Below are 42,148 nucleotides of genomic sequence, written 5' to 3'. Positions count from 1 at the left end.
TCAAGGATATATGGGGACTCAAGTTGCCGGAGCTGCAATCCCCCTTTATTTCAATTTAGATACCTTCAAGGATATATGGGGACCAGTAAGATCCCTAATCAAAGTATCAATACGTTCAATTTAGATACCTTCAAGGATATATGGGGACTATCCAATCCTGGCCGCATATTCGACATTGAAAACATTTAGATACCTTCAAGGATATATGGGGACCACGAAGTAACTTGCTACTGGAAACCCCCTTTCACATTTAGATACCTTCAAGGATATATGGGGACCTGTCAGAGAATGAATCGGATATAGCCTACTATCTCATTTAGATACCTTCAAGGATATATGGGGACGTAGGATTTTCTCTTAGCGGTAAGCGCCCTGATTTTATTTAGATACCTTCAAGGATATATGGGGACGCATCCGAGATCCAGAGGGGAACTGTATCGATATTGAATTTAGATACCTTCAAGGATATATGGGGACGCAATTACAGGAAACAAATTTTGGATAATTGCGAATATTTAGATACCTTCAAGGATATATGGGGACCTAGCACAGAATCTGACGTTTTTTATGTTTTGCCAAGATTTAGATACCTTCAAGGATATATGGGGACCCCCCGAAAATAGGGCTTATTACATCCAATTATAGCCGACGGCAGTCGATTCTCTCAAAAGAAAGTGGTTATCTTTATCGTCGGGCTGTCATGATGCGAATCTCCTTGGGACCCGACGACATGCTGAAAGGGCTTTTAAAAAGGGGATATAGGCATTTGTCGAGAACTTAGAATCACTCTTTTAGCAACAAAATGACGAAGGAATTTCAGCCGACGAGAGTTCAATCATAAGAAGTTTTTCGTGTCCGCCTTTTCAAGACCAATAACGGTTTTGTTAACCCATTTCTCATCTTTTATCTTGTAGATCAATACACTGTCTTCGTCCTTCTTTATTACTCTGGAAATAGCTTTCTTCATTGCTTCAAATCCAGCAGAGGTTAATTCTCCTTCGAAGACAGAGTTTTGAACCCAGTTCAGCTGCCTCTTGAGAAGCTTTCTAATCTTGTCTATTCTTTTTACCGCAACATCGTAAACCACAAGAACATACATCACTACCACCAGGCTTTGAAAGGTTCGTAAGTTTCATCGCCTATTATGTGCTTTTCAGTTTGTAGCATTCGGAGCGAATCAGTTGCCTGTACGTCAGGTGTTTGCCTGACTTTCTGTGTTTTATCGTAGTCTTCATTCTTTCATCGTAGTCCTGCAGCACCGTCATTCTTCCCTTGTCACTGAGCAGACATATTCCTTCTTTCTTGGTAAAGTCCGAGGTATCGACTTCTCCGTTGTTCCAGAGTTTGAAAATCATCCTGTCAATTACTAGAGGTTTGAATATCTCCGAGATATCAAGTGAAAGTGAGAATCTCCTTGTACCTGGCTCGTGAAGAAAACTGATTGTTGGATCGAGCTGTGTGTAGTATATTTCACTCAGAGTTGCAGTGTACATGAGGGAATTTCCAAAAGAAATAAGGGCATTGACTTCATTGTCCGGCGGTCTCTTCTTCCTCTTGTCGAAAGAAGGAGCTTCCTTCAGTGTATCGTTCCAGCACGAATAGTAAGTGCTTCTGATTCTTCCTTCTATACCCATCAACTGGTCCACTGCACCGGATTCATAGATCGACGCGCTTTCTTTCTCTATTGACTCGATTGTATTGCCGAGTTCTCTTCCTCTTGACTGGTAGTACAGGAGTGTCCGCCGGATGTTTGTCGCTGCACCATCTACAAACAACTGTGCAAGTTTAAGCCTCTTCCTTCTGTTCAGGTAATGTTCGGCCTGTCTGACCTTCACATGACCAGAAACAAGTGTTTCTCTCGGATAGAGAGAACTTGAGTAGAAACCGTAGTAATTGAAGAAGTGAACGACCTTTCCGTTCTGCGCCAGGAAGTTTATCACCTTGGAATTGAGAGTAACCTCTCCCATTACATACAAATCATGGATATCTTGTATGGGAATAGCTTTCTTCCTTTCCTCGGTCTTCACATAGAGGGTATTGCCCTCTCGCAGAAGCGTTCCGTTGTTCATCACGTAGTAAGTCCTCAATTTGGGGCCTCCTAACCATAGCAGAAGTCATAATAGGCGCATTTCTTGCAGTAAGGCTTCGATTCAGAATTAAGAGAAGGAGGTGAAGGCATTTGCAGTACTTCGTCAATGTGAGAGATGATAGACTCTATCTTCTCTCTGGCAGTCTCATTGAGAGTTACTTTCTTCACTCTGTTTTCTTTTGGGTAGTGCAGCTCGCCGTCCACAAAGATACCTTTTAGTGAAAGATAATACAGGTAATAGAGAATCTGATTCTCACTTGCCTCCTCAAGACGGGACGACTTCTTCACTTCGTGAAGCGAGCCACCATCAATGAAATCCACTCTGATTTTGTTGTCTATTAGAATGTCCTTCGCCTTTCGCTCATAGGAATCTTCATGCAGCAACTTTCCAAGCTTCACGTTTTCGTTTTCGCCCTCCATCGAAATTCCGTGACTGAAGAGCCAGAGTTTTCTTTTGCATACGGTGTAATATGAGACCTGCAAACCACCATATGAAGGGAGCTCCGTATCAAACAAAGGGAGATTCTTCCTTTTCGTACTGGATTCCTGTAGAAGCGTCATAGGGTATATTTATCACGACTGTACTTCCGATTAGTTTCACTATCTTTGAATCGGGAACTCTGGATCTCTTCACGGATAGTGTATATCCCTGTAGTTCGGTGGCTGCGCGCAGGCGAGGAATTCTTTCTTTGGAGGATTCTACCCTCTCCACAAGCTGCAATATCACATCTTCTTCTTTTTCATAAACCGCGAGAGGAATGCATTCAACAGATGATATGTCTCTGAAGAGTCTCTGAGCGTCGTCACGGTTCTTGGCTTTCAGAATACCCAACTTAAGCATTTCTATGGCCTTCTCGAACTTCTCTTTAACCTTCTTCGCATTGTCGCTGTAGTAAAGAGTGTTCACTATCTCCTGTTTGTCCTCTTCTGAAAGAAGTCTGCCTGAATAATTCTCCAGGAGCTCTCCAGTTCCTGAGACAAGACTCTTCTCATATACAGACCCAACGCCTGAAGTTTCATCACTCCAGAATACATACACATTTGGATTTTCGAGATTCAGTTTCCCCTCCCTTATCCTTCTCTCAACTCTTCCCATTCTCTGTACGAGACTATCAGCCGGAGCAATCTCGGTGAACAGGACCGGGAAATCAATGTCGAGAGACGCTTCTACAACTTGGGTGCTGACAACAATTCCCGTGAAAGGATTGTTATCATCAAGTAGTTTATTTTCTTTAAGCGACCTGTCCCGCAGGATGAATCCCGAATGAAGGAGCATCAGATTATCTTCTGACTCATTATCGAGTCTTATTTTCAGTTCTTCATAGAGTTTTTGAGCCTGCTTAACGGTGTTTACTACGACCAGTACTCTTCCCTTTTCCCTCCATGAATCGATAATCGAATCACAGGAATCATTGATGTTCTTCCTGACTAATTCTATCCGGTGTTTAGAGACCTGGAGAAAGCGCTTTTCGATTACCAGATCCGGAAGGTTATCTTTCACAAAGTCCATATAGAAGCCTGGCAGTGTGGCAGTCATTAGGCAAAACCTTGACCCAAGTTCTGTCACTTCTTTCAGGCCCCAGAGAATTGCTGCCGCTATTTCGGGATTGTATGCCTGTAATTCGTCTATTACTATGTTCGAATATGAAAGGGTGGCGTAGACCTTTTCATAGCCGGGATACTTGAACGTTGAGGTGAATAACTGATCAGCGGTCGAAACACTTAGCGGTAAGGAAAGCTGCCTCGCTCTGTCCATAAGGCCAACTATTTCGGCGTCCTGTTTGCCCCCTTTTTCTATCTCTTCAAGAAGATACGCAGATGCAGTACTGTGGAGCAAACCTATTCGGCCATCGTCACCAAAAACCGAAAGCATCCTGCTGAACATTGCGTTCACCGAAGTTCTTAAAGGCAACGTGTAGAAAAGTTTCGCATCACCGTTCCACAGGAGGGCTAACTCAGTTTTTCCCATACCGGTAGAGGCAATCAGTATCACGTTTCTCTCCCGAATTGAATCGAGGGCCTCCAGCTGCCAGAGGGAAGAAACATCTATCTTTTTTCCTGCGAGATACTTGAGGACAGAATCCTTTGTGTTTGCGAGTGGCTCAAACTCAGTGGGGAGATGTGCCGATGCCGAGTGATCGGCCTTCATTAGAAACCCTGAAAGAAGGATATATGCCCTCTGGTATTCGGGGTTGTTTCTTACAACGGATTCCCAGTATGAATCCCAGGTACCGGTAAGAATCCTCTTTATGCCTTTAAATCCGGGCTTGTTAAGAATGATTCCCAGCTCTTTCATGAAATCAAGTCTCTCGTAGTTGGGCTGTATATCCTCCTTTATTACTTCTTTGAGGAGCTCGTTATCCGGATCTAACAGTCTTTCCATGATATCTCTGTGATGATGAAAGGCTATGGCCCTTGTCAGTAATGCCTTGAGACATTGATCCTCTATTTCAAGATCACTCGCGTCTGCAAGGAAGAAGGCAGCCGATAGAAAGCTGTGCGGAATATGAGGATCTAGTGATGAAACAGCAAGAGGATCGATATTGATCGATTTCCTCAAGACATTCTGAAAGGGCGTGTAGTTCTTCCCCAGGTCATGATAGGCTGCTACTATTCTCATCAGGCTGTTCAGGTCGGCGAGAGATTCAGGCCAAGAATCCTTCAGCCTCTTCCCATACGCATTCAACAGTGACAGGGAGTTATCAACCACCGCCTTTGTGTGATCGAAAAGCGTCTCAGGGGGTTTTGATTTTGCATATATTACAATTCCAGCCAAACGGGGTCCCCCTCTTCATCTATTCTTGCTTCCTCTATGTTGGGCCTTTCAACATAGAAATAATCTCCCCATTCGAATTCTCGAATTACTGACGGCGGTGTCTTCTTCTTTCCCTGTTGCGGCACTTCTCTATACGAATAGGTCAAAGGCAATCTGTGAAGTGTACCGGAAATCCCGAGTGAATCTGCCATCTCCTTTGGGACAAATGCGGGCTGGCCATACTCTTCTTCAGTTTCAGGGTCATTTACCTGCACGAAGCCCACGCCAACGATCTCAACAAGATCTTCTGCCCTCCCCAAAAAGGGATAATATGGTGGGCAGTTTAGAACCTGAAGTATCTTCTCAAGGAGCAAGTGGTCTTTAGAACCAATGTGTACTGTAAGCGTAACTCCATTGAGGACATTAACAACCATAGGCCGTTTTGTCTCACTGTAAGTTCCGCCTGCGGCCGGTGACATCTTCTTATACCACTGGTAATCCTCCATAATGCCGTTGTGAGAGCCCTGAATACTGAAATTTAGACCCGGAATAAGGCTGTCGGCCCCCAGAAGGCTGTGTATCATTCCATTTACAGTACATGGAGTCGGAAGCGGATAACTCTCAACTATCTCCAGCGAGAAAGGGATTCTGTAGACCGCCGTCTCCTGGTATAACTTTGCTTTAAGAAATTCCATAAAATCACTGCCCGCTGTATACAGACTTGACCAGATTCTTCATTCCCTCTATCGCCTGTTCGGGCGACATGACACTTTCGTCAAACTCATTTGCCCAGTAACCCTTGCGAGCACCAATGAATGTCTCTCCATCTTCTATGGATTCGGATATTTCCTTTATTGGATCAAGATCTATTACTGGTTTGTCTCCATCCCAGGCAATCGAGATGGCGTTCATGAAAAACGGATTCTTGATCTTATAGACTCCGCCTGCAACGAAGACAGGTTTCAGGTCTTCTCTCCTGCCGCGGATATCTCTGTAGAGATATTTGATTATCTCAAGGAGTTCGCAGACTCTCTTGCTTCTTTCTTCAGAAGAAACCTCCGCCTTTCTTTCTTCTTCGGGTAGCGACAGGTTCCACTCTTCGGTACCCACTCTGTCGAGATCGACCGTAACGGTATACCTGTAGAGAGAACGGTGATTCTCGGCGTTCGCAATGTTAGGATTCTCTCCTGCCCTGTCTGCCAGCCACTTGTTCGTCTGGAACTCTACTTCGTAGTTGAACGGTTCAAGGGCTATTGCGGGAGTTAGTCTTACAGGGGCAACTCTGGTCGCCGTTTTATCTTCACTACCTTTGCTTTTTGTCTTCATATAACCGAACAGATCGATCTCGGTAGAGGACTCTATGCTTTCTTCTGCGATGAACTGGACCACCTTATTCTTTCCTGATCCTTCCGCCTTTACCGCAGAGAGCTTCCAGCCAAAGCTCTCGTTGCCCATCTTGACTATGCTGTATCTGAGAGACTGTCTGGAGGAGAAATCGTACTCGTTTCCATTTGCACGCTTCAGCTTTTTAAGAGTGGCCACATTTCCGAACCCTTCACCAAAGTTCAATGATTGCCCTTCCACTACGACGGTTAATGTCAAGCCCCTGTTATGCTTTTCCATTACTGGTTACCTCCTTTATCTTCGTTGTCATCTTTCCCTTTTCCCATAAGGAATCCCGTCATGAAGGCAAAGGCCTTCTCTTTGAAAGTAGCGGTCGGAGACTCGCTAAGAAGCCCCACTATCTCCTCTGGAATTGACCTGTCGCTGTTTATGTATATCTTCAGTAGATTTTCGTAGAACTCCTCGGCTTTGTTGTTGTGGATGAGCGAGAGGAGAACGTAAGACATTCTCTTCTTTTTATCAAGCTCAAAGTGTGTGAAATCTCTTTGACCTATCTCCTGATACTTCCTCAATATGCCATAGTTACCTCTTTCGCCCATGTTCTTTGCACCTCCATCTATTTCCGATCTAATTGAGTTTCTTCTTGCGGATAGTAAAATTGTGTTGAAAGCAGATATGAGCAACCAGACGAAATACCCATCGGTCTTGACAAAAGTTCTCAGAGCAAGAAAGACAGGTTCCATTAAGTCTTTGCCATTTATGAGGTTCTTGAGAACCAATTGCTTCATAGGACCTTCTTCATTTGTTCCCTCAGTAAGGAGTATCCTGCCTGTTATGTTCTTCAGGTTCGTGTCTACAGTTTTGGGATCGGCAAAGAGTCTAGCGACATCGGGAGAAAGGCTATAAGTTTTGAGATTTGGAGTATCCTTCTGTGGCTTTGCAAGCATCTCTATAAACTGCACGTTCTCAAGTGACCACTGCGATTTCCTTTCTATATGACCTGATAGAGATAGCTCTATAACTCTCTCATATAGGGTCTCCCCCTTTTCAAGGGAGTATACAAGAGAGATTCCTTCGTTCAAATTGAACAGTTCTTCTATTCCGAGAGCCGCAAGATTTACGAAAACCTCGTTTGTCTTGTCAACATGATCGTAAGGCTTCCTGGTCAATCCAGCGTAAGCGCAGACCAGTAAGAATCTGCAGACAGGACAAACGTACATATGTGGTTCCAGATTGTAGAAGTAGTTAACAAACTTATTTAGGCTTACCCCAAGAGGAGAGAACAGGGATTTCGAGAAGATAGAATTTCCTTTTTCCAGAGGTTTGGACCTGACTCTGGAGCACATCGAACACAGCGGTTGAGAATTATCCTGTGTTCCATCCAGCGAGTCAATAGCTGGATGTACAAATTCCTCGTCGATTGACTCCGCACGCTTTGAGGTTTTGCTGGATGGATTTGCTATAAGGGGCAGATTGGCATAGTAATTCAAAAGCAAGTTGAATTCAGTAGGAAACTTTGAGAGTTTTTCAATAGTTTTGGTTACTTGCTTCTTCCTTTCGCTTAGAGAGTCCTTGTTCTTGGGCTTTTCAGCGAGTTGCGTCTCTACATCTTTCAACGCTTCTTCAAGGCTCTTGATTGCAATTTTCGTCTGTTCTTCCAGATCTTCGTTATATGGAAGATTATCGATAAGTTCTTTTGTGTACCAGTAAAGACTATAAGCAAGATACTTGTGCCCGAAGTTATCCAGCAGATCTTCTGTCAGCTCTATTGAACCGTCTGCGTTGAAGAGCTTGGCAATATCTACGCCAGAGTACTTCAAGATTCTCAGGAAACCAACTATACCCATGTTTATTAGCCAGTTAGATGCGTAGACTTTCATGATATCAGCTCCAGCATTCCAAATCCCTGCGATGTCCTCGTTCCTATTCCCGCATCATACAGGAACTGAAGCATATTGGTCGAAGAGATTAGCTCGAAAACCCCTTTGAATCCTGTGTGGTAGGTTCCCATGTGCTTCACCACAACTCTTTTCAGTTCAAGAGGAATAAGCTCAACGCTTCCATTGAACTCCTCCGAGAAGTATTCTTCGTATCTCACTTTACAGAAGTGATTCATGCTGCCATAGAAGGCATCTTCTCCAGGCAGCAGATATCTTGATCCATTATCTGGACTTGATTTCACCAAGACGGGGCAGCTAGAACGAACACGGATTCTATCTTTCGATCTGATAAGAGTGTTTACAGGCTTAATGTCTTTAAGCTTGATCTTAGAACCAAAGATTGCGTATTCGCGGTTCTTCCTGAGACCGTTATAGATCATCGCGATGAGTTTGGTGTCTGGGCTGGAGAGTTCAAAGAGAAAGGTTGGGAAATTTAAAATAATGGTCTCGTTTTTCTTGTCTATCCGCATGTCCTTTCCAAAGCAACAGTTGAAGACAATATTTCTGCCGGCACGTCCGCCGTAAACTCTTTCGAACTCTTTTTCAGAGAAAGTTCTTAGTGATTCCTTTATAAGCGACATGAATCCCTTTCGATAGTCCAAAGGAACGGGGTCCGGAGTTTCATACGTTGCGAGCAATCGCAAAACTATCACCTCAATTCATCTTGTGTAGGCAATATTAATTTGACAATTAGTGTTAAGGTAACAACGTAATGCCCTATTTAAGCGATTCATAATTGTTCTGGCAAAGACTTCATAAGGCTTGATTTATGTTCATTATATCGCTTGTAACAAATAAATCAAAATCCAAGAATGTATTAAGGCCTTTTGAAAGGATGCAACGGATTATGCGGTTACAAAGACACGAAAGTGTCGAAAAACAAGAGCTTCTGAAAGGATCTACAAGTAAGAATTGCACTGGCACATAAGGATAGAAAAACTCACCTCCCTGTAGTAAGTGGCTGAAGTATCGCCCATTCGAAGAGTAATTGGTTCAAGTCCAAACACCAGTGTAGACAAAACAAATAAGAGAAAGAAGATAGTTCTTCGCATTTCGAGCCTCCTTTTCTCGTTCCAGACATCCCCCAAAAACGATCGAATCCAAACAGAATTATAAAGGAGTTTACATTGAAAACAAAATTCATCCTTTTCGATCATTGGAAAAAAAGACCCGGCATCATTGCCGGGCAAAAAAGAAGGTGAAAAACACTTGGTTCTTTTTGTGTTCTAGTGGCTCAGAATCATTACGTTTCTCAATCGCTATCTGCAAATAGTACTTCCTTTCGTGACAGACTCCGTTTTTTACATTCAGTTAACCTTAGGGAATAGATACCAGGTGATTGTTCGTCGTTTCAGAGGTAAGAGCCTTGTTCTTGGCTATTGGGAAGGTCTCTGCGGACGCAAGGCTGGGAAAAGCATCCCAGGAAGTGATGCGCCGAAAGATCACGGGCGGAAGTGATGCCCGAAGGATCATCCGGGGAAGTGATGCTGCTTTGCAGGAGGCAAAAAGGAGCCAGTCTGCTGCGCAGGCCAGTCTCTGCCTTGGCAGAGGCCAGTCGCACTTCGTGCGGCCAGTTCCGCTTTGCGGGGAAAGGGCCGCTTGGCCAGAAGACGCTGCACGCTGATCGCTGGGAAGAGCCTTCTTCCAGATAGTGAATCCCTCCGTCCTTCGACAAGAGCAGCTGCAAATTGACAGACACATTGCCGCATGCCCGGACGAGTGAGCAGAGCGGCTTCAAAGAGCACACACCCCATCGCAAGCGGCCCCCCTCGAGCGGGGATTTAGAGGCGGACTCGAAAAGAACATACCAAGATGCAAGGCTGCCTCCGGCAGGAAGCCTCTCAGGTCCACCGTCAAAGGTTCTCCGTCCTCCGAATCGCGACCAAGAGCATAAGTGATGCCGCTTTCAGCGGGAAGCATTAGAAGCCAGTCAAGAGGCGAGAATCATCGCCGCCGGTACCACTTCGTGGTGCCAGTCTCAGCTTCAAGCTGAGGCCAGTCACTGCAAGCAGTGGCAACATGTGACTTTCATTTTGCTTGCAGTATTGGCTATTATCAGAACTTCAACTGACAAGCGCGTAAGAGACAACCGAAAGGACCGGCACAGATACTAATCTCCTGGCGCTGTCTTTTACATAAGGGCAGTCTCAATATGAGTGATCTTGTAGGAAGTCGTACAGGATCTCTGCGGTTGTGAAGGCGAGGGCGGTAACGGTGTCGGCCGCCCCGTAGTATATGGCGATTTTGCCCGTTTCGGGGTCCTGAAGGCTTGCGCAGGGGAAGGTGACGTTGGGGACGTCGCCAATGTTTTCGTAAGGCATTCTCGGGTTGAGTATGTAGTGTTTCGACCTTTTGATTACTTTCCAGGGCCTTTCCAGATCGAGAAGGGCTACGCCGGTGCTGTAAATGAAGCCGTTGCAGGATGTCCATACTCCGTGATAGATTAGCAGCCAACCTTCCGAGGTCTCTATTGGAATCGGTCCGGCCCCCACTTTGGTCGATTGCCAGCCAGACACGGGTGACATTACATGCCTGTGGCAGCCCCAGTGAATCATGTCGGGGCTCTCGCTGTAGAAGATGTCTCCGAAGGGAGTGTGACCGTTGTCGCTCGGCCGGCTCAACATTGCAAACTTTCCTTTGATCTTTCTCGGGAAGAGGACCCCGTTTCTGTTGAAGGGAAGGAATGCGTTCTCAAGCTGATAAAATCTCTGGAAATCGTAAGTGTAGCCAACGCCTATGGTAGGCCCGTGATAACCGTTGCACCAGGTTATGTAGTATCTGTCTTCCAGGAAGACGACTCTGGGATCGTATCCGTAAACGAATCGGCCTATTTCCGGGTCTTCGGCATTAAATTCGATTCTCTCCTGATCTATGTTCCACGACAATCCGTCTTTGCTTCTTCCCGAGTGAAGCTCCATGACAAGCTCTTTCGTATCTATACGGAATACTCCCCTGAATTCATCCTTGTAGGCTACGACGGCGCTGTTGAAGATGCTGTTTGCGTCTCTCACCGTTTTCCGTGTGATTATGGGGTTTTTCGAGTATCTCCAGACCGGTTCGAGATAATCTTTGGGTCTCTCTTCCCAGGGGAGATTTTTGAGTTTATGGCCGAGCATTGTGATCGACAAAGAGGTCCTCTCCTTCCTCTCTCCTATACGGCTTTAACCGATTCCCTTTCGACGAGGGCCGTGGGCAGAACTATATTCCTGAATACTCTCTTCTGGGTGAGCCTCAATCTCTCTATAAGCAGCTGGGCCGCGGCGCTTCCCATTTCGATTCTCGGTTGCGAGACGGTGGTTAATGTGGGGATCGTATAGGGCGCGTGAACGGAATCGTCGAACCCGATCACGGATACGTCGTCTGGGACACGAACACCGTTTTTGTGAAGCTCCTGCATTGCCCCCATTGCCACGTGGTCGTTGACGGCAAAGATCGCCGTGAAATCGATACCGAAATCCCGAAGGTGATCACGGATCGCCTCCTGCCCGTGGTGAGGTTCGAAACCCCCTATCCTCGAGACTTTCAGATCGAAATCCGAGGTCCTCGAAGCGAATTTCCTCATCCCCTTCAACCTCTCCTTTGAAGCGTGCACTCCTTCCTGCCCCGGGAGAAAGAGAACCCGTCTGTGCCCCTTTTCGTAGAGGAATTTCGCAACGTTGTATGCCGCATATGAGTTGTCTATGTTTACGGAATCGGCCTTGACTTCTCTTATAGGGGAGTCGACGGCGACAACGACTATCCCACTCTCTATGAACCTGTTGAGCATGTGCTCGTCGCTGTGAAGAGTCGCAACTATGACTCCATCTACCTTTCGCTGGAAGTATTCGTTCAGAATCTCCTGTTCACGACTGACCATTTCTCTGGCCATGGCAAGCATCACGTTGAAACCGTTTTTGTGAGCATAATCCTCAACTCCCATGAAGATTTCGCCGTAATGGTTTCCCATGGTGTTGGGCAGGAGGACGCCCAGGGTTCTGTAGAGACTCCTCTTTCGAATCGAAGGCATGGGATGGTAGTTGAGTCTGTTGATCACCCTCAACACGCGCAGCTTCGTATCTTCGGAAACATAGCCGCTTCCGTTCAATACCCGAGAGACGGTCGCAATCGAAACCTCGGCTTCGGCAGCGACATCCTTTATCGTCACCATCCAGTCCTTTCCCCCTATTCGATGAGCAGGGTTTCGTCAAAAATGTCGTACGGCTCTTTCAGCATCTTCTTGAAACCATTAACCGAGCCCTGCTTTATGATTTCTTTCAAAAGGTAGTAGGAGGGTCTCGGAGTGAGGCTTCCATCTTTGAAGTCCACACTGACCAGTCCGAAACGCATCCCAAGGCCGGAAGCCCATTCATAGTTGTCGGTGAGAGACCAGTGCATGTACCCCTTCACGCTGAAGCCCTCTTCAATAAGCTTTTCCACTGCTTTCAGGTGGCCTATGAGATAGTATGGCCTCAGTCCGTCCGTGGCATCGGCGATTCCATTCTCGGTTACGAAGACTGGAACGTCGTACCTTCTCATAGTCGTCTTCAGTATATTGTATAACCCTTCGGGGTAGATCTCCCAGCCGAAATCGCTCGTCGGTCTGCCGGATCTGGAAAGCGAGGTGGGCTTGCAGCCCTGCCCAAATCCCGGCAGGGTTCTGTATCCGCTGTCGCTCTCTTCATCGCTTTCTACTACCATCCGTGAATAGTAATTCAGGCCCAGAAAGTCCGTACTATCTTTTATGCGGTCGATAAATTCAAACTGAGCTTTCAGGGCAGGATCGACCGCCCTTTCCTCCCCGTCTATCCAGCTTATAGCGTAGATCAGCCCTACCGGAGAGCTCGTTTCTTTCTTTAGTTCCTCGTATCCAAGTAGATGGGCATTGATTAGATTGTCGCGGGCTACCCGCGCCAGTTCGGGCCTGATTATCGAGGGAGGGAACCCAGAGGCTCTGTTTCTGTAGCCAAGCGTAGCCAAGACATTCGGTTCATTCTCGGTCGACCACATGTCGACGATGTCTCCGAGTCTCCTTCCGCAGAGACCGGCAAATTTACGGAATTCCTCCGCAGCGCGGGGATCGGCCCAGCCCCCGGCGGTGAAATCGGAGTATCTGTTGACCCTAATCGGTTCGTGGAGCCAAATGGGGAGTGAGAAATGGTTGAGATTGACTATCACCTTCATTCCTCGGTTTCTTATGTCCCCGATGATCCCTCTGTAATGCTCTATCGCTTCAGTGTTGCATATGTCATCCAAATCATCTGCCCATCTCTCGAAAGTCGGTTTGGGGAGGATTCTGGACCACTCAAGGCCTATTCGTATTATATTCATTCCCGCGCCGGCAGCAAGTCTGTGGAACTCCTCGAAACCTGTCCAGTAATTCGGCCCGCTTTCGGGAAACGTCCCGCTGACTATCCCGTTTTCGATGTTCAATTTATCATGAGCCCAAACGTACCAGTCCGAGCCGCGGTCGATGCTCTCGGGGGAGTTCCTGCCCATCTCGAACTGAAATCCCGAAAGAGAGGCACCGAACAGGAAATCTTCGCCAAACATGTCTTCATCTCCTTTGTACGGCAACATAGTGATCCTCTTCAACTTCCACCATTTCATGTTCCGCATCCACGATGGGATCGAAACACTTCCGTCCGTCTATTTTCTTTTTGTGATCGCTTTCAATATTCTCCCACTTTTTGTCGAGCCTCGGTACTGAAGAGAGAAGTTTGCATGTGTAATGGTGCTGGGGGTTGAAGAAAACTTTGTCAGTTCTTCCCATTTCTACGACATGACCTTTGAACAGTATCACAGCTCTTTCGCTCAAATAGTAGCCGAGAGACAGGTCATGAGTTATGAAGAGGATTGAAAGCCCCTTCTTTTTGAGGTCTGCGAGCAGGTTCAAAACGTCGATTCTTGTAGAGGCGTCGAGCATGCTAATCAGTTCGTCGGCAACTAGAAGGTTCACGTCCAGCAGCAGGGCCCTGGATATCAGGATTCTCTGGAGCTGTCCGCCGCTCAGCTGATGAGGATACTTGCCCAGAATCTGATCCGGATCGAGGCCAACCAGTTTCAGGACCGTGTGGACCTTGTCCATCCAGTCGCTGTAGTGCATCTTCGCAAAGAAGACCGATCTAAGATTCTCGAAGACTCTGTCAACTTTGAAGATAGGATTATAGGAGCTGAAGGGATCCTGAAAGACGCCCTGGACCTTTCTGTAATAGTCTCTTAGCTCTGCGCCCTTCAGCCCGCTTATATCACGTCCGTCAAGTCGTATTTCCCCTTCGGTGATTGTCAACAATCTCAAGATCATCTTTCCTATGGTGCTTTTTCCGCTCCCGCTCTCGCCTATGAGCGAGGTGACCTCTCCCTCTTCGATCTTGAATGAGACGTTGTTTACGGCCTTGAGCCTGCCTGAAGAGAACATTCCCGTCTTGAAGACCTTCGTCAGATTACTGAGCTCAAGCATCTAGTTCACTCCCCAGCAGGCCACCCAGTGTGAAGGCTCAATTTCAACTATGGGCGGTTCCTCTTCGCATTTTTCGAAGGCGATCGGGCATCTGTCCTTGAATCTGCAGCCCCGCGGAGGCGAGAGGAGTTGAGGGGGTTTTCCAGGGATCCCTTTCAGTCTCTTATCTGTGTAGTGAACGCCGACCTCCGGCAGAGACGAGATAAGCATCTTCGTGTAGGGATGGACGGGCCTTTTTATTATCACTTCCGTGGCGGCCCGCTCGACAAGCTTGCCCGCGTACATTATAAGAATAGAATCGGCTATCTGGTAGAGTATGGAGATGTCATGGGTAACGAAGATGATGCTTTTGACGAAGCCCTTGTCCCTGAACTCCACGATCATCTCAGCCACTGCTCGCTGAGTCGAGACATCCAGGGCCGATGTGATCTCGTCGGCTATCAGCAGAGAGGGATTCAGAAGCGTCGAGATAACCATTACGGCCCTCTGCTTCATTCCGCCCGACAGTTCTACGGGATACATCTTCAGGACCGATCTATCCAGACCCACGAGATCCAACCTCCTGTTGAGTTCGGGGAGAGTCTTTTCATATCCCACGCCGTGACAGGCGAGAAGATCTGAGATGAGTCTCTTGAGCTTCACGGTGGGATTCAAGGCATTCATGGCATACTGAGGGATTATCGAGATTCTCTTGTATCTGAAGTCGTTCATCTTTCTTTGATCGCCGATTGGGAGTGGATTTCCGTCAAGAGAGGCACTGCCCTCCACGAGTTTCATCGGAAGGCGAAGCATTATTAGGGAGTTGCTGAGAGTCGATTTTCCGCAGCCCGATTCTCCGGCAATTCCTGCTATCTCCCCATCACGAAGGTCGAAACTCACACCGTCCAGTGCCTTTATATCTCCCTTAAGAGTCTGGTAATAGACTCTAAGGCCATCCACGCTTAGAGACATTGTCACAGCTCCCTCAATTTAGGATTGAAGACTTCGTCCAGTCCAGTATTCATAAAGTAGAGCGCGCCGACGATAGCCGTAATGGCTACTCCGGGAGGTATCAGCCACCACCACATTCCTAGCTGAATTGCGCTCCAAAGAACCGCATTCTGCATCATGAGTCCGAGCGAGATCCCCTGAGTCGGGCCGAGCCCGATGAAATCAAGCGTAACGGCCGCGAGAATGGCGCCTCCAAACTGGAGTATGAACGTCATGAAGAGATAGGACATCATGTTTGGAGCGATCTCCCCAAAGATTATCCTCAAGGGTTTCATGCCAGTGATTCTTGCGAGGTCCACAAAGTCCCTCGTTCTCAAAGTGAACGTCTGGGCCCTTATCGCTCTCGCCGCCCACGGCCAGGAGGTGAGCCCTATAAATATGCTCTGGACGAGTATTCCCCTGTACGGCAGATAAGCCGCAACAATGAGAAGGAGGGCCAGCGTCGGTATCACGGTTACCACATTGGTCAACATGTTGAGCAGTTCGTCGATCATGCCTCCATGGTAGCCGGCTACGAAGCCGATTAGGACTCCCAGAACTGTCGCTAGACCTCCGGCAACCAATCCGACCAGGAAGGTTGACCTCAGCCCATAAACCGTCTGCGAGAAAACATCCTGCCCGAAGGTTGTGGTTCCTAACCAGAACTCTTTTGAAGGAGGGTGGTAACCTGGCCCCGCATAATCGAGCGGTCCGTACTTCGCGAAGAGAGGTCCGAAGATCGCCAGTAAGATGAAGATCACCAGTATGAAAAAGCCGACCTTCAAACGTCCGTTCCTCAGGGCGAAGTATAGAAATTCATTCTTTGTCTTCATACAGTCTCTCCTTCTGCCGTGTGCCTGATTCTCGGATCGATCAGTATATACGCGATATCCAGAATGATGTTAGCCAACAACACGCCGACGATTATGAACAGAAAACAGCCCTGTATGAGGAAGTAATCCTGATTCATTATCGCTTCCTTTAGAAGATATCCGATGCCGGGGTATGAAAAGACGACTTCGGTAGCAAGAGCCCCGGCAACTATGACACCTAGCTGGAGAGCCAGTCCCGTGATCTGAGGAAGGACCGCGTTCTTATAGGCATACCGTCTGACCAGTCTTCCCGAGGCACCCAGAGATTCAAGGTATCTGGAATACTCGGCCTCGAGTTCGTAGATGATCATGTTACGCATTCCGATGGCCCAGCCTCCAAATTGCACGAGAAAGAGAGAGCTGAAGGGAAGTATCCAGTGCTTCAGGAAATCCCAGATGAAGGTCCAGCTCCAGTTGGGAACCATTGAAAAACTGTAGGCACCCGCTATGGGGAGAACGTCTAGCGCGACCCCAAAGAACCAGGCCAGAAGTATACCGAGCCACATGTAGGGCGTGGCCGTAAGCACGTACCATATAGGCAAGACGATGCCGTCAAGTTTCTTCTTCCTGGCGGCGAAGGCGCCGAACTTGTTCCCGGCTATATAACTCAACATTATTGCGGGAATCAAAAGGGCAAGATCAAAGGGCAGGGCCCTGGCTATTACCCTCGTAACGGGAGCCCCTGTAACATATATGCTGACTCCGAGATCGCCTCTGAAAAGGCCCGCCCAAAAAGCGAAATACTGGTGAAGGGGCGACTTGTCCAGCCCGTAGATCTCGTTAAGGTAGCCGGCGATTACCTCGGTTGTATCCGATCTGGTGGAAAACCTAGACAGTAGGTTCGTAATTGGATTGCCGGGCATGAATCGCGGTATCATCCAGTCTATCGTAACCGCAAATACAAATGTCAGCAGGTAGATTATTATCTTTCTTCTGAAATAGGCTCCCACAGTCTGAGTCTCCTTCCTTTACCCTACCCACGTGATGGAGAGCTTCATCTTCTTGCCCAACCAAAAGTTATTTTCAGTTGAAAGTGCGATACTCTATCCCTTCCGATCACCCATTTAGATTTCGAGGCTCTTCAGGCTCTCGCTTGACAGAGAGAGGCGATTAGACAGGTTTTTCTTTCTTCATAAATTGCTGAAAGTTGGTTCAATAATGTTTAGAGACTGCGCGTATGAAGACCTGGGTGCAACCTTATACTCATAGGCAGTCCGGCATCTCGATCTCTCCAGTCTGTACCATTATCGCTATTGTCTTTCGGAATTCGGACGTCTTGCTAGAACTCTCTTGTTCGTCGCTCAGCGAAAAACAACACTGGGAGCCCGAACATGACAGGTTGAATCTCGCATGAGCCAAACCGTTTAATCTCAGTCTGCCAAAAGCCCCCACGGGCCGGAAGTCCATGGGGGCGAAGATTATATTCCGCTACTTAGCCTCCAGGGCTGTCAGCATGAATATACCACCGAGCTGCCATTTTCCGTTCCAGGTACATGGATAGTAGTGAGGACCATGTTCGCTCGGCCAGTTGGTCCAAACATTGGTACTTGCCTGGAACCACATTCCGTTGAACCAGAGGGGAACGTAGGGAATCTCTTTCAAGAAAAGCTCTTCCAGTTCCGACATGATCTTTTGACCAGTCTCGTAGTCATCGACAGGCGTTCTGTCGAAGGCTTCCATCAACTCAAAGGCCTTGGGATTGTTGTATTTTCCGTAGTTGCCCTGAGTCTGCTGTTCTCTGATATCCCAGAATAGCCAGTAGTAGTAACTCCATACTGTGTTAGACAGGTTGCTGTTGAAGTTGTTTATCGCCATATCGAAGTTGCCGCCGTAAAGCTCGTCCTGATACCTCGAATAGTCGGGGAACTCGGCCTTTGCGTTAATGCCCACGGCGTTCAGGTTGTTGGCAATTATCTTTATCGACTCCATCCAGTCGGTCCAGCCGAATGGAACTATTATAGAGAGCTCTATCTCGGAACCGTCCGGCGCCTCGACAAATCCGTCTCCGTTAATGTCCTTGTAGCCCGCATCGGCAAGGACCTTTTTGGAAACCGATGGATCGTACTTGAATCCATACTGCTCGACAACCTTTTCATCGTAATACTTCATCCAGGCGTCGATAGGAAGGAAGCCAAGCGGGTTAGACTTGATTACCTGGTTTTCGAAAACCCTTGTGACTATGTCGTCGGCGTTTATTGCCCAGGCAACGGCCTTCCTGAAGTTAACATCGTCCATCGGCTTTCTGCTGTTGTTTAGAAAGAGAACTGCCGTATTGTCGGAAAGCATGTAAGGCGCGCCATCGAAATATGTATGGATTCCGTAAGCGGATTTGACGGCGGGGATTCCGGGAAGGAAGAAGTTACTGATATCCAGTTCCCCTTTGAAGATCATACCGAGAGCTACGTTGTTTCCCGAAACGGTGAGGTAGACTATTCTCTTGGGCGTAGGCTTTATCCCCAGCTGCTCGATAGCCCACCAGTTTTCGTTTCTCAAATAGATCATTCTGTCCTGACCGTAACCTTCGGCTGTGTAGCAACCCGTTCCAATAGGACCCTCGTTCGCTCCAGTCAGAATTTCGGCTTCCGTCTTGTTTTTCCATATGTGCTCGGGAACCATAGGCAACTGATAGAGCTGGAAAGACCATTGCTGATACAGCGGTTCGGTGAAGTGGACTCGCACAGTCAGTCTATCTACAATCTCCACTTCCTTCATCCAGTTCCACATGGAGCTGTAATGGACTCCGGGATACTTCTTTGCGATGTCGAATGTGAATTTCACATCTTCGGCATTAAACTCCTCTCCATCCGTCCAGTATACTCCGTCTCGAAGCTTCAGCTCGTAGGTCTTTCCGTCTATCCATCCTCCATCCACTGCAAGCCAGTGTATCATCTCGTTGCTCAGAGGATCGAACATAAACAGGTATTCATAGATTAGACCGTTGGTTCCGGTCATAATCGCCCATGGGGTAAATGGATTCCAGTTGTTCGGTGGACTCCAAAGGCCTCCACCGGCGTACAGAGTTTCCTTTCGATCGTAAACTTGACCAATAGCGAGGCTACTAACGAGTATGATGGCCAGAAGTAATAAAATGAACCTCTTTTTCATATACCCAACCTCCTTTACTTAGCCTTATGGGCTCCGACAACATAATATTCCTGAAAACATTTACATATTAAAGCGATCTCAGGTCGATATTTCTCAGAAATCTGGAATTATCATCGAACTGTGCATAATGCTTTCTACATTCACAAATAATTAACGCTATTTCAAGGTAAACCGTGTAGCCTTCCGCATGCATTATCTGAATTATCTTCAGTGAAGTTCGTGTAAGTGTTCTTCTCTCGCAAAAGAGTGACAAAGATGAATTTGTTTTTGCCGTTTTATGCGGAAAATGTTTTTCAAAGGATCCAAATGAAATCCTCGCTTGTGAAAATGGTTTTCATGTATCGGTTCGTTAGGGTCGAAATCCTTATTGCAAGAACCCGTCCTTGGATAAGATCAAACCCAGATCCCGAAACAAGTTCGGGATGACAGCTAACGGTTACTCCGAAAAGGCTAGATTCCGTCATTCCTACAAAGCTCCTGGTCGGAATCTCGATAGTATTGCTTCATGGCTCTCCTCGGTGAATGGTGACTACTTTCTTGCTCTTCCAACCTCTGGCCACTAACCTCTAACCTCGGTTCCCGTATCAAGTCGGGATGACAATGTTAGGCGATTACGAAAACGTCACATACCATCATCCTCAGGAAGCCCGACCTTGGTCCTTCCAAGAGCAAGAACCCGTCCTTCGGGAAGAATGGTTCTTCGTTGCTAAGCGTCCAGGTTGTTCGGGGTTTGTCTTCCCGATCAGGCGAGGACTTCTGCAACGTAGTATCCTTGTCATTCAGGTCTTTCAATTGATCTTCAAAGGGTTTGGTTAGTTTTTGGTCGACACTTTACGTAGCTCGTCAAGGACACGTTCACATTCTTTTCAACAAGCCGTTCCGTTTGTTTACGGGCGGGACCGTTCCAAGCGTATCGTACGCAGCCGCTGACTATCTATAAGAGCCCGCTCGAAAGAATGACTCACCGAGTACAGGGTCGATGGGCTCTGACCAATCGTTCTTTCATCGGTTTGGGCAACAAGATTGTTTTCAGCTTCTCATGCAGCCGCGTGGCACCGGAGGATTCACTTTTTCTACTCGGCAGCGTTATCTTTCCCGACAAGTGGTCTTCGGTGGCTTTCAATATGTTTTGAGAAGCGGGTCGTCCAGAAGGTTTTTGCCCCAGAGCAACATATGAACTCTCGGAACAATCAAACGCAAGATTTTCTCTGCTTCTTTATCGATCTCAGGAGTGACTGGATATACGGCGCATCCCAGCCACCAAGTGTTTTCTTGCTTCCGGCATACTCACACTCCGGCTGGCTGTGATTAAACTTTTCAGGGACTTGGCTACCAATTCAGCGAATGATTCGACTCTGTCGGCACATCGATCATGGCTGTCAGTCTTGTGCCTTGACAGTGTTCTCGAATAAAAACCAGGCGTGAATACCGGCCCTTTCTGGAGTTTCTATCAGCAAGCAGGGGAGGGGGAGTTCATGTGTTCGATAACTGCTCGATCAAAGGTATCGCGTAGGCATTCCAGGCCTGGATCGTACAACCGCCAGCGGGAAGTATTTCCGGTAACGCCCCGTACATTTCGCTTTTTAGAGAGTTCTGAAGAGACAAGATGAACTTTTCAGAAAGGTCCGGCCTTCCGTATCTGATTCCCGCTTCTATGGCAAGGAGAGTGGGAAGTGACCAGACAATATCGTTTTTGTCACCCTCTCCATAATCGCCTGCTTCGAAGGTTTTTAGAGGGAGCGAGTGTATCAGCCCCGGCTCCTTGAAGTTGCCTATCTTCTCCATTTTTGCCAGCAATCTCTCCCCGATTTCTCTCCGGATGAGACCCATGGACAGTGGATAAATTTGTATAAAGTGACCCTCGAAATTCCCGCTTTTTTCGGTGAGGGCGTCGTAAAAAAGGCCATCTTTGCCGTACCAGTCTTTTAGAAACTCACGATCGTATTTTTCAAGAAGCCAAGCCGCGAACTGAGAGTTTTTGAGATCTTTCATCATGTTCGAGTCGCGTAGCTCTTTCAGCATAGAGTATAGCCAGCAGGCGGAATCCAACAGAGCAAATTCGCCACTGATGGGTACTTCTACGATGCCTTCACCCTGAGGATACAGCTTTCGCGAAAGGTGACCGGAAACGTGTGAAAACGCGTTGTCCACAAGTTCTAAGTACTCTTTTTTGGAAGTCTTTACCGCATACTTCAGGGCTAGATAGGCAAAAGCGATTATCTCGTTCATTCTTCCGTAAGCGTATATCCTGCCCGCCGTAGTAACTTCGTGAGGGGCCAGGCCGTTGCCGAATTTCGCGAGATTGTCTATCGTCTTTCCCACAAGTTCCAGCATGGGCGTTTCGAGAAGTCCGAGGCAGGTATAGACTCCATCGATCCCGAACCACCAGGGAAACTCTCCCAGCCCAGCGACAAATCCGCATCCCACGTCTCTTTCGAAGAAGAGTTCAAGAGCTCCAGCCCTTGCCCAGAATGGTATAGTGTCCTGGAATGGTGGAAGATATCGACGGTTGTGTTCCTCCCGGTCAAGGAGGTATTGTTCGTAACCCTCTTTCCCGGGTCTGCCCAGAGCAATAACCGCTTCAAGAGTGCCCCTTCTGCCGAGTTTCAGCCAGTCGCCTTCCGATGTGGCCTTTCCGTTCACTTTGACGAAAGAACTCATGCCCTCTAATTCGCGCCAGACGATCGTGTCCCGGCCTCGATTCTCCACTTTCACCGAGATGTTTCCAGAAGGTCTGTCTTCGAGCCACACTAGATCCATCTCCTGTCTGAGGCAGAACTCGATCTTGGCACGACTCTCAATTCTGATGGATATAAATGGCCGTTCAGGGTGGGCAAGAATCCGGAGGTCGGCCCCGGGATAGTTGACAATTCGTTCCGAGACTTTGTTCTGAAAGCCTGTCGGCGAAACCCTCTTTCCATTGAGCGAGAGAGAATACGAAGAGAATAGCCTGTAGTTATCTAGCCAAAACCCGCCCATCTTTCCCTTCAAATGCCAGCCAATGTTTTCTGCGTTTCCGTCGATACCTCCAAAAAAATATGCCCTCCTGCCTGCCACGTAGTAGTCAAAATTATCCATCAGCCTTTCACCCCGGATGAAACGCCTGTATCTATGAACTGCCTCTGGAAGATCAGGAAAATGATTATCATTGGAATCGTCATCATTATGGAAGCTGCCATCATATACTGCCAGTACGTATAGTAACTTGTCCGGTAGAAATCAAGGCCCACAGTTAGGGTAAACATCTCCTTTCTCGAGGTCATGAGCAGCGGCCAGAGAAAGTCGTTCCAGGTGCCGACAAAGATGTATATGGCCAATGCTGAAATGGCCGGTTTTGAGATTGGCAACACGACTTTGAAGTAAGTCTTGATTATCGAGGCGCCATCGATTCTTGCGGCCTCTTCCATCTCCCTGGGAATACCCATGAAGAACTGCCTCATCAGAAAGATCCCAAAGACACCGGTTAGCTTGGGGAGAAAGAGGCCGTAATAAGTGTTCACGAATCCGAACCTCACCATGAGGTTGTAATTGGGTATCAGCGTGACGTGACCGGGGATCATGAGTGTGGCTAGAAAGAGTGCGAACCACAGATCCCTCAGCGGAAAACGCAACCTAGCGAAGGCGTAACCTCCAAGGGCATCGAAGATAAGGTGGCCAATTGTTACCAGCGCGGCATAGATGATCGTGTTAAGTATCCATCTGGCGTAGGGCGTGATCTTGAAGACTTGTACGTAATTCTCGCCGGTAGCGGGGGCTCCGAAAAACTCCGGAGGCCACTTAAACAAATTTATCTCGGGAGGCCACTTCATTATATCCGTACCCGTTGTCACACCGTTTTCGGTGTATCTCATAGGAGTGAGAGATACTATGGCCGACCAGAGGAAGGGAAAGAGCGAAACGACCGCATAGAGAATCAACACGACGTAGGCGATAATCATACCAATCTTTAGTTTTTTCTTCATGTAATCGCCCCCTTAAAAATACGACTCTTCCTTTATCAGTTTGCGCTGAAGGGCAGTGATCGCGAAAATTATCAGAAAGAGGACCATCGCGATCGCAGAAGCATAGCCCATCCTGTGATATTCAAAAGCGTTCTTGTATATGTAATAGGAAATCGTTATATTTCGCATGTTTTTGATTAGGAAGTATATCTGGTCAAAAACCTGCAGACAACCTATTATTCCCATTATCGATACGAAGAGCATCTGAGGTCTGAGAAGGGGCACAGTGATCTTCCAGAAGGTCTTCCAGAATTTCGCCCCATCGAGCTGGGAGGCCTCGTAAATGGATGATGGAATACTCTGCAGCGCGGCCAGAAAGGTTATCATGAAGTAACCGGCTGTGGTCCATATGTTCATCACCATAATTGCTCCGAGAGCCGTATTCGGTTCATTGAGCCAGTCAACAGCCTGAAACCCGAACGTTGAAAGGAACCTGTTCAAAACGCCGGGCTTGGAGTATATAAGCCAGAAGATCATCGAGATAGCCGCGGAAGAAGAAATTGAAGGGAGGAAGAAAACCGTCTTGAAGAATCTCTGTCCCATGATTTTCATGTTGGCGGCTACGGCCAGGAGGATTGCCAGTAACGTCTGGATGGGTACGACTACGATGGAATAGACAAAGGCGTTCTTTAACGAGATCCAGAAATACTGATCCTTGAACATCTCTCTGAAATTCTTTAATCCTACAAATTCCGGCACGTATCTCGTGAAGAGTTCACTCTTTGAGGACATGTATTCCTTCATGAAGTCTTTGACAGATACCGAACTGTTGAGCCGGCCTGCCAGAAAGTCTTCTACTATTTTGTCCGTATCTAGAAAGCTACTTACGGCTTCCTTTTGCTCTGCGTTCAGTTTTACCCCCATATCCAGCGTCAAGAAAGTTACCGGGTCAAAAAGAGAGAGAAGCTCATTCTTGACAAGTCCTTCTTCATCGGGGAAAACGCCCAGATGAAATGAAACGGATTCTTCAGGGACGAAGGTCATGTTGAATTTTTGGGCTTCCGTGGGCTGGTAGTTGGTGAAGCTGTAGTACAAGCCTGCGAAAACAGGATAGATCGTGAAGATCAAGATGGTGATTATTATAGGCGCTGCGAAGAGATAACCAACCATGGCTTCTCTCGTTTTGAAATTCAGCTTCATATCCTCACCCCTCTAAAGAGATCCGGGCGGATCGCAATCCGCCCGGCAAGAGACAGGTTATTCGGCTACCCAGCCCGAATAATTCTCTTCGACAAAGGTTAAGGCTTCGGAGAGGCTGATTTTCTGATAGAAGAGATCCTTTAACAACGAATTGAGCTGGTCGTGTGCTCTGGAAAAAACTCCGCTGGGTGTCTTGACCTTCCAGGGAGTGCCATACTCCGCGCCTCTGTAGAATGCCTGTTTCGTTGGATCGGTATCCTTTTCAGCGTTCTGTATGTTGGAGGCCAGTACTCCCGCTTCGCTGACAAACCGCTCTTGTCCCTTCGTAACAAGGAATTTCAAGACTTCCCAGGCTGCATCCTTGTTTGGAGTAGTTCGGTTTATGCTCCAGGAGACCGTATAAACCATCGTTGACTTCTCAATAAGATGCGGCATCTCGACTATACCGGTGTTCTTCAGAACTTCCGGGTAATCGCCGGCGAGGAATCCGATGGTCCAGGGGCCGGTCATCGCCATAGCCACCCTTTCCTTTCCATAAGCTTCTCCAATCCAACCAGCACCCAGGTTTGCCGGTTCCTGAGCGACTTTGTACTTGTTGACCAGATCGAGATAGAAATTGAGGCCGAATTTGGCATCTGGTTTACCCAGAGCTACGTTTAGATCCTCGTCAACGATGTCTCCGCCTGTTCCATAAACAAAAGGTAGTATCCTATTGAGATCGGCCGCAAGAACCAGAGGGGTTTCAAAGCCTTTTCTCTTCAGTTGAAGCGCCTTATCAAGCATGTCGAACCAGGTGTCTTCGTCTGTAGGGTAGGAGACATCGTACTGGTCGAATATTTTCTTGTTGAAAACAAGCGCAAGGGTCGAAAAGTCCTTCGGGATCCCGTAGATCCTATCTTCGTACTTGAAGGCTTCGATGAGATTGGGGTAGAACCAGTCGATGTCGAAACTATCGTCTCTTTTGATGTATAGATCTAGTGGAAGGAGCATATTCTGCTTGGCCAGTTCTTCGAACCAGAAGGCTTCAACATAGAAGAGATCAGGAGCGGTGCCAGCAGAATACTGGGTGATAAGCATTTGCCTGAAGTCCCCCGGTATAGGCTGCCATTCGACCACGATATCCGTTTGCATGTTGTTGAATTCCTCGACGTTCTTCATTATGACGGCCTCTTCAACAGGGTTTCCAGGCCAGCCGCTGATTCTGATGTTCGTGACCCCTAATACCATGAGTCCAGCTAACAAAACAAGACTTACCAACAGAAATCTTTTCATACTAAACCCTCCTTTTCAGGCGTCCAGCGCCTTGGATATTACTAGAACAGTTCCTATAGACCACAGCTGAGGTGAGCAACTTGTTGGATATTCAATCAACTTTCCAGATGTTTCAGATACTGACAGACCGCTAAAGAGCTCGGGGAGGCGATTGTCATGATGTTTGTCCTTCACTTTCAACAGATCCCGTGCGAGCTGTCTGGCCTTTTCGCAAAAACCATATTTTATCAGGCCAAGCATAATCAGCGAGTTGTCGTGCGGCCAGACACTTCCGTTGTGGTAGGAGAATGGATTGTAACGCTTCATTTTGCTGGAGAGCGTTCTTATCCCCCATCCGGTGTATAGTTCTTCGGAAAAGAGACGGTTAACCAACGCCTTGGCTCTATCTTCGTTCACTATGCCCGTCATTAGGCAGTGCCCGGGATTTGATGTTATTGAATCGACCGGTTTCTTGTTTTTATCCAGCGCCGTAGCGAAGTAGTCTTCGCTCTCTAGCCAGAAGTCCCGGTTGAAATTTTCTTTCAGGGCGGCTGCCTTCAGTGCATACACAGCTGCGCTTTCTCCGTCCTCAAAGAGAGTCATGAGTTTTTCGAGACAATTGAAGGCATCATACAGATATCCCTGGACCTCTACTGGCGCCAGTGGAGGCTCTGCCAGCCTACCGTCGGAGAAGCTCACGGAGTCGGCGGAATCTTTCCAGCTCTGAATAGACAGACCGGTGCCTGAAGGTGCGAATTCGATGTATCCGTCGTTATCTAGATCAGCGTAAGTATCGATCCATTTGGCAGCTGCCATGATGCTGTTTTTTATAGATCTTATAAAGTTCCAGTCATTAGTCTGCGAGTAGTACCTGTGTGAGAGCATAATGAACAAGAGCGTCGCATCGATCGATCCGTAGTATCTTTCAAAAGGTAGCCTTCCGGCTAGCGATAGTTCATTCAGACGGGTTTCGTGAACGATCTTTCCGGGTTGTGCTTCGGTCTGGCTGTCTTCTTCTTTACTTTGAAGATGAGTATGCACCGTAAGGATATTTCTCGTTATTTCAGGAAGAAGATCCACGGTCTGGAGGCCAAAGATAAGGCTATCCCTCCCAAAAACCGTGGCGAACCAGGGTAGGCCTGCGCCTGGAAAATCACCGTAGACTGTGGGAATCATGAGCATTTTCAGATCTCCCAGTTCCCTTTCATCCAGCAGCGAAGTCTTTTTAATAGGCGCAATATCCTTCACCGGTCTTTCGGACAACATCTTCTTGAAAACAACGTCCTTTTTCACATATTTGCCGAGCCTCAATTTCCCGGATACTCTCTCAATCTGACCTGGCCTAACTTCCAGAGAGAGTGAAGTCAGAGAGTTCTCAACGGTATCCCTTTCGAGGTCGGTCTCATATTGAAAACTCCTCGGTGGAGAAGAGGAAAGAGTTCTCGAGCTTTCGAGCTCATTGTATGAGTCATTCTTTTTCCTCACTGAGAAAATGTCTTCGAAGACGCAAATGATATCATATTCGAAAGAGATCCGAACTTCTTCCAGAGAATAACTCCTCACCGTCAACTCTGCTTGAAGAGCATTTCCTTCAGCCCGGAGACATTCGGAGACTGCGATATCGTAATGTGGAATTCCCGGTTTTGATCGCCCCAGATAATGGGTTTCAATCCTGTCCCAGGAAAAATCTGTGTGTAGTCTTCTGAGCTTGTGCGAGGACTTTAATATCATTCTGGATATGAAACGGGTATCCTCCAGATAAAGTCCGGCCGCCTTTTCATACTCGCAGTCGATGATCCCTCTGTCATCGGTAACTACCATGAGGTTTCCGTTCTTGAAAACCTTCATCTTTTCACCTCTGAGGATTCTCTGACAATTAGCTCGACCGGAAGAATCGTCGTTTCCGTGTGGTCTTCGGATATGAGTCTGATAAGATTGATAGCGGCCCTTCTTCCGACCTCGTCTATTGGCTGGTGGATCGTTGTCAGAGAGGGCGAAACGTCTGATGAAATGGGAATATCGTCAAATCCCACGACTGGCAGAGAAACCCCCTCTTCCCTCAAGGCTTTCAACGCGCCAATCGCCATTAGGTCTGAAGCCGCAAAGATGCCGTCGAACTGGCCAAGGTGTTTTTTCGTTATTTCGAAGCCGCTCTTTTCAACGAAGTCTCCATTGCGGCCGAGAAAGGTGAAATTCATTTCCTGCGCCGCTTTTTGAAAGCCGCGTTCCCTCCATAGAGAAACGCTTTGATCGGCTGGGCCGTTTATAAAGAGAACATGCGAGCAACCTTTTCGGGCGAGGTGCTTCCCTGCAAGATACGCACCTCCTTCATTATCGGTATCTACAAATGAGATGTCTTTATCTTTTTCGTTTCTACCGACTGCCACAAAAGGAATGTTCCGCAATTTGAGAAAGTCCACTCTTTCGTCTTCGTTTTTCAAGTCAAGTACCACAAATCCATCCACCAGTCTTTTGTCTGTGAATACACGGTAAGTATCTATCACGGAGTTATGTGGTTCGTCGGTTGTCAGAATAAGATGGTAACCGAGACGACTCAATTCGAGCGAGGTCTCCCTCAAGAAAATCGAAAAATACGGATATGTGAAGAGATAATCGGCGCTGTGCGGAACAATAATCGCAATCATCTTCGTCTGCTGGCTTCTAAGGCTTCGCGCCTGCTGATTTGGCACGTAGCCTAGCTTGCTTATTACACTTTCAACTCTCTCGCGGGTTTTAGCTGATACCTTCTCTGGATTGTTTATTACCCGGGAAACAGTCGCCGTAGATACTCTTGCCATCTTCGCTATTTTGGAAATGTTAATGTTCATATAAGCAACTCCTGCAAAAGATGTAATCGATTTCAATGTAATCGATTACATTATATAGACAGTTAGTTTTTAACAACAAACACAAACGCCGGCAATTTGCAGGCATTTTTCCTGTTTATTCATTTATAGAGACGAATGTACGGTTTTTCCTCACTGTACGGGAAAATTTGGCAGAATTCCATAATTTCTCGATATGAGAAATGTGAGCAGTCTCGCCGGTTCTCTCAAGAGCAGTTTCAGGTTACCAATTTCAGAGCGGGATGCTGTGGGCATTGACAAGAGACTGACAGCGATGTGTTCAGAAGCTTGCGGCGGACTATATACTTATGTTTTCACTCTCCATATCGAAAAGCATCAGTGCCATGCAACCTTGTGGCCCAATATTTAGCCTGTGAACCAATAATACAAAAACCTCACTCATCATATTGTCTCTTGCCCTCGTGACTCCATTTTCTGCATTCAATCAACCTAGGGATCAGGATACCAGGACATAAACTCTTGTTGTTGAGGTCTCCCTGGTCCTCCCTGACCGCTGGCCCATCCTTCGAGCAGAGCCGCCCAACTCTGTTGAAAACTACGTCGTTCGTCAACGGTCTACCGAGGAGCCGTTCACCGTTGAAGACAGAGGAAAAAGCGTCAAGTGCCGTCATTCCGACAAAGCTCCTGGTCGGAATCTCGATGCTATTGCTTACGATGTCCTCGCTCTTGAACGAGCAACGGGGTCTCCTCGGTGAACGGAGAACCGGTCAACCAGTTTCTCTTGGTCTTACAAACCCCCTACCTGTCACCTCCAACCACGGTTTCTCGAAACCCAGATCCCGAAACAAGTTCGGGATGACATTGTGAGGGGCTTCTTTAAGCCGCTGCTCGGATAATTTTTTTCAGTTGCAGTGAGCCCCTGAATTGATTGCCGGTTCTGTTCACGAGACCCCATACCCTGTAATCGACACCCCGTGCTCAACGTATCTGAACTTGTTTCAGCATCTCTATCCTAAGAACCGCTGTACGCTTAAGAGCAAAAACCCGCCGAGCGCTGCAAAGAGCCGTCCTTGGTCCTTCCAAAACCATGAACCCGTCCTTCGAAAGAGCATGAAGAACAGATCCTCTCTCTGGAACGAACAATTTCTCCTCGGTGAACGAAGAACCGTCCAACGGTAATCCAGCTTCCGTTGCTCTTCCAACCTCTGACCACTGACCTCTAACCTCGGTTTTTCTTTATCCTTTCTCGTCCTTCTTCCTCAATTCTGGTCTCACTATGGTCCGTTGATTTCCTTTTCAAAACTGTCCGATCAGACATTAGCATATCTACCTTTTTCTGTGTTGAATCCGCTGTACTCATCATAATCCCAGTGGAGATCACAATCATCTGAATTAACTGTCAGAGAGGTATAATCAAGTTAAGCTGTATCCTCTGAGAATAACTACACGGGTGTTGAGGTGGAACCATTGTGGATAGGAGCAAGAAGCAATATCGAGCAGAAACGAATAAAGAGAAAGTTCTTGACAATATTAGCGGGCACGATGCTCTTCTTATACTGAAAGCCTTGGCCAAGGAAGATCAGAGCATTGCAAAACGTATTGAACAAATTGCAATGGAACACCTGCGTGATATAGATGTTGAAAACGTTGCTTCTCAAGTGTACTGTGCGTTGGAAGGAATTGAAGTTGAGGATCTTTGGGAGCAATCAGGCAGTACGAGGTATGGTTATGTGGAACCATCAGAGAGAGCGTGGGAAATGTTCGAAGAGACTTTAGAACCGTTCACAAATGAACTGAACAAATATCTCGATCTTTCACTGGACAACGAGGCGAAGAATTACTGCGCAGGCATCCTGAAAGGAATAAACCAGTTCAGCAAAGAATCAACATCTCAGTTCAAAGACTGGGCCGAAGATGCTCCAGATGAGTTTTTCGAAAGGGTCTTGGATGACTGGAAGAAGGCCTGCAAAACGCCTGAACTCATACAGGAAATGGAAGATTTCATCAAACATAGTCTGGGGAACTGACCGTCTTGACGAAGCCGAGCAAAGGGTGGCAGTATAGATGAAAGGCGCACACATCTATTGATCTTCACAACAAACCAGTAATCGATTGGATCGACACAGGATTCGAAGATGGCGCCAAAGATAGCTGATACTTTAAGCGATTCAAGTGCATTCTTGCAGAAAGTACATATGATTCCGACAAGTTCTGTCCTGGAGGACTGGCTTAATACCTGTTATTTATACAAACAGAAGGAGAGGTTTGGCTCTAGAGAAGCAGGGAGAAATCCTTGACAATTAACTGTTCTGAAAAGCCTTCACGTGATGAGTTCACAATGAAACTTCCAGATCGCGATACTTTAAAGAACGCAGCTTCTCCTTCCTTTCTGTATTTCACGGTCCAATTGTTCAATGTCTTGGAGCTTATTCCGTTCTCTTGTGCAATCTCTTCAAGTGTCTTGTCTGTCTCCACAAACTCCTTAGCTAATCTGAGTTTGAACTCAGGATCATAACGCTTACCTCTCGGATGCTTCATCCATATTCACCCCTTCCTAGTCTACTATTCCTTAATTGCTTGTCCAATTCCCCTGGGGGGTGAATACGTAATGTTGCTGGAGGTCAACATTGTTTCTTGGCACACATTCGATTCAGTTAGATAATCTTCGGTAGGAAAAGAATTCTTCCATCATATTGAAATAGTCGTGCCAGAACGCCCGTAATCGCAACTGAAAGGAATCGAATATAGATAAGTCCATATGATATTATCAAATAGACTTTGATAATATCAAATATGGCGATCTTGATCGCTGACCTAAGGAGACAAAGATGGGAAAAAAACTTGAGAGTCTTCCGAGATTTACCAGGGCACTTATCAAGAGTCATTTGATAGCCTGTGGCTTTTCTTATGAGGACACTGAGAGACCGATAATTGGAATTGTCAATTCCTGGAATGAGTTCAATCACGGACATATTCCTCAAAGGGAGATTGCCGAGAAGGTGAAAGACGGTGTGAGATCCAAGGGGGGCTTCCCGATCGAGTTCGATACCATTGCTCCATGTGATGCGCTCGCTCAGGGTTACGAAGCGATGGATTTCATACTCCCTAGTAGAGAAGTGATTTCCGACTCTATAGAGGCGATGGTCTTGTCTCAAAATATTCTGGACGGTCTTGTTTTCATATCTTCCTGTGACAAGATTACCCCCGCCATGCTTATGGCCGCATTAAGGTTGAATCTTCCGTCAATTCACATTTGCAGCGGAACTTGCACACCGGCGATTTCCTTTGCGCAATCCAAGAAGCTTAGAAACGAGTTCTTGACAGGGAAGATATCTGAAAGAGAGCTGGCTGAAGGCAACGCGAAACTGTATCCGCAGCCTGGGATTTGTCCTTATATCGGGACTGCACAGTCCATGAATTGCGTTGCAGAGGCGCTCGGTCTTGCGTTACCCGGTTCGGCTGCCTGCCCTTCGTGTACAAATGAGAGATCCTCTTACGCAATAAGAACGGGCGAAATGATTATGGATGTTGTAAGGAGAGGCCTAAGGCCTTCCGACTTTATTACCAAAGCATCTTTCGACAACGCGCTGATGGTAATGGCTGCACTGGCCGCTTCGATGAACCATCTACTGCACGTTCCGGCAATAGCCAGTGAGATCGGTATAGAAATCGACTTCGATTACATTGGTGAGATAAACGACAGGACTCCCCAGCTGTGTACAGTGAATCCAAACGGGGAACACTCGATGGCAGACTTCGCACATGCCGGAGGTGTGCCGGCGGTACTCAAACAGCTTGGTGGCTTGCTCAATGAAGACTGTACGAACGTAGAGGGCAAGACAGTCAGGCAGATAGCCGAAGAGGTAGCCTACATAGACGAGAAAGTTATAAGAAGCGTTGCACATCCTGTAAACGAGACAGGCGGAATAGTTATCTTGAAGGGAAATATCGCCAGAAACAACGCTGTCGTAAAGAGATCCACTATCCCCGCAGGTATGATGAAATTTTCAGGTCCGGCAATGGTCTACGACGGTGAGGAAGAAGCGACAGAAGCAATTGAAAAGGGCAAGATCAAAGAGGGAGACATCGTCGTTATAAGATATGTGGGACCAAAGGGTGGTCCGGGAATGAGAGAGCTCCACAGGGTTGCCGGAGCGCTGAAGAGCATAGGAGAAAAGGTCGCAGTTGTTACTGAAGGAAGGTTTTCGGGAGCTACAGGTGGACTGGCCGTAGGTTATCTCGGCCCGGAATCTGCTGAAGGTGGAGCAATCGGAGTCGTCAAAGATGGAGACATCATAGAGATCGATATCGCAAGCAGGACGATAAATGTTCTCTTGCCAGATGAGGAAATCGCTCGCCGTCTCTCGACTTTCGTGCCGAAGAAGACCACGGGGAGAGCGAAACTCCTAGATGAGTACGCAAGAAGAGTCGGACCGGTCAACAACGGAGCAGTAAGAATACGAGATCTAGAGCAATAGATTGAGTGTATTTAGGAGGGAAAAATGAAAGCAGTAGAATTCACCGGAATTATTCCACCAGTACTCTCTTCCTTCGAGAGTGACGGGAAGATTTACGAGAAGGGAATCAGGGAAATAATCAAGTTCACTCTACCCCACGTCAACGGTTACTATCCAATCGGTACATACGGATGCGGCCCACTGATGTCAATCGAAGAGAGGAAAAGAGCGCTAGAGATAATTCTGGACGAAGTAAACGGCAAGGTGCCGGTAGTGGCTCACGTAGGCACAGCGGATACAGTTACGACCGTAGAACTGGCAAAGCATGCAAAGAAGTCCGGTGCGCAGGGTGTGGGAGCGATATGTCCCTATTATTCTCCTCACCTTCCCGAAGACTATCTCTTTAGCCATTTCGCAGCGTTAATCGATGCAGTGAATGAGGAGGAGTTTCCAGTATATGTTTACAACAATCCTCATCTTTCTCAGAACACAGTTACCCCCGCTCTACTGAAGAGACTCGCCGAATATGGCTTGAGGGGTCTGAAAGACAGTTCTTTCGACCTTGTGAATTTTTACTTTTTCCAGGAAGCAGTCACAGAGTATTCCGATTTCAACGTGATTATCGGAACCGAGGCAATCTTCGCAGGTGCTTTCGATGCAGGCGCAACAGGCTGTGTCTGCGGAATGGCAAACATTTATCCCGAGCTTCTCGCGGAAATCTACGAGGCCCACAAGGCCGGTAATAAAGAAGAAGTTCAGCGCCTTCAGAGATTGATTCTGGAAGTAAGGCAAATAACGAAACTCGGGCCGACCGTGCCTATTATGCATGCGATTCTCAGAGCGAGAGGTATAGACGCGGGGTATTCGAGAAGTCCTTATAAGGATATCAACGAAACATTGCTCCAGAAGGTTCTCGGAGAATTGAAAGCCTTGAAACTGTTCTAGATCAACAGTCCTAGAGAACTTATGAGCTATCCACCGAAAGGTGTGGGAAAAAGGAGGTACTAAACATGAAAAGAAAGAGCTTACTGGTTATCGGTTTGGTAGTAGTACTCCTGCTATCTACTGCAGCGTTTTCTAACAGCCTGAACCTGGCTACAAATGCGCTAAAGGGAAAGAACATCGGATTTGTTCAGCTTACTCTTGGAACTACCTATCACGCAGCAATGAGCGACAGGTTCGACGAACTGGCCAAAGAGTACGGCGCAAACTTCACACAGGTTGTAAGTTCTAACAGAAGTGCGGCCGAACAGCTTGCGCTCGCCGAGGACCTCATAGCAAAGGGAGTCGACATTCTTATTCTCAATCCAGTCGGAGACGAGATTGTCCCATCCGTCGCAGATCTTTGTGCTCAGAAGAATGTTCCTCTGTTCTGCGTAGACAATACGAGCCCCGGTCAGGGTTATGTTTACGTCGGTATAGACAACTTCGCGATCGCAAGAGCAATAGGCAGATTTGTGGCCGATTTCATGGGCGGAGAAGCAAAGATGGTTTATGTCAGAAGCACGGCTACGGATACCGGCTGTCCCGCACTGAGATTTGGCGGAATAATGGGTGGAATTTCCGACCAGGGAGAGATCAAGGGATACGATATAATCGACGAGAGATATGCCGTTGTTGACGTTGGCGAATCAGAAGGCATGCTTCAGATGGAAGAACTTCTGGCGGCCAATCCCGAGATCGACGTCGTTATCGCCCATCACGATGCACAGGCGCTCGGAGCACTTACAGCAATTAGAAACTCCGGCAGAACAGATGTTAAACTGATTGTGGGATTCGATGGCGAACTGAGAATGCTTGAGGAAATCAAGGCAGCAGAGAATGGAAAGAACGGTCCGGCTCTAGCAACTGGTTTGAACAGCCCCACGATGATTGCGGAAATTTGTATGCAGCAGATTAACGAAACACTTCAGGGAATTGCAGTTAGGGATTGCTACTATATCCCTGTCGTTGGAATTTCTTACGATAACGTCGATGAATACATGAGCTACGGATTCTGATCGACTAGGATTTAATTACTCAGATTTGCTACGGGGCGAAGTTCTGCAAAACCGCTTCGCCCTGCTTCATCTGAAAAATACGGGTGGTGCTAATGTCGAAACAATTTTCGGTGAATGAACAGCCTAAAGTGAATCTCCTGATCAAGTTTCTCTCCAAATACGACAAGTATCTTATGTTGATTATTTTCGTTGCGATATCTGCATTCATGTCTAACAAATTCTTCACTCCGGAGAACCTCACCAATCTTCTGAAGCAGAATGCGGCGATCGGAATCGTAGCTTTTGGAGAACTTCTGGTTATTCTTACCGGAGGTATCGACCTGTCGGTCGGAGCTATCGCCTCTCTCTCGGGGATTGTAGTTGCAAGTTTTCTTAGCGGAGGTATGGCCTGGCCGTTGGCCTCTCTCATTGCTATAGGAGTGGGCGGGTTGGCAGGCTTAGCAAACGGGCTGGCCGTTACGGTGGCGAAGATTACTCCCTTCATTGTGACTCTGGCTACGATGACGATTTATCAGGGCATGGGTCTGCTTCTCTCAAAGGGAAGACAGGTGTTCTTCAAGAACCCCGACTTCCTGAAGATGGGAAGAGAGTATTTTATTGGAATTCCAGTTATGGCTTGGATCTGGCTGGCGCTAGCGCTTGTCGTTGCCTTGTTCTTGGGAAAGACAATAATGGGAAGGTTTATACGTGGCATTGGTGGTAACAAGGAAGCGGTAAGATTAGCGGGAATAAGCACTGTTTTGAACGAGACGATGGCCTACACGCTCTCAGGGCTGTTGTGTGGAGTTGCCGGTGTGGTCATGACTTCCAGATTGACGCTCGGAACAAATGTTATGGGTCAGGGCTGGGAGCTGATTGCAATCGCCTCCGTAATGGTCGGTGGAGGAAACTTTATTGGCGGGATCGGATCGGTCGGCGGCACGGTTGTCGGGGTAATAATACTCGGACTGATCGGAAACATCATGAACCTACTCGGAATCTCGATCTACTGGCAGCAAATAATTAGAGGTTTGATCATACTACTTGCGGTCTTCAGCAGTAGTCGAAAGAGGCAAGGAGCGGTCTCATGAGCAAAGAAGAGTCAGTGAAGTCCAATAGAATGAATTCATTGCAGGGAAAAGTGGCTCTCGTGACCGGGGCGGCCCAGGGTATAGGCAAGGCAATAGCCGAACGCTTAGTAGATGAAGGCGCGGAGGTAGTAATTGCCGATGTGGCTCTTGAACGGGCCTCTTCAGTTGCAAGAGAGCTATCTATAAAGAGGAAGACAATTGCTGTGAAGGCGGACGTTTCATCATCCAAAGATGTAAGGGAGCTCTTCTCAGTTGTAGATAGGGAGTTCGGAAGGCTCGACATATTGGTCAACAATGCTGGGATCCTTCTGAAGGGAAGATTTGAAGAAGTCACCGAGGAAATGTGGGACAGAACGATGGCCGTCAATTTGAAGGGTCCGTTCCTTTGCGGCAAGGAGGCGTTGAGGCTCATGCCGAAGGGCGGAAGAATAATAAATATAACTTCAATCGATGGAAAGGTCGTTTATTACCATGGACATCACGTTCCATACGGAGTATCGAAGGCCGGAATAATAATGCTGACGAAGATTATGGCAGTTGAGCTGGCTTCATACGGGATAAATGTGAATGCCATTGCGCCGGGGGTAGTTAGGACGGAAATATCGGCCGGTTCAATGGATGATCCCGCTCACCTGAAAGAAATAACCGATGAAATACCACTCGGGAGACTTGCATCACCGGAAGAGATAGCCGGGACAGTGGTCTTTCTCTCTTCGAAAGACGCTTCCTATCTCACCGGTTCTACAATTTACGTAGATGGCGGATGGACAACTCACTGAGGGCAAAGAGGTGAATCATGTATATAGAAATTTCATACAGGTTAAGGGAGTCAAAAGAGGCAGACGATGTGCTTTCGCTTCCCGGAGTCAGTATTAAGTGGCGGTCGAAGTTCGGTGACGGAAAGGGGAAGTCCAATCAGACAAGCATAATCGAGATTTTCGCCCATCATGGAACGCACATAGACGCTCCATCTCATGTTCATGAGGACGGCCTTCTGATGAGTGACTTCAACGCTTCGGATTTCATTCTGGACAAACCGGTCTTTATTGTCTGCCCAAAGGGCGACGGGGAGAAGATAACCGCTCAAGACCTTGAGCCGTTCAGGGATGAGTTGGAGGACGCAGACTGCCTTCTCTTCTATACAGGATTCAGCAAGTACAGAAATGACAGAAGGAGATATATAGAGAACTCGCCTTCATTCTCGGAAGACAGCCTTGAGTATCTCTTGAGCGACTTCCCTAAAATAAGATGCCTTGGAATGGATATTTTCAGCATCGAGAATATTCCCGAGGGAAGAAAGTCCGGTTGGGCGGTTCACAAGTCGTATCTCAAAGCGCGTGAAAAGAGATTCGCGATTGAAGACATGAAGCTAGAGCCTCTAATAGGCAAGAAGTTCAATCGAGTGATCTCGATTCCATTGCTGCTGGATAATGAAGCCTGTCCGGCAACGGTCGTTGCGGAAGTGAACGATAATTGCGCCGAGAGCGAAGGGGGAAATTGATTTGCCCTACCTTGAGATGAAAGGAATTACGAAGACTTTTCCCGGTGTCAAGGCACTGGACAATGTCGATTTTGACCTCGAGATTGGAGAAATCCACACTCTCGTTGGGGAAAATGGAGCGGGAAAGAGTACTTTAATAAAGGTTCTTGCCGGAATACACAGAAGAGACAGCGGTTCTATAGAAATAATGGGCAAGAAAACTCACATAAGCACACCCAAAGATGCAATCAAGTCAGGAATATACAGTGTTCAGCAGCATTACAGTCTTCAGCCGAACATGTCTGTCGCCGAAAACATTATGTTCGGCGAATACGGCGGGTCGAAGGCAGGAATGATCAACTGGCGGAAGATATTCTCGGAAGCAGACGAATTCGTTAAGACGATCGGATTTGAAGATATAGACGTCTCCAGAAATGTTTGCGACCTCAGCGTCGCCGAAGGTCAGAAGGTTGAGATTGCGAAAGCCCTTTACAGAAACCCGAAGATACTGATAATGGATGAACCGTCCGCCGTTCTTCCAAAAAACGATCTCGAAAGACTCCACGAAATTCTGCAGAGAATAAAGAAGGATATAGGAATCATCTATATTTCCCACCACTTCGAAGAGATCTTCGAAATTAGCGACAGGATAACCGTTCTAAAGGATGGAAAGAACGTGGACACGGTTCTGCCCTCTAAGATCGACAACGATGGATTGGTAAGGCTCATGGTAGGAAGGGATATCGGAGATATGTATCCGGCCAGAACCAATTCCCGTCAGGAAGAAGTAGTTCTCGAGGTTCAGGGCCTTTCCACTTCAAAGCTTCACAACGTAAGTTTCGAGTTGAAAAAGGGCGAGATACTGGGAATCGCAGGATTGATTGGAGCGGGCAGGACAGAGCTCTGTCAGGCAATATTCGGCCTGGATGTTCACAACGGAAAGATCAGGCTTAAAGGGAGAGAAGTGCACAATCGAACTCCGAGAAGGGCAATATGCAATGGATTCGGTTTCGTAACCGAAGACAGGCATAAGACCGGGTTGGTGCTTCCCATGAGTGTCAAGAACAACATTTCGCTCGCCGCTCATAAAAAGATCTGCAAGCTCTGCTTTGTGAGTGAAAGAGCCGATAAAAGGGCGGCGCAGGAGTTCGTAGAAAAACTCCGGATTTCCACTCCGGGAATCGGCCAGCTTGTGGAATTCTTGAGCGGGGGTAACCAGCAGAAGGTTGTCCTCGCAAAGTGGCTTTTCAATGGGGCGGAGGTGCTTCTTCTTGACGAACCTACAAGGGGAATAGATGTGGGGACGAAGGCAGAAATCTACCGACTCATGAAGAACCTTGTGAAGGAAGGGATCTCAATAATCATGGTCTCTTCGGAACTTCCTGAGATAATCGGCGTGAGCGACAGGATTCTTGTAATGCATAAAGGTAGAATAGCCGGAGAACTGAATCCCGAGGAAACTTCTGAAGAAGAGATACTTGCGTACGCTGCTGGGCTAAAACAAAGCTCTGCCGAACCGGCCAAGAAGTGATAGCTGTGGGGAAAAAGAGATACTTGCTGACACACGATCTTGGAACAACGGCGGATAAGGCTTGCGTCTTTGACGATAAGCTGAACTTAATCGCCAGTGAAGTGATGGATTACAAGACTTATTATCCCAAAGACGGGAAGGCAGTTCAGAGGCCCGAGGATTGGTGGAGGGTTTTCTGCACAACAACACAGAGTATCCTGAGAAAATGCGCTATAGATCCCAGTGAAATAGCCGTGGTGTCCTGCAGCGGACATTCTCCAAGCATGGTTCCTATCTCGGATAATGGGCAGTTGATTCTGAAAGAAGTGCCGATCTACGCCGATCTTAGTTCAAGAGAAGAAGTCTCGGAATTCATGGAGTCGATTTCTGAAGAGGATTTTTATTGCATGACCGGTGCGGGGCAGGTTCCCGAGCAATATTCTCTCTTCAAGATGATGGCCTTCAGGAGAGAGAATCAAGAAGGCTTCAACAGGACATGGAAGATTCTCAACACGGTCGATTATCTTGTGTATCGCTTGACGGGAAATGTCAGAACGGATTTCTCTCAGGCCTGTAATACAGGCGCGCTAGATATAATAAAGAGAGAGTGGTCCGAAGAGATACTCGAGGCGGCCGGAGTCCCGAACGAGATGATGCCGAAACCTGTCGATTCTACGAGTGTTGTTGGAGAAGTCACGGATATCGCCTCCTCGCAATCAGGTCTGTATAAGGGCACTCCAGTAGTGATGGGCGGAGGAGATGTGGCATGTGCCGCTGCTGGGGCCGGCGCCGTTACGGAAGGCGTGTCTTATGTCTGCCTTGGATCTGCGGCCTGGATGGGCTTCTTCTCGAAACAACCGGTTCTTGATTACGAATCAAAACTTGTGAATTACTGCCATATCGTGCCCGGTGGTTATGCCCTTCAGTACCAGATGACCGGCGCGGGAATCTGTTATCAGTGGCTAAGAGACACCATATACAGGTACAAAGAACTAGACGATGATTCAACGGAAGAAACCGACTACTTTGAAATGATGAATGCCGAAGCGAATAAGAGCGGTGTTGGAGCAAACAGGCTGATATTTCTCCCATACATGAGAGGGATTTGGGCGGGAAAAACGAATCCAGACGCTCGAGGCGTCCTTTTCGGACTGAACCTTGGCAATACCGTCGGAGACATCTATCGCTCCGCACTGGAGGGCATGGTATTTGGAATAAAGGAGATCATGGATAGTTTTGAAAAACTTGGTTACAGCTCAAGACAGTTAACTGTAATCGGCGGATGTGCAAAGTCAAAGCTTTGGAGACAGGTGATCGCAGACATCACGGGAAGGGAAGTGCTTTGCCCGGCAGTAATTCGTGAGGCAGGCTCGCTCGGGGCATCCATCGCTGCCGCCATAGGTGTTGGCATGATTGACAGCTTTGACGACACGAAGAAGATAATTGAGATCGTCGATGTATCATACCCTAACGAAAAAAACCACACCAAGTACCAGAAGTACTATAGTGTCTTTCTCGAGACAAAGGAAAGACTTAACGACCTATTTGAAAAGCTGGCAAATATCGAATAGAATGTCTTTATACCTGATTTAAAAAGGGGCAAAGGGATATTGAAAGACTATCAGAATAAGTCGCTGGAAAAAGCACTAAGCATTCTAGAGTGTTTCTCGAGAGAGAATAGGGAGTTGAGCGCAACAGAGATTGCCAAAATGCTTGGGCTTAACCTTAGCAGCATATACCCGCTGCTGGCAACTCTTTCTAGATTCGAGTACATCACCAGGAAAGAGAATGGCAAGTATTCCCTGGGCATAAGTCTTGTTGTGAAGGGAAATCTTGTTATTTCCAGCCTGAACTTGATCGAAGTGGCAAGGGGTCCATTGCAGGATCTGGCGCATGAATATCAGGGAAACACGCATCTTGCAATCCTCAACAACTACAAAGCTTTGATAGTTGACAGGGCACTTGCATCGGACAAAGTCTTCATAAACAGCATAATCGGCTATGAAATCCCTCTCTATTGTACTTCGCTTGGGCGGGCGCTTCTTTCACAGATGAGAGACGAGGAAATAATGAACTATCTGTCTAATGAAGAACTCAGAAAGTTCACTCCCTCAACTCTTACGGATCCCGAGAAGCTTTTGCAAGAAGCTAAGAATGCCAGGCTAAGAGGATACGTTGTCCTTGATGAAGAATTCACACCTGGCGAAGTGTGCTTTGCCGCCCCTGTCTTTGATTCTCAGGGAAAGGCAATCGCTTCGGTAAATCTTGCCCTCAGCAAATTGAGGAAGCTTCAAGAGTACGAAAGATACGGCCTGAGAATAAGACAAACTGCAATGCAAATCTCAAGTTATCTCGGTTACACCGGTCCCGTAACCGGCTGATAGCTTCTCCCTGACGGGGACCTTATTATATTCATAAGGAAAAAACTACTACTCAAGTGACATTCAGTTTACTTTAGGATCTGGATACTGGGGAGATTGTTCCTCGTTCCAGTGTGCCAAGAAGGCGAAGAAGGAAACTTCAAGCCATGCTTAATCGAAGATGAGGGAGGGCCCCTTGAAGCCGCCATGCAGGTGGAGGCTTCAAACCACCGTAAGCTGCTGTGGTAAAGAGCCATGGTAGTGAACGTTACGGGAAAAGGCGGGACAGTGATCCCGTCAGGTGAGTACCAGAGGAGACGAATACAAGTGAACCACCGTGAACGTGTCGTAAGAACTACTAGTGTCATCTAAACCGGGGGGTGGAACGATCCCGGGATAAGTCTGGAGGAAACCTGCTTACTGTCCAGACGGTGGCCGGCATACAGGTGGCGTGACCCTGGTACAGGCTTCGATTAGGAACTTGGGAACCTGGATCTGGATGTTAAGGGAAAAGCCGCAAGTGGAAGACCCACGAGGGGGAAAGTACCGACGCCAGATACAG

The 42,148-nt window shown here is 47.4% G+C and carries 35 protein-coding genes and 1 CRISPR repeat array; of the genes, 10 read left to right on the top strand and 25 right to left on the bottom strand.

Features of this window, described 5'->3' with window-relative positions; all coding sequences use genetic code 11:
• Positions 1-53: 53 nt before the first annotated feature.
• A CRISPR array of direct repeats spans positions 54-610; the repeat unit is 30 nt; unit sequence ATTTAGATACCTTCAAGGATATATGGGGAC.
• Between the two features lie 225 nt (positions 611-835).
• From cas2 to Y696_RS13815, 24 genes are all read right to left on the bottom strand, one after another.
• Positions 836-1,099: a CRISPR-associated endonuclease Cas2 gene (cas2, locus tag Y696_RS13940; RefSeq protein ID WP_121510830.1), complete on the bottom strand. Its 264-nt coding sequence runs from the start codon at positions 1,097-1,099 to the stop codon at positions 836-838.
• 43 nt (positions 1,100-1,142) lie between these two features.
• Positions 1,143-2,087, bottom strand: coding sequence for a type I-B CRISPR-associated endonuclease Cas1b (cas1b, locus tag Y696_RS13935; RefSeq protein WP_220668804.1), 945 nt, complete (start codon positions 2,085-2,087; stop codon positions 1,143-1,145).
• An 11-nt stretch (positions 2,088-2,098) separates the two neighbouring features.
• On the bottom strand, positions 2,099-2,605 hold the full coding sequence (gene cas4, locus Y696_RS13930; protein ID WP_220668803.1) for a CRISPR-associated protein Cas4: 507 nt from the start codon (positions 2,603-2,605) through the stop codon (positions 2,099-2,101).
• The gene (gene cas3, locus Y696_RS13925; protein ID WP_121510828.1) at positions 2,598-4,865 is read right to left on the bottom strand and encodes a CRISPR-associated helicase Cas3'; all 2,268 of its coding nucleotides are present in this window, start codon (positions 4,863-4,865) and stop codon (positions 2,598-2,600) included. The genes cas4 and cas3 overlap by 8 nt, the downstream gene beginning before the upstream one ends.
• Positions 4,850-5,539 carry a type I-B CRISPR-associated protein Cas5b gene (gene cas5b, locus Y696_RS13920; protein WP_121510827.1) on the bottom strand — a complete coding sequence of 230 codons (690 nt, stop codon included), beginning with the start codon at positions 5,537-5,539 and terminating at the stop codon, positions 4,850-4,852. The genes cas3 and cas5b overlap by 16 nt, the downstream gene beginning before the upstream one ends.
• 4 nt (positions 5,540-5,543) lie before the next feature.
• Positions 5,544-6,467 (bottom strand): type I-B CRISPR-associated protein Cas7/Cst2/DevR, encoded by a 924-nt coding sequence (cas7i, locus tag Y696_RS13915; RefSeq protein ID WP_121510826.1) that lies wholly within the window; start codon positions 6,465-6,467, stop codon positions 5,544-5,546.
• Positions 6,467-8,068: a type I-B CRISPR-associated protein Cas8b1/Cst1 gene (cas8a1, locus tag Y696_RS13910; protein ID WP_121510825.1), complete on the bottom strand. Its 1,602-nt coding sequence runs from the start codon at positions 8,066-8,068 to the stop codon at positions 6,467-6,469. The genes cas7i and cas8a1 overlap by 1 nt, the downstream gene beginning before the upstream one ends.
• Positions 8,065-8,772, bottom strand: coding sequence for a CRISPR-associated endoribonuclease Cas6 (cas6, locus tag Y696_RS13905; protein WP_121510824.1), 708 nt, complete (start codon positions 8,770-8,772; stop codon positions 8,065-8,067). The genes cas8a1 and cas6 overlap by 4 nt, the downstream gene beginning before the upstream one ends.
• A gap of 255 nt (positions 8,773-9,027) precedes the next feature.
• Positions 9,028-9,180 (bottom strand): hypothetical protein, encoded by a 153-nt coding sequence (locus tag Y696_RS14135; RefSeq protein WP_183084243.1) that lies wholly within the window; start codon positions 9,178-9,180, stop codon positions 9,028-9,030.
• A 1,095-nt stretch (positions 9,181-10,275) separates the two neighbouring features.
• Complete coding sequence (locus tag Y696_RS13895) at positions 10,276-11,256, bottom strand: glycoside hydrolase family 130 protein (RefSeq protein WP_121510822.1); 981 nt, start codon at positions 11,254-11,256, stop codon at positions 10,276-10,278.
• Between the two features lie 23 nt (positions 11,257-11,279).
• Entirely contained in the window at positions 11,280-12,275 is a 996-nt protein-coding gene (locus Y696_RS13890) for a LacI family DNA-binding transcriptional regulator (RefSeq protein WP_121510821.1), read from the bottom strand.
• Positions 12,276-12,289: 14 nt separating this feature from the next.
• The gene (locus Y696_RS13885) at positions 12,290-13,684 is read right to left on the bottom strand and encodes a glycoside hydrolase family 1 protein (protein ID WP_121510820.1); all 1,395 of its coding nucleotides are present in this window, start codon (positions 13,682-13,684) and stop codon (positions 12,290-12,292) included.
• Positions 13,662-14,564 carry an ABC transporter ATP-binding protein gene (locus Y696_RS13880; protein WP_121510819.1) on the bottom strand — a complete coding sequence of 301 codons (903 nt, stop codon included), beginning with the start codon at positions 14,562-14,564 and terminating at the stop codon, positions 13,662-13,664. The genes Y696_RS13885 and Y696_RS13880 overlap by 23 nt, the downstream gene beginning before the upstream one ends.
• Positions 14,565-15,515 carry an ABC transporter ATP-binding protein gene (locus tag Y696_RS13875; RefSeq protein ID WP_121510818.1) on the bottom strand — a complete coding sequence of 317 codons (951 nt, stop codon included), beginning with the start codon at positions 15,513-15,515 and terminating at the stop codon, positions 14,565-14,567. It lies immediately after the preceding gene.
• Positions 15,516-15,517: 2 nt separating this feature from the next.
• Positions 15,518-16,366, bottom strand: coding sequence for an ABC transporter permease (locus Y696_RS13870; protein ID WP_103134775.1), 849 nt, complete (start codon positions 16,364-16,366; stop codon positions 15,518-15,520).
• Positions 16,363-17,355: an ABC transporter permease gene (locus Y696_RS13865; protein ID WP_121510817.1), complete on the bottom strand. Its 993-nt coding sequence runs from the start codon at positions 17,353-17,355 to the stop codon at positions 16,363-16,365. Before Y696_RS13865 ends, Y696_RS13870 begins: the two co-directional genes overlap by 4 nt.
• Positions 17,356-17,833: 478 nt before the next feature.
• Complete coding sequence (locus tag Y696_RS13860) at positions 17,834-19,510, bottom strand: ABC transporter substrate-binding protein (RefSeq protein WP_121510816.1); 1,677 nt, start codon at positions 19,508-19,510, stop codon at positions 17,834-17,836.
• 1,473 nt (positions 19,511-20,983) lie between these two features.
• On the bottom strand, positions 20,984-22,588 hold the full coding sequence (locus tag Y696_RS13845) for a glycogen debranching protein (RefSeq protein WP_259459970.1): 1,605 nt from the start codon (positions 22,586-22,588) through the stop codon (positions 20,984-20,986).
• Entirely contained in the window at positions 22,588-23,472 is an 885-nt protein-coding gene (locus Y696_RS13840; protein WP_121510813.1) for a carbohydrate ABC transporter permease, read from the bottom strand. The genes Y696_RS13845 and Y696_RS13840 overlap by 1 nt, the downstream gene beginning before the upstream one ends.
• 12 nt (positions 23,473-23,484) lie before the next feature.
• The gene (locus Y696_RS13835; RefSeq protein WP_014731205.1) at positions 23,485-24,651 is read right to left on the bottom strand and encodes a carbohydrate ABC transporter permease; all 1,167 of its coding nucleotides are present in this window, start codon (positions 24,649-24,651) and stop codon (positions 23,485-23,487) included.
• 57 nt (positions 24,652-24,708) lie between these two features.
• The gene (locus Y696_RS13830) at positions 24,709-25,923 is read right to left on the bottom strand and encodes an extracellular solute-binding protein (protein ID WP_121510812.1); all 1,215 of its coding nucleotides are present in this window, start codon (positions 25,921-25,923) and stop codon (positions 24,709-24,711) included.
• 15 nt (positions 25,924-25,938) lie between these two features.
• Complete coding sequence (locus Y696_RS13825; RefSeq protein ID WP_121510811.1) at positions 25,939-27,750, bottom strand: amylo-alpha-1,6-glucosidase; 1,812 nt, start codon at positions 27,748-27,750, stop codon at positions 25,939-25,941.
• The gene (locus Y696_RS13820) at positions 27,747-28,730 is read right to left on the bottom strand and encodes a LacI family DNA-binding transcriptional regulator (protein ID WP_014731208.1); all 984 of its coding nucleotides are present in this window, start codon (positions 28,728-28,730) and stop codon (positions 27,747-27,749) included. Before Y696_RS13820 ends, Y696_RS13825 begins: the two co-directional genes overlap by 4 nt.
• Before the next feature lie 413 nt (positions 28,731-29,143).
• A complete protein-coding gene (locus Y696_RS13815; protein ID WP_121510810.1) occupies positions 29,144-29,380 on the bottom strand; it encodes a hypothetical protein in 237 nt (78 codons plus the stop codon).
• 798 nt (positions 29,381-30,178) lie between these two features.
• On the opposite strand from Y696_RS13815, the gene Y696_RS13805 reads away from it, so the two are divergent.
• Positions 30,179-30,736 (top strand): hypothetical protein, encoded by a 558-nt coding sequence (locus tag Y696_RS13805; RefSeq protein ID WP_121510808.1) that lies wholly within the window; start codon positions 30,179-30,181, stop codon positions 30,734-30,736.
• A 244-nt stretch (positions 30,737-30,980) separates the two neighbouring features.
• On the opposite strand, the gene Y696_RS13800 is transcribed toward Y696_RS13805, so the two are convergent.
• Positions 30,981-31,247, bottom strand: coding sequence for a transposase (locus Y696_RS13800; RefSeq protein ID WP_121510807.1), 267 nt, complete (start codon positions 31,245-31,247; stop codon positions 30,981-30,983).
• A 290-nt stretch (positions 31,248-31,537) separates the two neighbouring features.
• Here Y696_RS13800 and Y696_RS13795 point away from each other — a divergent pair, with 290 nt between their 5' ends.
• The 9 genes from Y696_RS13795 (at position 31,538) to Y696_RS13755 (ending at position 41,607) form a co-directional block, all read left to right on the top strand.
• Positions 31,538-33,187, top strand: coding sequence for a dihydroxy-acid dehydratase (locus Y696_RS13795; protein WP_121510806.1), 1,650 nt, complete (start codon positions 31,538-31,540; stop codon positions 33,185-33,187).
• Positions 33,188-33,211: 24 nt separating this feature from the next.
• A complete protein-coding gene (locus tag Y696_RS13790; protein ID WP_121510805.1) occupies positions 33,212-34,111 on the top strand; it encodes a dihydrodipicolinate synthase family protein in 900 nt (299 codons plus the stop codon).
• Between the two features lie 65 nt (positions 34,112-34,176).
• Positions 34,177-35,166 carry a sugar ABC transporter substrate-binding protein gene (locus Y696_RS13785; protein WP_121510804.1) on the top strand — a complete coding sequence of 330 codons (990 nt, stop codon included), beginning with the start codon at positions 34,177-34,179 and terminating at the stop codon, positions 35,164-35,166.
• Positions 35,167-35,258: 92 nt separating this feature from the next.
• Positions 35,259-36,236 carry an ABC transporter permease gene (locus Y696_RS13780; RefSeq protein WP_121510803.1) on the top strand — a complete coding sequence of 326 codons (978 nt, stop codon included), beginning with the start codon at positions 35,259-35,261 and terminating at the stop codon, positions 36,234-36,236.
• Positions 36,233-37,015, top strand: coding sequence for an SDR family NAD(P)-dependent oxidoreductase (locus tag Y696_RS13775; RefSeq protein WP_121510802.1), 783 nt, complete (start codon positions 36,233-36,235; stop codon positions 37,013-37,015). Before Y696_RS13780 ends, Y696_RS13775 begins: the two co-directional genes overlap by 4 nt.
• Positions 37,016-37,032: 17 nt before the next feature.
• Entirely contained in the window at positions 37,033-37,737 is a 705-nt protein-coding gene (locus tag Y696_RS13770) for a cyclase family protein (RefSeq protein ID WP_121510801.1), read from the top strand.
• Position 37,738: 1 nt separating this feature from the next.
• A complete protein-coding gene (locus tag Y696_RS13765) occupies positions 37,739-39,247 on the top strand; it encodes a sugar ABC transporter ATP-binding protein (protein WP_121510800.1) in 1,509 nt (502 codons plus the stop codon).
• A gap of 5 nt (positions 39,248-39,252) precedes the next feature.
• Positions 39,253-40,797, top strand: coding sequence for an FGGY-family carbohydrate kinase (locus Y696_RS13760; RefSeq protein WP_183084242.1), 1,545 nt, complete (start codon positions 39,253-39,255; stop codon positions 40,795-40,797).
• 39 nt (positions 40,798-40,836) lie between these two features.
• Positions 40,837-41,607 (top strand): IclR family transcriptional regulator, encoded by a 771-nt coding sequence (locus tag Y696_RS13755; protein ID WP_121510798.1) that lies wholly within the window; start codon positions 40,837-40,839, stop codon positions 41,605-41,607.
• The last annotated feature ends 541 nt before the right edge of the window (positions 41,608-42,148 follow it).

Source organism: Mesotoga sp. H07pep.5.4 (assembly GCF_003664935.1).
GTDB classification, from domain to species: domain Bacteria; phylum Thermotogota; class Thermotogae; order Petrotogales; family Kosmotogaceae; genus Mesotoga; species Mesotoga prima.
The sequence above is the reverse complement of the archived record's forward strand: the minus strand, read 5'-3'. Positions and strand labels throughout refer to the sequence as shown.

Excerpts from the sequence above, each read along its gene's own strand:
- cas2 (WP_121510830.1), bottom strand. The coding sequence starts at position 1,099 with ATGTATGTTCTTGTGGTTTACGATGTTGCGGTAAAAAGAATAGACAAG.
- cas5b (WP_121510827.1), bottom strand. The coding sequence starts at position 5,539 with ATGGAATTTCTTAAAGCAAAGTTATACCAGGAGACGGCGGTCTACAGA.
- cas7i (WP_121510826.1), bottom strand. The coding sequence starts at position 6,467 with ATGGAAAAGCATAACAGGGGCTTGACATTAACCGTCGTAGTGGAAGGG.
- cas8a1 (WP_121510825.1), bottom strand. The coding sequence starts at position 8,068 with ATGAAAGTCTACGCATCTAACTGGCTAATAAACATGGGTATAGTTGGT.
- Y696_RS14135 (WP_183084243.1), bottom strand. The coding sequence starts at position 9,180 with ATGCGAAGAACTATCTTCTTTCTCTTATTTGTTTTGTCTACACTGGTG.
- Y696_RS13890 (WP_121510821.1), bottom strand. The coding sequence starts at position 12,275 with ATGGTGACGATAAAGGATGTCGCTGCCGAAGCCGAGGTTTCGATTGCG.
- Y696_RS13885 (WP_121510820.1), bottom strand. The coding sequence starts at position 13,684 with ATGTTGCCGTACAAAGGAGATGAAGACATGTTTGGCGAAGATTTCCTG.
- Y696_RS13880 (WP_121510819.1), bottom strand. The coding sequence starts at position 14,564 with ATGCTTGAGCTCAGTAATCTGACGAAGGTCTTCAAGACGGGAATGTTC.
- Y696_RS13875 (WP_121510818.1), bottom strand. The coding sequence starts at position 15,515 with ATGTCTCTAAGCGTGGATGGCCTTAGAGTCTATTACCAGACTCTTAAG.
- Y696_RS13870 (WP_103134775.1), bottom strand. The coding sequence starts at position 16,366 with ATGAAGACAAAGAATGAATTTCTATACTTCGCCCTGAGGAACGGACGT.
- Y696_RS13860 (WP_121510816.1), bottom strand. The coding sequence starts at position 19,510 with ATGAAAAAGAGGTTCATTTTATTACTTCTGGCCATCATACTCGTTAGT.
- Y696_RS13845 (WP_259459970.1), bottom strand. The coding sequence starts at position 22,588 with ATGGATAATTTTGACTACTACGTGGCAGGCAGGAGGGCATATTTTTTT.
- Y696_RS13840 (WP_121510813.1), bottom strand. The coding sequence starts at position 23,472 with ATGAAGAAAAAACTAAAGATTGGTATGATTATCGCCTACGTCGTGTTG.
- Y696_RS13835 (WP_014731205.1), bottom strand. The coding sequence starts at position 24,651 with ATGAAGCTGAATTTCAAAACGAGAGAAGCCATGGTTGGTTATCTCTTC.
- Y696_RS13830 (WP_121510812.1), bottom strand. The coding sequence starts at position 25,923 with ATGAAAAGATTTCTGTTGGTAAGTCTTGTTTTGTTAGCTGGACTCATG.
- Y696_RS13825 (WP_121510811.1), bottom strand. The coding sequence starts at position 27,750 with ATGAAGGTTTTCAAGAACGGAAACCTCATGGTAGTTACCGATGACAGA.
- Y696_RS13820 (WP_014731208.1), bottom strand. The coding sequence starts at position 28,730 with ATGAACATTAACATTTCCAAAATAGCGAAGATGGCAAGAGTATCTACG.
- Y696_RS13815 (WP_121510810.1), bottom strand. The coding sequence starts at position 29,380 with ATGACGGCACTTGACGCTTTTTCCTCTGTCTTCAACGGTGAACGGCTC.
- Y696_RS13800 (WP_121510807.1), bottom strand. The coding sequence starts at position 31,247 with ATGAAGCATCCGAGAGGTAAGCGTTATGATCCTGAGTTCAAACTCAGA.
- Y696_RS13795 (WP_121510806.1), top strand. The coding sequence starts at position 31,538 with ATGGGAAAAAAACTTGAGAGTCTTCCGAGATTTACCAGGGCACTTATC.
- Y696_RS13790 (WP_121510805.1), top strand. The coding sequence starts at position 33,212 with ATGAAAGCAGTAGAATTCACCGGAATTATTCCACCAGTACTCTCTTCC.
- Y696_RS13785 (WP_121510804.1), top strand. The coding sequence starts at position 34,177 with ATGAAAAGAAAGAGCTTACTGGTTATCGGTTTGGTAGTAGTACTCCTG.
- Y696_RS13780 (WP_121510803.1), top strand. The coding sequence starts at position 35,259 with ATGTCGAAACAATTTTCGGTGAATGAACAGCCTAAAGTGAATCTCCTG.
- Y696_RS13775 (WP_121510802.1), top strand. The coding sequence starts at position 36,233 with ATGAGCAAAGAAGAGTCAGTGAAGTCCAATAGAATGAATTCATTGCAG.
- Y696_RS13770 (WP_121510801.1), top strand. The coding sequence starts at position 37,033 with ATGTATATAGAAATTTCATACAGGTTAAGGGAGTCAAAAGAGGCAGAC.